Genomic DNA, 50,556 nt, shown 5'->3' with positions numbered 1-50,556 from the left:
GTAGCCGCGGGTGTGCTCGTTGACCAGGTCGGCCAGGTCGTCCAGACCGTCGTGGATACCGGTCGCGTCCCAGCGCAGGAGTTCCAGCGCCCCGGGGGGGGGGGGGGGGGGGGGGGGGGGGGGGGGGGGGGGGGGGGGGGGGGGGGGGGGGGGGGGGGGGGGGACACCCCCCCCCCCCGGGCCTGCCGGACTGCTGTGGGACCGGTCAGGAAGCGGCCTGTCCCGAGGAGCGGCGGCCGCCGCCCGAGCGGCGCCGGGCGCCGGCGGGGGCTCCCTGGCCGGTGCTCTTGGCGCCGGCGGAGCGGCGGGTGCCGTTCGCGGGGCCTTCGGCCTGGCCGCCGGTGCGGGGCCGCGGGGTGCGGGCTGCGCCCGTACCGGCTCCCGTGCCGGAGGCGGAGCCGCCCTGGCCGGCGGGGCGGGCCCGGCGGGTGCGGCCGCCGGCTGCGGCGGGTGCGGACGCGGATCCGCCGGCCGGGCCGCGCGAGCGGCGGGGCTTGGCCGGGGCCTTCTTCGCCGGGGCGGGCTGCGGGACCTCGACGACCACGGGCACGCCGGAGGGCTCGCGGGCGCCGGTCAGGGTGGCCAGCGCGGCGTCGGAGGACCTGATCTGCGCGGTCTGCGGGGAGATCCCGGCGTCCGACATCAGACGGCCCATCTCCCGCTTCTGCTCGGGCAGCACCAGCGTGACGACGCTGCCGGACTCGCCGGCGCGCGCCGTGCGGCCGCCGCGGTGCAGGTAGTCCTTGTGGTCGGTCGGCGGGTCGACGTTGACGACGAGGTCGAGGTCGTCGATGTGGATGCCGCGGGCGGCGACGTTGGTCGCGATCAGCGCGGTGACCTGGCCGTTCTTGAACTGGTCCAGGGTGCGGTTGCGCTGCGGCTGGGAGCGGCCGCCGTGCAGGCCGGAGGCCCGTACGCCGCTCGCCAGCAGGCGCTTGACCAGGCGGTCCACCGAGCGCTTGGTGTCCAGGAACATGATCACGCGGCCGTCGCGGGCGGCGATGCGGGTGGTCACGGCCTTCTTGTCGGTCTCGTCCTGGACGTACAGGACGTGGTGCTCCATGGTCACGACGGCGCCCGCGGACGGGTCGACGGAGTGCGTCACCGGGTCGGTGAGGAACTGCTTGACCAAACGGTCGACGTTCTTGTCCAGGGTCGCGGAGAACAGCATCCGCTGACCGCCGGGCTCGACCTGCTTGAGCAGGGCGGTGACCTGCGGCAGGAAGCCCATGTCGGTCATCTGGTCGGCCTCGTCGAGGACCGTGATGGCGACCTGCGAGAGGGTGACGTCCCCGCGGTCGATGAGGTCCTTCAGACGGCCGGGGGTGGCGACGAGCACCTCGGCGCCGCGGCCCAGCGCGGTGGACTGCCGGTTGATCGACATGCCGCCGACGACCGTGGCTATGCGCAGGTGCACGGAGGTGGCGTACGGGGTGAGCGCGTCGGTCACCTGCTGCGCCAGCTCGCGGGTGGGTACGAGGACCATGGCGAGCGGCGCGCGGGGCTCGGCGCGGCGGCCGGCGGTGCGGGCGAGCAGGGCCAGGCCGAAGGCGAGGGTCTTGCCGGAGCCGGTGCGGCCGCGGCCGAGGAGGTCACGGCCGGCCAGCGAGTTCGGCAGGGTGGCGCCCTGGATCGGGAACGGCTCGGTCACCCCCTGCGCGGCGAGGGTCTTGAGGAGCGCGGCCGGCATGTCCAGGTCCTCGAAGGCCGCGACGGGGGGCAGGGCGGGGGTGAGGGTCTCCGGCATGGTGAATTCCTGCGGCCGCGCCACGGCAGCCTGGGGACGTCCTGCGGCGCCCTTGGGGCGCCCCTGGGATGCGCCCCGGTTGCGGCCGGAACGGCGGGGGGCACGGGCGGAGCTGGAGCTGGTCATGCGGAGACGCCCTCCTGAGGCTGGCGGACAGACTAGACAGCGCAAACCGGGGCCCGCACCGAGTGGTGCGAGCCCCGGTTCCGCGATGAGCGATCAGGCGGGGAGGATGTTCTCCGCCTGGGGGCCCTTCTGGCCCTGGGTGACGTCGAAGGTCACCTTCTGGCCTTCCTGGAGCTCACGGAAGCCCTGGGTGGCGATGTTGGAGTAGTGGGCGAACACGTCCGGGCCGCCACCCTCCTGCTCGATGAAGCCGAAGCCCTTTTCCGAGTTGAACCACTTCACGGTGCCGTTGGCCATAACAATCTCCTGAATGAGTAAGGGCCCCATCCGGAGTGCCGGAAAAACAATAAAAGCGCCTGAGGATCATTCCCGTCAGGCGCGCATAAAGTTCATGGGTACCACAACTGCAACGCTCCTAAGCTAGCACACGCTGGTCCGGGCGCTCCGCCGGGAGGGCGGGCGGGCTCCGTCCGGCGGGTCGGCGCCGGGCGGAGCCCGCCCGTTCACAGGCGCTCGATGACGGTGACGTTGGCCTGGCCGCCGCCTTCGCACATGGTCTGGAGGCCGTAGCGGCCGCCGGTGCGTTCCAGCTCGTGCAGCAGTGTGGTCATGAGCTTCGCGCCCGTTGCGCCGAGCGGGTGGCCCAGGGCGATCGCGCCGCCGTTGACGTTGACCTTGTCCGGGTCGGCGCCGGTCTCCTTGAGCCAGGCCAGCACGACCGGCGCGAAGGCCTCGTTGATCTCGACCAGGTCGATGTCGTCCATCGTCAGGCCGGTCTTCTTCAGTGCGTGCGCCGTGGCCGGGATCGGGGCGGACAGCATCCGGATGGGGTCCTCGCCGCGTACGGACAGGTGGTGGATGCGGGCCCGCGGGGTCAGGCCGTGTTCGCGTACGGCCCGCTCGGAGGCGATCAGCACGGCCGCGGCGCCGTCGGAGACCTGCGAGGAGACGGCGGCCGTGATGGTGCCGCCCTCGACGACCGGTCGCAGGGCGGCCATCTTCTCGAGTGAGGTGTCGCGGCGCGGGCCCTCGTCGGCGGTCACGTCGCCGTGGGCCACGGTCTCGCGGGCGAAGCGTCCCTCGTCGATCGCGCGGACGGCCCGCCGGTGGGAGCGGAGGGCGAACTCCTCCATGGCGGCCCGGGAGATGCCCCATTTTTCGGCGATGAGCTGGGCGCCGTGGAACTGGTTGACGGGTGCGTCGCCGTAGCGGGCGCGCCAGCCGGCGGAGCCCAGGTAGGGGCCTTCGGTGAGGCCGAGCGGCTCCGCCGCCTGCCGGGACGCGAAGGCGATCGGGATCATCGACATGTTCTGGGTGCCGCCCGCGACGACCAGGTCCTGGGTGCCGGACAGGACGCCCTGTGCGGCGAAGTGGACCGCCTGCTGCGAGGAGCCGCACTGGCGGTCGACGGTCACGCCGGGGACCTCCTCGGGCAGTCCGGCCGCCAGCCACGCCGTGCGGGCGATGTCGCCGGCCTGCGGGCCGACGGTGTCGAGGCAGCCGAAGACCACGTCCTCGACGGCGGAGGGGTCGATGCCGGAGCGCGCCACCAGGGCGGTCAGGACGTGCGCGCCGAGGTCCGCCGGGTGGACCCCGGCCAGTCCCCCGCCGCGCCGGCCGACGGGGGTGCGTACCGCTTCGACGATGTAGGCCTCGGGCATGGCTGCTGCTCCTTCGCGGACGGCGTACGCGGCTACGTACGGACGGCGATGCCGTCCAGCACCATCGACAGGTACTGGCGGGCGATCTCCTCGGGGCTGTGCTGTCCGCCGGGCCGGTACCAGGAGGCCGCGACCCACACCGTGTCGCGCACGAAGCGGTAGGTGAGGCGGATGTCCAGGTCGGACCGGAAGACGCGGGCGGCGACCCCCCGCTCCAGCGTCCCGAGCCAGGCCTTCTCGAACTTCTGCTGGGAGTCGGCGAGGTACCGGAAGCGTGGCTGGGCGGACAGGTGCCGGGACTCCTTCTGGTAGATCGCGACGGCGGCGCGGTGCCGGTCGATCTCCCGGAAGGACTCGGTGACGAGGGACTCGATGGTCTCCCTGGGGCCGAGTCCGGCTTCGAGCACGGCGTCGTAGCCGGCCCACAGCTCGTTCAGGAAGGTGGAGAGGATCTCGTCGAGCATCGATTCCTTGGAATCGAAGTGGTAGTAGAGGCTGCCGGCGAGCATGCCGGCCTCGTCGGCGATCTTGCGGACGGTGGTGGCGTTGTAGCCCTGGGCGGCGAAGACTTCGGCGGCGGTGCCGAGGAGTTCGCGGCGCCGCTCGGGCGAGGCCGTCACCTGTGGCTTCTTCTTGTTCGTTGGCACGCGCCCATTGTGGTCCTACGCGTGCTGGCTGCTGACGGACACGGTCTCGCCGGTCATGTAGGAGGAGTAGCCGCTCGCGAGGAAGACGATGACGTTGGCGACCTCCCACGGCTGGGCATGGCGGCCGAAGGCCTCGCGGGCGGTGAGCTCGTCCAGCAGTTCCCGGCTGGTGACCTTCACCAGGTGCGGGTGCATGGCCAGGCTGGGGGCGACGGCGTTGACGCGGACGCCGAACTCCGCGGCTTCCAGGGCCGCGCAGCGCGTCAGCGCCATCACCCCGGCCTTGGCGGCCGCGTAGTGCGCCTGGCCGGCCTGGGCGCGCCAGCCCACGACGGAGGCGTTGTTGACGATGACGCCACCGGTCCCACCCGTGCCGGTGGCGGTGGCGGTGGCGGTGGCGGTGGCGGTGGCGGCGTCGCGGAAGGACCGCAGGGCGGCCCGGGTGCAGCGGAACGTGCCGTTCAGGGTCACGTCGAGCACCTTCGACCACTGGCCGTCGGTCATGTCGGCGAGGGCTGCGGTGCCGCCGAGTCCGGCGTTGTTGACCACGATGTCGAGGCGGCCGTGGGCGGTGGCGGCGAACGCGAAGAGGGCCTGCACCTGGGCTTCGTCGGTGACGTCGCAGGGCAGGGCGGCGACCCGGTCCGCGCCGAACTCGGCGGCGAGGGCCTCCTCGGTCTCCTTCAGGCGGCGGGCGTGCGCGTCGCCGATGACGATCCGGGCACCCTCCTCCAGGAACCTGCGGGCGGTGGCTCCGCCGATGCCGGCGCCTGCGGCGGCGGTGACGACGGCGGTGCGGCCGCGCAGCAGTCCGTGTGCGGGTACGTATTCCGGTTCCGGTGCGCCCATGCCCGTGCCTCCCGTACCTCCCTGGCCCTGCTCCTGGCCGTACGTTAACCTACCAAACACTTGTTAGGGAAGCTGCGAAGGAGGCGAACGGCCGATGGAGCTCACGCACCCGCCCGAGGTGGCGGCCTTCCGGGCCGAGGCCCGCGCCTGGCTGCGGGCGCACGTACCGGCGCGCCCGCTGCCCTCCCTGGAGACGGAGCGGGGCTTCGCGGCCCACCGGGCCTGGGAGGCCGAGCTGCACGCCGGGGGCTGGTCGGTGGTCTCGTGGCCCGAGCGGTACGGCGGCCGGGGCGTGGACCTCGCGCACTGGCTGGTGTTCGAGGAGGAGTACTACGCCGCGGGGGCGCCCGGCCGGGTCTCCCAGAACGGCATCAACCTGCTCGCGCCGACCCTCTTCGACCACGCGTCGCCCGGGCAGCGGGACCGGGTGCTGCCCGCCATGGCGAGCGGCGAGGTGATCTGGGCGCAGGCCTGGTCCGAGCCCGAGTCCGGCTCGGACCTGGCCTCGCTGAGGTCGCGGGCGGTGCGGACGGACGGCGGGTGGCTGCTGTCCGGCCAGAAGACCTGGTCCTCGCGGGCGGCCTTCGCGGACCGCGCCTTCGGGATCTTCCGTACGGATCCGCAGGCGCCCCGGCCCCACCAGGGCCTGACGTACCTCATGTTCGACCTGCGGGCCCCGGGGGTCACCGTCCGCCCGATCGGGCGGCTGGACGGCAAACCGGCCTTCGCGGAACTGTTCCTGGACGGCGTGTTCGTCCCGGACGAGGACGTGATCGGCGAGCCGGGCCAGGGCTGGCGGATCGCGATGTCGGCGACGGGCAGCGAGCGGGGGCTGACGCTGCGGTCGCCGGGGCGCTTCCTCGCGGCCGCGGACCGGCTGGTGTCGCTGTGGCGGGCGCAGGGTGACCCGGCCGACACGGCACTGCGGGACCGGGTGGCGGACGCGGTCGTGGGGGCACGCGCGTACGAGCTGTTCACCTGGGCGAGTGCGGCGCGCTTCGCGGCGGGCGAGGTGATCGGCGCGGAGTCCAGCCTGAACAAGGTGTTCTGGAGCGAGTACGACATCGCGCTGCACGAGACGGCGCTCGACCTGCTGGGCCCGGACGCCGAGCTGGCGGACGGCCCGTGGGCCGAGCCGTGGGTCTTCGCGCTGGCCGGTCCGATCTACGCGGGCACGAACGAAATCCAGCGCGACATCATCGCCGAGCGGCTGCTCGGCCTTCCGAAGGGCCGCCGCTGATGCGCTTCCTGCCGACCGGCGAGCAGTCGGACTTCGCCCGCTCCCTGCGCGCCCTGCTGTCCGCCGCGCCGGTCCCGGCGGCCGTGCGGGCCTGGTCTGCGGGCGAACACGCCCCGGCCGAGGCCCTGTTCGGGCGTCTCGCCGAGGCCGGGGTGTTCGCGCTCGCCGTCCCCGAGCGGTTCGCCCCCGACACCGGCCTGGGCCCGCTGCCGGTCGAGGCGGCGATCGCCTTCGCGGAACTGGGCCGCCACGCCGTGCCGGGGCCGCTGGTGGAGACCGCCGCGGCCGCGGTGCTGCTGACCCGGCTGGGGGACGAGACCCTGGCGAAGCGCTTCCTGCCCGGCCTGGCCGCCGGGGAGGCCCTGGCGACCCTGGTCCTGCCGGGCGGCGGACCGTACCTCCTGGACGCGGACGCGGCACGCCACCGGTTCGCCGTGACCGCGGCCGGGGAGCTGTTCCTGTGCCCGGCGGTCGGCGGGCCGGCCGCCTCCACCGATCCGGCCCGCCGCCTGTGGCGGCCCGCGCCGGGCGGTGAACTCCTCGCCGCGGGCCCGGCCGTGCGGGAGGCGGCCGCGGCGGCGCTGGCCTGGGCGCGGCTGCTCACCGCCGCGCAGGCCCTGGGCGTGGGCGAGACCCTGCTGTCCCGCACGGTGGCGTACGTGAAGCAGCGCAGCCAGTTCGGCACCGCGATCGGCGGCTTCCAGGCCGTCAAGCACCGGCTGGCGGACACCCTGCTCGCCCTGGAGTTCGCCCGCCCGCTGCTGTGGGCGGCGGCCCTGACGCTCACCCCGCACGAGGTGGCCGCGGCGAAGCTCACGGCGGGCGAGGCCGGGTACCGGGCGGCCCGCACCGCCCTCCAGCTGCACGGGGCCGTCGGCTACACGGAGGAGCTGGACCTGTCCCTGTGGCTGCGCAAGGCCCGGCCGCTGCGGGACGCCTGGGGCACTCCGGCCCAGTGCCGGGCGGCCGTACTGGACCCGGCCGCGGCCGCGCCGGACGGCGGGGGTGCGTGAGACCGCCCCGAGGGGGCCGCTGCACCGAGGGGGCCGCTGCACCGAGGGCCGCCGGGGCCGTTCACCGCGCGGCACCGTTCCCCCGGGGCCGTTCACAGCGGGGCGCCGATCCGCCGAAGTCCCGGTCCGTCACGGCGTTCCGGGCCCCCGGCGCGGGTGCGGGCGCCAGGATGTCCGTATGACGACCTCACCCCGTGCGCGCGCCTTCGACCGGGCCGCCGCACAGTACGGCACCCACCGCCCCGGGTACCCGTCCGCCCTGTTCGACGCCGTCGAGGAACTCACCGGGCGCCCGCTGCGCGGCGCGCGGGCCGCGGACGTCGGGGCGGGGACGGGGATCGCCACCGCTCTGCTGCACGCGCGCGGGGCGCGGGTGGTCGGCGTCGAGCCGGGCGGCGGGATGGCGGCGGAGTTCCGGCGCCGCCTCCCGGACGTGCCCGTGGTGCGCGGTGACGGCAACCGGCTCCCGCTGGCCTCCGGCTCCCTCGACCTGGTGACGTACGCGCAGTCCTTCCACTGGACGGATCCGCAGCGGTCGGTGCCGGAGGCCGTACGGGTGCTGCGCCCGGGCGGTGCGCTGGCGCTCTTCTGGAACGAGCCGGACGTCACCGTCCCGTGGATCGCCGGCCAGGACGCCCGGCTGTACGACCGCTTCGGCCCCGGGTGGTACGTGTCCGACCACTCCCTGCCCGGGGACGGACCCGTCTTCACGGACCGCAGGGTGCGCTGGTCCCGCCGGATCCCCCTCGACGCGCACCTGGCCAAGCTGTCCACGCACTCGCTGTTCCTCGTCCAGGGCAAGGAGGGCACGGAGGAGTTCCTCGCCGGTGAACGCGCGCTGCTGACAAGGGAGTTCCCCGGCGGCGAGGTGGAGGAACACTACGTCACGACGCTGCGGCTCGCCGTACGGTGAGGCGATGACGACACCTGCCCCCGCACCGGCGCCCGACTGCTGCACCTGCGCCCGGGAAGCCCTGTTCCCCGGCCTGCCGCCGCGGGAGCGGATCGCCTCCGACGCGCACTGGCGGGTGGCCCACGCGCTCGGCACGGCGCTCCCCGGGTGGCTGGTGCTGCTCCCGCGCCGGCACGTGACGGCCGTGCACGAGCTGACGGACGCCGAGGCGGCCGCGCTGGGCGCCTGGCAGGTGCGGCTGTCGCGCGTGCTGCGGGAGACGACGGGCTGCACCAAGACGTACGTCGTGCAGTTCGCGGAGGCGGAGGGGTTCGCGCACGTCCACTTCCACGTGATCCCGCGCCTGCCCGACCTGGCGCCGGAGTTCCGCGGCCCGGGCGTCTTCGGCCTGCTCCGCCGCCCCGAACCCGAGCGCGTCACCGACGCCCGCGCCGACACCCTGTCCGCGACCCTGGCGGGCCTCCTGGACGGCTAGGGTCGCGTCGTCGGCGCGTCCGACTTGGCCCGCCAGATCTCCTTCCAGCGCATCCGCTCCGCGGCCGCGGCGGCCCGGTCCGGGTCCGGGCGCTGCGCGACGCTGATGCCGCAGTCCGCGCACAGGTCGTGGCGGGCGTACCCGTCGCGGTGGACGGCGCCGGGCTCCGGGCTGCCGCACGCGGGGCAGCCTCCGGGCGCGGCGCGCAGGACCCGGGCGACGACCTCGGGCAGCGGCCCGGCCGGGTGGAAGGCGGGGTCGGGGCAGTACGCGAAGCCGACCGGCGGGAACGGCCCGCGGGCCGGCGCCCGGCGGCCCAGCGCCTTGTCCCGGAGGCGCGCCGCGATGAACCGCTCCCGCTCGGCGAGCCACAGCACGCGGGCGGCGTGCAGCTCCTCCGCCGCCCACCCGAGGGCCCCCGGGTCGTCCTCGACCCGGGGCCCGATCCCGGCGCTCAGGCACAGGTGGTGGTAGGTGGCCCGGTAGCCGTACGGCGCGAAGACGGTGACGCAGGTCCGCAGGGCGGCGTGCCGCTCCCGCGGCGAGCGGGCCGGGTCCAGGGCCCGGGCCCGGTGCGTGGCGAAGCCCGTCACGGCAGGAAGGTGTGGACGAGCTCGATCTCGCCCACGATGTGGGCGTTGAACTCGTCGAGGTCCCCGGCCGGGACCCACAGCTCCAGGATGCTCTCGCCGCCCGCCTGCCGGACCGGGTAGCGGGACAGGAAGGCCGAGTCCACCTCGAAGCGGGTCACGTGGCCCGCGCCGTCGTGCCGGACGTTCCAGTCACGGGCGATCCGGATCGCGTAGTCCTCGTTCAGGACCGGGTAGAAGATCGGCTGCTCGGGCAGGCGCGGCGGCCAGGCCCGCCAGTCCAGGGCGCGGACGAGGCCGAGCTCCACCGGGCCGGTCGGGCGCCAGAGGGTCGTGGTCGGGGCGGGCTGGTCGGGCATGGCCCCGACGGTAGCCGTGGCGGCCGGGCCGCGGCCAGCGGGTTTCCCGGCAGCGGGTCTCACAGCAGCGGGTCGTAGTAGCTCGGGTCCTCCGCCGGGGGTGCGTGCTCGATGTCGCGGTAGCGGCGCGACCACAGGTGCCAGGCTCGGCTGCCCGCCATCCAGTGGGACATCGCGTCCAGGCAGCGTTCCAGGTACGCCGTGGACACCGGGGACTCCGCGAGGGCGCGGCGCGCGGCCAGGTAGTCCTGGGTGCGCACGGCGACCATGCCGGCGGCGCGCTCCGCGGCCTCGGCCCAGCCGAGGGAGTGCGCGTGGCGCAGCACCGCCACGATGTTGTTCATGTCCCCGCGGGCGTGCTCCTTGTTGAGGGAGACGATGTCGTTGGTCCAGCAGGCGACGTCGTTGGCCGCGAGCCGCGCGGCCTGGCACAGCTCGTGGGCGACGACGTGCTCGGGCAGGCTCTCGCCCTGGGCCGCCTCGATCATGTCCCAGCAGGCGTCGACGGCGCCCACCACGCGGCGGAAGGGCAGGTAGTCCTCGAAGGGCGGCGGCGCTCCGAACCGGCGGTTGGAGATCTCGGAGCGGTAGATCTCCACGAACGCGCACAGGTGGCCGGTGAACCGCTCCCGCCAGCCCGGGGACATCCGGCGGGCCGTGCGCGGCCACATGTCGGCGAGGGCTGCGGTGAGCGGATTGGACGGGCGCACCGGCGGCGGGCCGAGGTCGGGGGTGAGGATCGCCCTGACCTCGGCGAGCACCTCGTCGACGAGCAGCGCCCGCTCGTGGGGGCGGCCGGACTCGTCGAACTCGTCGTCGAAGACGAAGAGCCAGGCGGCCCACTCCGCGAGCAGTTCGATGTCGCAGGCCGTCGGGGAGGTGCGGGCCGCGAAGAGTCCGTAGCCCGCCCGGTCGAAGCGCTCGCCGGAGGTTTCGTTGGTGACCAGACCGAACCGCCGCCCGTAGTAGCGGACATGGGCCTCGGCCAGGTCCGCGGCCGGATGGACGAGGGAGGGGAAGGGGCACGGGATCGGGGGCAGTTCCCTGAGCACCGGCAGTCCCGGCAGTCCCGTGCGCCCTGGCTGCCCCTGGCGCCCCGGCAGTCCCGGCCGTCGCGGCAGCCCCGGTGGACCGGGCGGGCCCACGGGTCCGGGCAGTTCGGAATGTCCTGGTGGTCCAGGCAGGTCTTCGTGGTCCATGGCGTGCCCCCCGGGTGTGCTGCGCTACCCCTTGGATACCCGCGGGGGGCATGTCCCGTAACCCGGGTGCCGCGTGCAAGGCGGGGCGGCGGCGGTCAGCGGGCGGTCATCCCGCCGTCGACGGCGAACTCGGTGCCGGTGACGTACGAGGACGCGTCCGAGCAGAGGAAGAGCACGAGGGCCCCGGCTTCCTCCGGGCGGCCCATCCGCCCCAGCGGCACGTGCGACCAGTCCCGGCCGGCCGCGGCGGCCACCATCGGGGTGTCGATCGCGCCCGGGTGGACGGAGTTGACGCGGATCCCGTCGCCGGCCAGGTCGAGGGCCGAGGACCGGGTCAGCCCGCGCAGGGCGAACTTGGTGGAGCCGTAGGCCGCGTGGCCGGGGATGCCGACGAGTCCGGCGGTGGAGGAGACGTTGACGATCGAGCCCCCACCGTTCCCCCGCATCACCGGTGCCACGGCCCGGATCCCGAGGAAGGGGCCCAGCAGGTTGACCCGCAGCAGCAGTTCGAAGTTCTCCGGGGTCTCCTGTTCCACGTGCGCGGTGCGCCACAGGGCGGCGTTGTTGACGAGGGCGTCGATGCGGCCGTACGCGCGGACGGCGCCGGCGGTCACCGCCGCCCAGTCCTCGGCGCGGGTGACGTCGTGCGCGAGGAACAGCCCCTGGTCGCCCAGTTCCGCGGCGACCGCCCGGCCCTGGTCCTCGAGTACGTCCGTGACCACGACCCGGGCCCCTGCCTCTGCGCAGAGCCGGGCCTCGGCCGCGCCCTGGCCGCGGGCCGCACCCGTGATGACGACGACCTTGCCTGCGAGCGTGTGCACCGGTGGGCCTCCCGCACGCGGATCGTGTCCGACGGCTCATGGCTCATGACTCATGACTCATGGCTCATGACTGATCGGCATACTTCTAGCAGTCATGTCCGGGGGAAGGAAGGCCGCCGGCCGTAGACTGCGGCCCGTGGCGGACACGGCGGGCGACACGGACGGGCGTACCCTCCCGGCGACGAGCTGGGCGGTGCTGGGACTGCTGTCGTTCGGCGGGGAGTCGTCCGGGTACGACCTGAAGAAGTGGTCGGACGCATCGCTGGGATTCTTCTACTGGAGCCCGTCCTTCAGCCAGGTCTACGGCGAGCTCAAGCACCTGGAGCAGGCCGGCTACGCCGTCTCCCGCCGGGTGGCCCAGGACACCGGGACCCGCGACAAGCGGGTCTACCGGATCACCCCGCAAGGACTGGCCGCCGTACGGACATGGGCCCGCGAGGCGCCCCTGGACCCGCTCGTGCTCAAGCACGGCCCGGTGCTGCGGCTGTGGCTCGGCCATCTGCTGGAGCCGGGACAGCTGCGCGAAGTGCTGGCGCAGCAGCGGGAGTTCGCGGAGGCCATGCGGCTGCGCGCCGCCGCCGACGCCGAGGACCTGGCGGACGGGGAACCCGGAGGCGCGCCGGGGGCGGCACGGGCGTACCCCGCGCTCACGCTCGCCTGGGCCGAGCGGTACTACGCCTCCGAACGCGACCTCGCCGACGGGATGCTCGCCGACATCGAGTCCCTGGAAGCCGCCCGGCGCGACGCACCCGGTGGTCTCCTTCCGGACGGACGGCCGCCCGGGTAACGGGCATCGTTCCCGGCTGCCCCCGTCCTGCGGCCGGCCGGACCGCGGCCGGTGGCAGGTGCGCCTCACCGCCGGCGGGTGCTGCCCGCGCTTTGATGGACGCATGACGAGGACGAACAACTGGGCAGCGTTCGAGGCGGCGGAGCCGGAGTTCGCGAAGGCCGTGCAGGAGCGGTTCGCGCAGTACGCGCACCACGTCCTGGCCACCCTGCGCAAGGACGGCTCTCCGCGGGTGACCGGGCTGAACGTGGCCATCCGCGGGGGCGAGCTGTGGCTCGGCATGATGGCGGGCTCCCTCAAGGCGCAGGACCTGCGGCGCGATCCGCGCTTCGCGCTGCACACCAATCCGGGTGCGGACGAGACCATGCCGGACGGGGACGTGCGGGTCTCGGGGCGGGCGGTGGAGATCACCGATCCGCCCGAGCTGCACCGCTACGCGGAGGAGGATCCGGAGAACGCCGACACGCACCCGTTCCACCTGTTCCGGTCGGAGCTGTCGGAGGTGGTGCGCACGCGGGTCGAGGGCGACGAGCTGGTCATGACGGTGTGGCACCCGGGCGCGCCGCTGCACCACGTGCGGCGGGGCGACGACGACGAACCGGCCCGGGAGGACTGACCTCCTCCCGGACCGGGGCACGGTTCCCCTGCGCAGCACCCTCGCGGGCGCGTCCAGCGCTCACCTTCGAGCCTGGACCCTCGTTGAATTCGAGTCAATACCGCGTGCTCCGGCACGCGCCACGGCGCCCGCCTCCCCTGGTCGGGGACGAGGCGGGCGCCGTGTCGGAGTTCCGCACACCGTTGTACGGACCGTATGAGGGGTCCGGCCGCCTTGGCCGGGGGTGGTGCTACGTCACACCGTGAGGGAGCGGTCCGTCGGCTTGACGGGGTACGGGAGGGTGCTGGCGCCCGTCAGGTAGCGGTCCACGCCGCGGGCGGCCGACCGGCCTTCCGCGATGGCCCACACGATCAGGGACTGGCCGCGGCCCGCGTCGCCGGCGACGAAGACGCCGTCGACGTTGGTCGCGTACGAGGCGTCGCGGGCGACGTTGCCCCGCTCGTCCAGCTCCAGGCCGAACTGCTCGACCAGGCCGTTGGAACGGTCGGTGCCCGTGAAGCCCATGGCCAGGGTGACCAGCTGGGCCGGGAGGACCCGCTCCGTACCCGGCTTCTGGGTCAGCTTGCCGTCGGCGAACTCGACCTCGACCAGGTGGAGGGCCTGGACGTTGCCGTCCTCGTCGCCCTCGAAGTGGGTGGTGGAGACGGAGTAGACCCGCTCGCCGCCCTCCTCGTGGGCCGAGGTGACCTTGTACAGCATCGGGAAGGTCGGCCACGGCTGCGAGGCCGGCCGGTCCTCGCCCGGCTTGGGCATGATCTCCAGCTGCGTGACGGACAGCGCGCCCTGGCGGTGGGCGGTGCCCACGCAGTCCGCGCCGGTGTCGCCGCCGCCGATGACGACCACGTGCTTGCCCTCGGCCGTGATGGGGGGCGCCACGAAGTCGCCCTCCTGGACCTTGTTCGCGAGCGGCAGGTACTCCATGGCGAAGTGGATGCCGTTCAGCTCGCGGCCCGGGACGGGCAGGTCGCGGGAGACCGTGGCACCGGCCGCGATGACGACGGCGTCGTACCGCTTGCGCAGCTGCGCCGCGTCGAGGTCCCGGCCGATCTCCACGCCCGTGCGGAACTTGGTGCCCTCCGCGCGCATCTGCTCGATGCGGCGGTTGATGTGCACCTTCTCCATCTTGAACTCGGGGATGCCGTAGCGGAGCAGGCCGCCGACGCGGTCCGCGCGCTCGAACACCGCGACCGTGTGGCCCGCCCGGGTCAGCTGCTGGGCGGCGGCCAGGCCCGCGGGGCCCGAGCCGATGACCGCGACGGTCTTGCCGGAGAGGCGGTCCGGCGGCTGGGGCACCACGTTGTTGGCGTCCCAGGCCTTGTCGATGATCGAGACCTCGACGTTCTTGATGGTGACGGCCGGCTGGTTGATGCCGAGCACGCACGCCGACTCGCAGGGAGCCGGGCACAGGCGGCCCGTGAACTCCGGGAAGTTGTTCGTCGCGTGCAGCCGCTCCGACGCCGCCGTCCAGTCCTCGCGGTAGGCGTAGTCGTTCCACTCGGGGATGAGGTTCCCCAGCGGGCAGCCGTTGTGGCAGAAGGGGATGCCGCAGTCCATGCAGCGGCCGGCCTGCTTGCCGATGATCGGCAGCAGGGAGCCGGGGACGTAGACCTCGTTCCAGTCCTTGAGCCGTTCCTCGACCGGACGGGAGCAGGCGGTCTGCCGGGTGGTGGTGAGGAAGCCCTTCGGGTCAGCCATGGGTCGCCGCCTCCATCATCTTCTCGGTGGTCTCAGACTCGGAGAGTCCGGCCCGCTCAGCGGCGTCCTTGGCGGCGAGCACTGCCTTGTACGTGGTCGGGATGATCTTGCTGAAGCGGGTCACCGCGGTGTCCCACTCGGCGAGGAGCTTCTCGGCGACGGTCGAGCCGGTCTCCTCGTGGTGGCGGCGCACCACGTCGTGCAGCCACTGCTCGTCGGTGTCGGTCAGGCCCTCGATCGCGTCCAGGTTGCCGACGTTGACGTTGTCGCGGTTGAGGTCGACGACGTACGCGACGCCGCCGGACATGCCGGCCGCGAAGTTGCGCCCGGTCTCGCCGAGCACCACCGCGGTACCGCCGGTCATGTACTCGCAGCCGTGGTCGCCCACGCCTTCCGAGACCACCAGCGCACCGGAGTTGCGGACGCAGAAGCGCTCGCCGGTGCGGCCGCGCAGGAACATCTCGCCGCCGGTCGCGCCGTAGCCGATGGTGTTGCCCGCGATGACCGAGTACTCGGCCAGGTGGTCGGCGCCCCGGTCGGGACGGACGATCACGCGGCCGCCGGAGAGGCCCTTGCCGACGTAGTCGTTGGCGTCGCCCTCCAGGCGCAGGGTGATGCCGCTCGGCAGGAAGGCGCCGAAGGACTGGCCGGCCGAACCGGTGAAGGTCAGGTCGATCGTGTCGGCGGGCAGGCCCGCGCCGCCGAACTTCTTCGTGACCTCGTGGCCGAGCATGGTGCCGACGGTCCGGTTGATGTTCCGGATGGCGACCTGGGCGCGGACCGGCTGGGCCTCCTCGGCGGTCGCCGCGCCCAGCGCGTCGGCGGCCAGCTCGATCAGCTCGTTGTCCAGGGCCTTCTCCAGGCCGTGGTCCTGGGCGATCAGCGCGTGGCGCACCGCGCCCTCGGGCAGCTCGGGCACGTGGAACAGCGGCGCGAGGTCGAGGCCCTGGGCCTTCCAGTGCGACACGGCCCGCGTGGTGTCCAGCAGCTCGGCGTGGCCGACGGCCTCCTGGAGCGTACGGAAACCGAGCTCGGCGAGGAGCTCGCGGACCTCCTCGGCGATGAACTCGAAGAAGTTGACCACGAACTCCGGCTTGCCGGAGAAGCGGTCGCGCAGCACCGGGTTCTGGGTGGCGATGCCGACCGGGCAGGTGTCCAGGTGGCAGACGCGCATCATGACGCAGCCGGAGACGACGAGCGGCGCGGTCGCGAAACCGAACTCCTCGGCGCCGAGGAGCGCGGCGATGACCACGTCGCGGCCGGTCTTGAGCTGGCCGTCGGTCTGGACGACGATCCGGTCGCGCAGGCCGTTGAGCAGCAGGGTCTGCTGGGTCTCGGCGAGGCCGAGCTCCCAGGGGCCGCCCGCGTGCTTGAGCGAGGTGAGCGGGGAGGCGCCCGTACCGCCGTCGTGGCCGGAGATCAGGACCACGTCCGCGTGCGCCTTGGAGACGCCCGCGGCGACCGTGCCGACGCCGACTTCGGAGACCAGCTTCACGTGGATGCGGGCGACCGGGTTGGCGTTCTTGAGGTCGTGGATCAGCTGGGCGAGGTCCTCGATGGAGTAGATGTCGTGGTGCGGCGGCGGGGAGATCAGGCCGACGCCCGGGGTGGAGTGCCGGGTCTTGGCGACCCACGGGTAGACCTTGTGGCCGGGCAGCTGGCCGCCCTCGCCGGGCTTGGCGCCCTGCGCCATCTTGATCTGGATGTCGTCGGCGTTGACCAGGTACTCGGAGGTCACGCCGAAGCGGCCGGAGGCGACCTGCTTGATGCTGGAGCGGCGCTCCGGGTCGTACAGGCGCTCCGGGTCCTCGCCGCCCTCACCGGTGTTGGACTTGGCGCCCAGCCGGTTCATGGCGATCGCGAGGGTCTCGTGCGCCTCCTGGGAGATGGAGCCGTACGACATGGCGCCGGTGGAGAAGCGCTTGACGATCTCGGAGACCGGCTCGACCTCGTCCACGGAGATCGAGGGGCGGTCGCCCTTGAGGGCGAACAGGCCGCGGAGCGTCATCAGGCGCTCGGACTGCTCGTTCACCCGGTCCGTGTACTTCTTGAAGATGTCGTACCGGCGGTTGCGGGTGGCGTGCTGGAGGCGGAAGACCGTCTCCGGGTCGAACAGGTGCGGCTCGCCCTCGCGGCGCCACTGGTACTCGCCGCCGATCTCCAGCGCGCGGTGCGCCGGGGCGATGCCGGAGGCCGGGTACGCCTTGGCGTGGCGGGCGGCCACCTCCTTGGCGATGACGTCGAGGCCCGCGCCGCCGATCTTGGTGGCGGTGCCGTTGAAGTACGTGGCGACGAAGTCCTCGTCGAGGCCGACGGCCTCGAAGACCTGGGCGCCGCGGTAGGAGGCGACGGTCGAGATGCCCATCTTGGACATGACCTTCAGGACGCCCTTGCCGAGGGCGTAGATCAGGTTCCTGATGGCCTGCTCGGGCTCGATGTCCGAAAGGAACGTACCGGCGCGCAGCAGGTCCTCGACCGACTCCATCGCCAGGTACGGGTTGACTGCGGCGGCTCCGTAGCCGATGAGCAGCGCCACGTGGTGGACCTCGCGGACGTCACCGGCCTCGACCAGCAGGCCCACCTGGGTGCGCTGCTTGGTGCGGATGAGGTGGTGGTGCACGGCGGAGGTGAGCAGCAGCGACGGGATCGGCGCGTGCTCGGCGTCCGAGTGGCGGTCGGAGAGGACGATCAGGCGGGCGCCGCCCTCGATGGCCGCGTCGGCCTCGGCGAGGATGGCCTCGATGCGGGCGGCCAGCGCCTCGCCGCCGCCGGAGACCCGGTACAGGCCGGAGAGCGTGGCGGCCGTCATGCCCGGCATGTCGCCGTCGGCGTTGATGTGGATGAGCTTGGCCAGCTCGTCGTTGTCGATCACCGGGAACGGCAGCATGATGTTGCGGCAGGACGCGGCGGTCGGCTCCAGCAGGTTGGCCTGGGGGCCGATGTGGGAGCGCAGCGAGGTGACGAGCTCCTCGCGGATGGCGTCCAGCGGCGGGTTGGTGACCTGCGCGAACAGCTGGGTGAAGTAGTCGAAGAGCAGCCGGGGGCGCTCGGACAGGGCCGCGATCGGGGAGTCCGTACCCATGGAGCCGAGCGGCTCGCCGGCGGTACGGGCCATCGGCGCGAGGATGATCTTGAGCTCTTCCTCGGTGTAGCCGAACGTCTGCTGGCGGCGGGTGACCGAGGCGTGGGTGTGGACGATGTGCTCGCGCTCGGGGAGGTCCTCGAGCTCGATCTCGCCGGTCTCCAGCCAGTCCGCGTACGGCGCGGCGGCGGCCAGCTCGGCCTTGATCTCGTCGTCCTCGATGATCCGCTTCTGGGCGGTGTCGACGAGGAACATCTTGCCGGGCTGGAGGCGGCCCTTGCGGACGACCTTCGCCGGGTCGATGTCGAGGACGCCGACCTCTGAGCCGAGGACGACGAGGCCGTCGTCGGTGACCCAGTAGCGGCCGGGGCGCAGGCCGTTGCGGTCGAGGACCGCGCCGACCTGGGTGCCGTCGGTGAAGGTGACGCACGCGGGGCCGTCCCACGGCTCCATCATCGTGGCGTGGTACTGGTAGAACGCGCGGCGGGCCGGGTCCATGGAGGTGTGGTTCTCCCACGCCTCCGGGATCATCATCAGCACGCTGTGCGGGAGCGAGCGGCCGCCGAGGTGGAGGAGCTCGAGCACCTCGTCGAAGGACGCCGAGTCGGAGGCGTCCGGCGTACAGATCGGGAAGATCCGCTCCAGCTTCTCCTCGCCGCTGCGTCCATTGTCGGCAGAGCCGAACGCCTCGGAGGCGAGCTGGGACTCGCGGGCGCGCATCCAGTTGCGGTTGCCCTTGACCGTGTTGATCTCGCCGTTGTGCGCGACGAAGCGGTACGGGTGGGCCAGCGGCCAGCTCGGGAAGGTGTTGGTCGAGAACCGCGAGTGGACCAGGGCGACGGCCGACGCGAAGCGGCGGTCAGAGAGGTCCGGGAAGAAGGGCTCCAGCTGGCCGGTGGTCAGCATGCCCTTGTAGACGATGGTGCGGGCGGAGAGCGAGGGGAAGTAGACCCCGGCCTCGCGCTCGGCGCGCTTGCGCAGCACGAAGGCCTTGCGGTCCAGCTCCAGGCCGGTCGCACCGCCCCCGGAGCCTTCGGCCCGGGAGGCGCCCCCGCTCACGAAGAGCTGGGAGAAGGCCGGCATGGTGGTGCGGGCGCCGTTGCCGAGCAGGTCGGGGGTGACCGGGACCTCGCGCCAGCCGAGGACCGTCAGGCCCTCCTCGGCGGCGATCGCCTCGATCTGCGCGACGGCCTGTGCGGAGTCGTCGGCGGGCAGGAAGGCGATGCCGACGGCGTAGGCGCCGGCCTCGGGAAGCTCGAACCCGGCGACCTCGCGGAGGAAGGCGTCGGGGACCTGCGACAGGATTCCGGCGCCGTCGCCCGAGTCGGGCTCGGATCCGGTGGCGCCACGGTGCTCGAGGTTCCGCAGAACGGTCAGTGCCTGCTCAACGAGCGTGTGGGTGGCCTCGCCGGTGAGGTTCGCCACGAATCCGACGCCGCAGGCGTCCTTCTCGTTGCGCGGGTCGTACATGCCCTGCTGGGCGGGGCGACCGTCCATGGGCGACCAGGCAGTGGTGCTGGGGCCGGTCGCGGAGTGCGTGGATGCGGAACGCATCGGCTCTCCCGTCGTCGTCGTGGCATATGCAATAGCCGAGGGACGACGTTGGCCCTCTGCGAAATTTCGTGCAGGTTACATGATGACCCGGATCCCGAGAAGCGGATATCGCGTTTCACCATGCGGACACTGCGCGGGGCAGAAAAGGGGGACCTGCGCGGACGGATCGCGGGAATGAGGTCCTGGATGGTGCCGGTGGCGAGGCGGGCACCCTTGCCCGCGCGCCTCCGTGTCATGCCCGGCGTACACAGGATCGAAACCGCCGGGTAATGGACTACTTATGTTGCCTACTGCATAGTGTCTCACTTTCGCGGCGGCGGGCCTAGAGCGGCAGGTCCCGGTCGCCCGGGGCGTACGTCACATCACCGCTCCCGGCTGCGGATGTTTCGCCGCAAACCCGGAGCGGGGCGACGGAACGGCGAGCGGGTTCGAGTATCCCGCCGCCACGCCCCGCCCGCCCGTCCGGCCGCGGCGCGCGACGGCCTCCGGCAGACGGCTAGCCGACGGCGTGGCCGATGAGCGATCCGATGCCGTACGTCACCGCCGCGGCGGCGCCGCCCAGGAGGAGCTGGCGCAGCCCGCTGAACCACCACGTGCTGGCGGTGACCCGGGCCACGACCGCGCCGCAGGCGAAGAGGCCGAGCAGGGCCAGCAGCACCGCGGGCCACAGGGCGGTCGCGCCCAGCAGGTACGGCAGCAGGGGCAGCAGCGCGCCGAGCGAGAAGGAGCCGAAGGACGAGACGGCGGCGACCACCGGCGAGGGCAGGTCGTCCGGGTCGATGCCGAGCTCTTCCCGCGCGTGGATCTCGAGCGCCTGCTCGGGATCCCGCGACAGCTGCATGGCCACGTCGCGGGCGAGGGCGGGCTCGACGCCCCGCGAGACGTACAGCTCGGCCAGCTCCTCCATCTCGTCGACGGGGTGCTTGCGCAACTGCTGCCGCTCCACGTCGAGTTCGGCGAGGACCAGCTCGCGCTGCGAGGCCACCGAGGTGTACTCGCCCGCCGCCATCGAGAACGCGCCGGCGGCCAGTCCCGCGAGGCCGGTGATGACGATGGTCTGCGGAGCGACCGCACCGCCCGCGACACCGGTCATCAGCGCGAGGTTGGAGACGAGGCCGTCCATCGCGCCGAAGACCGCGGGACGCAGCCATCCGCCGTTCACATCGCGGTGCGTGTGGTTGTCGCGGTGGGCCTCGTGCAGCGGTGCTTCGATGTCGATGATGGACATGTTCCCTTACTCCCCATTTGGGCATACGGGTGCCGTGAGTCGTCCGGGCCCCCCTGAACACCTCGAAACTACGCGCGAATTCCAACCCCCGCCAGCAAGGAAGGCCGTACTTACCAGGGCTTTTGCGGGCTGGCGACCGGGTGACCGGGGCGTTTCGCGCCGAGCGACAAACCCCGTGTCATGGCACAAATCCCCCATGGGCTCATGATGAGTCCCACCAAGTGGAGAGGCGCCGCCATGGAGCAGATTGCATGCAATCCGCAGGTCCTCCTCGAACGGGCCAGGGGCGCTCTTCTGGGACTCGCGGTGGGTGACGCGCTCGGCGCCCCCGCGGAGAACATGAAGCCGTCGGAGATCCGGGCCCGGTGGGGCCGGATCGAGGGCTTCGTCTCGGACGACCCGGCGGGTACGGACGACACCGAGTACGCGATCTTCTCGGGCCTGCTGCTGGCCCGTCACGGATCGGCCCTGGCCGTCTCGCACGTCGAACGGGCCTGGCACCACTGGATCGCGGACCTCGACGAGGGCCCGTTCCGCGGGGCGGGCTTCTCGGAGCGCGGCACGCTGGAGAACCTGCGCAGGGGGCTCGCCGCCCCCATCTCCGCGCAGCACCGCCACGCGTGGAGCGACGGGCTCGCGATGCGGGCCGCGCCGTTCGGGGTGTTCGCGGCGGGCCGGCCCGCGGAGGCCGCGCGCCTCGTCGCCATCGACGGCTGCGTCAGCCACGACGGGGAGGGCATCTACGGCGGCCAGGCGGTCGCCGCGGGCGTCGCGGCGGCCATGGCCGGAGGCAGTGCCGCGTCGGTGGTGGCGGCCGCCCTGTCCGTCATCCCCTCGGACTCCTGGACCGCCCGCTCCCTGCGGCGCGCCGTCACGGCGGCGCCCCGGGGCGAACGGGCCGTGCGCTCCGCCGTCGTGATCGGCGGCTACCCGTGGACGGACCTGGCCCCCGAGGCGGTCGGCCTGGCGTTCGGGGCCTTCGCCGCGGCGGGCGGGGAGTTCGCCGCCTCCGTCCTGACGGCGGTCAACATGGGCCGCGACGCGGACACCACGGCGGCCGTGGCGGGCGCCCTCGCCGGGGCCCTCTCCGGCGTCTCCTCGATCCCCTCGGACTGGTCCTCGGCCATCGGCCCGGTCCGCGGCAGCTGCCTCCCCTCGATGCGCGGCTACCACGTCCTGGACATCGCAGACCTCCTCACCCCGGAAAGCGAGCCCTCTCGATGAACCCGCCGCCGTACGCCGCCGACTCCCCGGCGCCCCCGACTCCCGCCGGTCCGGGACGCGTTGAGCCGCCGCCCGCCGACACCCCCCCGCCTCCGGGGCCGGCCCCCGCCCCCCGCGAGCCCGCACCCCTCCCGCCCCCGGGCACCCGGCCCGTGCGGAGGGACCCCGGCCCCCGCGATGGAGCCGACGCAGCCGACGGCGTCGTACCGGGCGCGGCCGAAGCCGTGGCGCGGGCCGGGGCAGGAGCACCCGGCACACCGGACGCGGCCGGAGCCGGAGCCGCCCTGGACGCGTCCGCCCCTCGGGGGGCCCTCGTCCCCGCCGCCGGATCCATCGCGCCGGGGGTGCGGCCGGGCCCCGGCACCGCCGGAGGTCCGGCCGGCGGCGCGGTACGGGCCGCTGCCCCGGCCCGGCCCGAGCGGGGGGCCGGGGTCGCCGTACCGGCCGGCATCGGCCTCCTGCCGGTCGCCGCCGCCAGGGCGGACACGGGTTTCGTGGCGGGCGCCGGCCTCCTCGCCGACACCGCTGCCGGGACGGGTGCCGGCGCGGGCGCCGGGACGGCCGTCGAGCGCGCCGGGGCCGCGGCCGGGCGGCGGGAGTCGGCCGGGCGGCGGGACGGGGCAGACGGCGGCGGGCCGCGGCGGATCGAGGGGCTGCTGCTCGGGCTTGCGGCCGGCGACGCCGCCGGGTGGCCTGCCGCGCGGCACCGCGCCTCCCGCATGCCCGAGTGGACCCGCCGCCTCACCCGCGAACTCGACACGTTCGCCGAGCAGAACGCCACCACCACCCTCCCCGTCCCCATCGCCCTCAACCAGCCCCCCGAGCCGCTCCGCCTCGGCCCGTCCGACGACGCCGAATGGGCCGCGTTCGCCGCCGAGTCGGTGCTCACCGCGGCCGGCGCGCTGCTCAGCGACCTCTCCCGGTCCCGCCGGATGCGCGCCGCGATCGACCTCGCCTGGAACGCCCTCGCCAGCGAGGTCGCGGCCGCCGCCGAGCGCGCGCCCGAGGTGGAGTCCGCCGTGCTCCCGCTGCGCGCCCGGATCTCCGTCCGCGCGGGCCTGGGCAACCTCGCCGCCGGTTTGCGCCCGCCCGCGACCGGCCACGACAACCCGCACTACTTCGACGACGCCGCCTGCGTACGGGCCGTGGTCCTGGCCGTCGTACACCCCGGCGACCCCCGGGCGGCCGCGGAACTCGCCGAGTTCGACGCCCGCTACACCCAGGACGGCGACGGGGTCCACGGCGCCCGCGCCATGGCCGCCGCCGTGGCGGCGGCCCTCGGCGGGGCCGACGTGTCCACCGCCGTGGACTCCGCCCTCGAACAGCTCCCCGCGGCCACCGAGATCGGCCGCAACGCCCGGCACGCCGTCGACCTGGCCCGCGCGGGCAGCGACGGCGCCTTCGCGCTGGTCCCCACCCTGGAGCACGAGATCGTCGACCACGTCTACAGCTACGGAATCGCGGCCGCCGAAACCGTCCCGGTCGCCCTCGCGCTCGCCACCGCCGCCCGCGGCAGGGTCTCCGAGGCGGTCCCGGCGGCCGCGTGCCTCTCCCGCGTCGCCGACTCCGCGCCCGCCCTCGCGGGCGCCCTCACCGGCGCGCTCGGCGGCGGCGACTCCCTCCCCGGCCCCTGGCGCGAGGCCTGCCGCGTCCTGTCCGGCTGCACGCTCCCCCGGCTCGCCGGCACCGATCTCGTGGAACTCGCCGGGCTGCTCGCGCGCACGGAACTGACCTCGTTCAAGGGATGATTCAGACATGACGCTCACTCTGGAAGAAAGGGCGGCCGGGTGCCTCGTCGGCGCCGCCGTCGGTGACGCGCTGGGCGGGCCGGTGGAAGGCTGGACCCCCGAGCAGATCGCCGAACGCCACGGCGGCCGGGTGCACGGGATCGTCGGCCCGTTCCACGACGACTGGCGCACCGCCCGGCCCATCGCGCCGTACCACAAGGGCGACGGGCACGTCACCGACGACACCCTGATGACGCACGCGCTGGTCAGGGTGTACGAGAACGTGCGCGACCACCTCGACGCGTACGCCGTCGCCGACCACCTGGTACCGGACCTGATCTCCACGCCCCGCTGGATCCCCGAACTGGAAGCGGAGGCCCTGCCCCTCCAGCGCATCTTCCTCGCCGAGAAGTGGATCGTGGCCCGACTGCACTACGGCCACGTCGACCCGCGCGAGGCGGGCGCGGGCAACATCGTCAACTGCGGTGCCGCGATGTACATGGCGCCGGTCGGGCTGGTCAACGCGGGCAATCCGGCGGGCGCGTACGCCGAGGCCCTGGACGTCGCGGGCGCCCACCAGTCCTCGTACGGGCGGGAAGCCGCCGGGGTGTTCGCGGCGGCGGTCGCGGCGGCCTGCCTGCCGGACGCGACGCCGGTGTCGGTGGTGGACACCGCCCTCGCGCTGGCCAAGGACGGCACCCGGTCGGCCATCGAGGCGGTGTGCGAAACCGCCGTGCGGTACACGGACTTCGAATCCGCGCTGGCCCCGCTGCGGGCCGCGGTGGCCCCCTACGACACGGTCGGACCGGACTACCGCAGGCCCTCCCTGGCGGCCCGGCGGCCCTCCCGCCTCCACGCGATCGAGGAACTGCCCGTCGCACTGGGCATGCTGCTCGTCGGGCGGGGCGCGTACGAACCGTCGGTGCTCGGCGCCGTCAACTACGGGCGGGACTGCGACTCGATCGCGACGATGGCGGGCGCGCTCGCGGGCGCCCTGCACGGCGACGCGGACATCCCCGCCGCCTGGTCCAAGCAGGTCGCGGAGGCCAGTCGGCTGGACCTGTACGCACCGGCGGCCGCCCTCGCCGCCGTCGCCCGGGAGGTCTTCGCCCGCGACCTCGCCCGCCGCCGCGCCCACGAGTCCGCGTTCACCGCACTCGCCCCGGCCCCCGCCCGATGACCCGGCACGCCCCTGCGCAGGCCCCGCCCCGCCCGGCCCCGCGCGACGCCGAGCCCGCGCTGCGGCTCACCTGGGCGCAGCCCGAGGACCTGGTCGGGCACGAGCTGCGGCAGGCGGCGGAGGACGGCCGTGACGCGGAGCCGTACCGCCGGCTCTGGCTGGCCGCGGGCGGGCGGCCCGCGCCCGACCGGGCCGGGGCCTCCCCCGCCCCGCCGCCGCCGGAGCTGCGCGCCCTCGCCGGGCACCTGCTCTCCGAACTCGCCGCCCTCCCCTCCCCCTTGTCCGGGGACGAGCCGGATTCCCTCGACGCCATCCGCGCCGCCTGCCCGGACTGGGGCCGCCTGCCGAAGACCCCGTCCCCGCCGTCCCCGCCGTCCGCGGCGCCGGTGCCCGCGGGACCGGCGCCCGCAGGACAGGCGACGGCACCGCGGGCGGCGGACCGGGACCCCCTGACGGCCCGGCTCGAAGCCGCCTGGCTGGGCCGGGCCGTCGGGTGCGTGCTGGGCAAGCCCGTCGAGAAGCTGCCCCTGCACGCCATCCGCGCCCTCGCCCGCGCCGCGGGCAACTGGCCCCTGAACGACTGGTTCACGGAGCGCGGCGTGCCCCCGCGGCTGCTGGCCGCCCACCCCTGGAACCGCCGCAGCGCCGCCACCTCGCTGGCCGAGAACATCGACGGGGCGCCGGAGGACGACGACCTCAACTACCCCCTGCTGGGCCTCCTGCTGCTCCGCCGGCACGGCAGGGGGTTCCGGACCTCCGACGTGGCCCGCGTGTGGCTGGACGAGCTCCCGGCCGGCCGTACGTTCACCGCCGAGCGCATCGCGTACCGCAACCTGCTCCTCGGGCTCGAACCGCCGCTCACGGCCACCCACCACAACCCGTTCCGCGAGTGGATCGGCGCCCTCATCCGCGCCGACGTCCACGGCTGGACCCACCCCGGCGACCCGGCCGCGGCCGCGCGGCAGGCGTACCGCGACGCGCGGCTGACCCACACCTCCAACGGCGTGTACGCGGCGATGTTCGCGGCCGCGGCGCTCGCCTCGGCCGCGGGCGGCGGCGTCGACGTGCACTGCGCCCTGCGGACCGGGCTGGCCGTCGTGCCGTACCGCTCCCGGCTCGCGGAAGCCGTCCGCTGCGGCATCGACGCAGCAGCGGCGCACGAGGACTTCGACCGCGTCGCCGACGTGCTGCACGCCCGTTACGGGCACCACCACTGGGTGCACGCCATCCCCAACACCGCGCTGATCGCCGCCGCCCTCACCCACGCCGACGGTGACTTCACCCGCTCGGTGTGCCGGGCGGTCTCGGGCGGCTGGGACACCGATTCCAACGGGGCCACGGCCGGTTCCCTCGCCGGGCTCCTGGCGGGCTCGCCGGACGCGCTCCCGGCCCGCTGGACGGACCCGCTGCACAACCGGCTCGCCACCTCGATCCCCGGCTTCGACGGCATCGGCTTCGACGCCCTCGCCACCATGACCGCACAGGAGGCTCACCGCCCGTGAACCCGCCCGTTGACACGCCCGTCGGCCGGCCCGTCGGCCAACCCGTCGACCCGCCCGCCGGCCCCCGCGCGCACAGCCCCGTCATCGCCGTGCTCGGCAGTACGAACATGGACCTGGTGGCCTACGTATCCAAGGCGCCCCGGCTCGGCGAGACCGTCACCGGCCGGGAGTTCCGCACGGTCCCCGGTGGCAAGGGCGCCAACCAGGCCCTCGCGGCGGCCCGTTCGGGCGGCGCCGTGACCATGATCGGAGCGGTCGGGGCCGACGGGTTCGGCGTACGGCTGCGCTCCGTGCTCGCGGACGCGGGCGTCGACACCGCCGGGCTGCGCACCGTCGAGGGCGCCAGCGGCACCGCGCACATCACCGTGGACGACGAGGGCGGCAACGCGATCGTCGTGGTGCCCGGAGCCAACGGCACCGTCACCGCCCTCGAGTCCGGTGACGAGGCCAGGATCGCGGCGGCCGGGTCGCTGCTCCTCCAGCTCGAACTCCCGCTGGCCGCCGTGGTCGCCGGCGCCCGCGCAGCGCGCGCCCACGGCGTCCGTACCATCCTCACGCCCGCGCCCGCCCAGCCGCTGCCCGCCGGGCTCCTCGCCGCCACCGACCTGCTGGTGCCCAACGAGCACGAGGCCGCCGCACTCACCGGTCTCACCGACCCCCGCCAGGCCGCCGAGGCCCTCCTGCACGACGTGCCCGAGGTGGTGATCACGCTGGGCGCGGCCGGGTGCCTGTACGCGGCCCGCGGCGCGGACCCGTACCCCGTGGCCGCGCCGCAGGTCCGGGCGGTCGACACCACGGCCGCCGGGGACACCTTCGTCGGGGCGCTGGCGGTGGCGCTGGGCGAGGGACGGCCCGTGCCGCAGGCCCTGGCGTGGGCCTCGGCCGCCGCCGCGCTGTCCGTGCAGCGGGCCGGGGCGTCCTCGTCGATGCCGCTGCGTGCCGAGACCGACGCCTTCGCGGCGGAGCAGCACGCGTGACCGCCGCATCCGCCGAGGCAGCCGCATCGGCCGAAGCCACCAAGGCCGCCGAGCCCGCGGGCGGCCCGCTCGCCGGGCTGCGGGTCCTCGACGTCGCCACGCTCTTCGCCGGTCCGCTCGCCGCCACCATGCTCGGCGACTTCGGAGCCGAGGTGGTCAAGATCGAGCATCCGCACCGCCCCGACCCCTCCCGGGGGCACGGCCCGGCCAAGGACGGCATCGGCCTGTGGTGGAAGCTGCTCGGCCGCAACAAGCAGACCGTGACGCTGGACCTGTCGACCGGGGGCGGGCGCGAGGTGCTGCTGCGGCTGGCGGCCTCCTCGGACGTACTGATCGAGAACTTCCGGCCGGGGACCCTGGAGAAGTGGGGCCTGGGCTGGCCGGAGCTGTCGGCCGCCAACCCGCGCCTGGTGCTCGCCCGGGTCACCGGCTTCGGCCAGTCCGGGCCGTACGCGCACCGGCCCGGCTTCGGCACGCTGGCGGAGGCCATGAGCGGCTTCGCGGCGATGACGGGCGAGCCGGAAGGGCCCCCGACGCTGCCGCCGTTCGGGCTCGCGGACTCGATCGCGGCGCTGGCGACGGCGTACGCCGTGATGACGGCGCTGACCGCACGCGGGCGGACCGGCCGGGGGCAGGTGGTGGACCTCGCGATCATCGAACCGATCCTGACCGTGCTGGGCCCGCATCCGCTCTGGTACGACCAGCTCGGCTACGTCCAGCCGCGGACCGGCAACCGCTCGACGAACAACGCCCCCCGCAACACCTACCGCTCGGCCGACGGGCGCTGGCTGGCGGTCTCGACGTCGGCTCAGTCCGTCGCGGAGCGCGTCATGCGGCTGGTGGGGCGGCCGGACCTGGTGTCGCAGCCGTGGTTCGCGACGGGAGCGGGCCGGGCCCGGCACGCCGACGTGCTGGACGAGGCGGTGGGCGGCTGGATCGCCCGCCACAAGGCGGACGAGGTGGTGGGCGCCTTCGAGGCGGCGCAGGCCGCGGTGGCTCCGGTGTACGACGTACGGGACGTGATGGCGGACCCGCAGTTCGAGGCGCTGGACACGGTCACCGAAGTGGCGGATCCGGACCTCGGACCGATCCGGATGCAGAACGTGCTCTTCCGGCTCTCGGAGACCCCGGGCGGCATCCGGTGGGCGGGCCGGGCGCACGGCGCGGACACGGACGAGGTCCTGGCCGGGCTCGGGCTGACGCCCGCCGAGATCGCGGACCTGCGCGCCGGTGGTGCACTGTGACCGGTGACGTTGTACTGACCTGGCTCTACGCGCCCGGCGACCGTCCCGAGGTGGTGGCCAAGGCCGTCACCTCCGGTGCGGACGCCGTCATCGTCGACCTGGAGGACGCGGTCGCGCCGGACCGCAAGGAGTACGCCCGGACGGCGACCGCCGAGCTGCTCTCCGCGCGCCCGGCGGTCCCGGTGCACGTCCGGGTGAACGCACTGGACTCGCCCTGGGCGGACGCGGACCTGCGGGCGATGTCGGGCCTGCGCGGCATCTCCGCGCTCCGGCTCCCCAAGATCACCTCGCCCGCGCAGATCAGCGCGGTCGCCGACCGAAGCGGCGGCGTCGGGCTGTACGCGCTGCTGGAGTCGGCGCTCGGCATCGAGAACGCGTACCTGATCGCCGGGGCGCACCCCGCCCTGCGCGGGCTGGCGCTGGGCGAGGCGGACCTCCGTGCGGATCTGGGCGTCTCCTCGGAAGAAGGGCTGGACTGGTGCCGTTCCCGGGTGGTCGTGGCGGCCCGCGCGGCGGCCCTGCCGCCCCCGGCGCAGTCCGTCTTCCCCGACGTACGCGACCTCGACGGGCTCGCGCTCTCCTGTGCCCGGGGGCGCGGGCTGGGATTCCTGGGCCGGGCGGCCATCCACCCGCGGCAGCTCCCGGTCATCGAGCGGGCCTACCTCCCGACCCCGGAGGAGGTCGGGGCGGCGGAGGAGGTGGTCTCGGCCGCGGTCTGCGCTCCGGGCGCCCTGGCCCTGGCGGACGGCCGCTTCGTCGACCCGGCGGTCGTCGCCGCGGCCGCCCGCACCCTGGCCCTCACCCGCCGAGCGGCCACCGGGACGGCGCCGGGGAGGGCGACCTGAGCAGGGCGATCCCGGCGGCGAAGGCCCAGTACACGACGAGCGCGGCGGTCAGCGCGGTGTTGCCCCAGCCGACCGCGCTGTAGGAGCGGGCGGCGTCCGTGCCGAAGAAGAGGGACGGGACAACTCATGGGATGCGAGAAGGCCGGCCACCTCGAAGGGTGACCGGCCTTTCAGCGCGCCGGGCTCAGAGCTTCTTGGCCTCGGCGGGCGGGGTGTCCTTCACCGCGGCGGCGTCGCCTTCGCCGGCGGGGTCCGCCTCGGCGTCCTCGCCGGGCTCCGCGTCCTCGTCCGCACCGGCGGCGGGAGCCTTGTCGGCACCGGCGGCTTCCTCGTCGGCGCCCCCGGCCTCCACGGCATCGCCATCGGAGTCCGAGTCGGCATCGGCGTCCGAGTCGGCATCGGCGGGCTTCGCGGCGTCCTTGCCTTCGGCGGCCCCGGCCGCCCCGGGCTCCACGACCAGCTCACGCCCCGGCCGCAGGCGGGCCGACACGACCAGGTAGACCACGGCCAGCACGAAGACGACGATCGAGGTCCACACGTTCAGCCGGAGGCCCAGCACGTGGTGCGCCTCGTCGACGCGCATGTACTCGATCCAGCCGCGGCCCACGCAGTAAGCGGCGACGTACAGGGCGAACGCGCGGCCGTGGCCCAGCTTGAAGCGGCGGTCGGCCCAGATCACCAGCAGCGCGACGCCGATGCACCACAGCGACTCGTACAGGAAGGTCGGGTGGTACGTGCCGGCGATCCGGTTCGGGCCCTCGCTGATCTCCAGCGCCCACGGCACGTCCGTCTTGCGGCCGTACAGCTCCTGGTTGAACCAGTTGCCCCAGCGGCCGATCGCCTGGGCGAGCGCGATGCCGGGGGCCAGCGCGTCGGCCCAGGCCGGCAGCGGGATGCCCCGGCGGCGGCAGCCGATCCAGGCGCCGACCGCGCCGAGCGCGATGGCGCCCCAGATGCCGAGGCCGCCCTCCCAGATCTTGAAGGCGTCGACCCAGTTCTCACCCTCGCCGAAGTACAGCTGGTAGTCGGTGATGACGTGGTAGAGGCGACCGCCGACGAGGCCGAAGGGGACGGCCCACACCGCGATGTCGGCCACCGTGCCCGGCCTGCCGCCGCGGGCGATCCAGCGGCGGTTGCCGAGCCAGACGGCGACGAAGACGCCGATGATGATGCAGAAGGCATAGCCGCGCAGCGGGACCGGTCCGAGATGGATCACACCGGTCGACGGGCTGGGAATGTAAGCAAGTTCCATGGCAGGACCGACGCTACCCTGCCGGGCGGTACCGAAGGCAAGCCGCCCGGCAAGCTGAAACCAAATCCACACGCGACCGGCACCGGGACCGGCGCGGGTCAGCCCTTCGCGGCGGCTTCCACCTTCTCCTTCAGCTTGGCCGGGGTCAGCGGGTTGGCCTGGTCGGCGAAGATGTCCTTGCCGTCGAGCAGCACCGTGGGGGTACCGCGGAAGTTCCCGGCGCGGAAGGCTTCGTAGGACTTGCCCACCCAGGCGTTGTGCGTGCCGTCCTCCAGGCACGAGCGGAACGCCGGGGTGTCGAGCCCGGGCACCTTGCCCGCCAGCTCGATCAGCTTCGCGTCCTTCGCGAAGGCGTCGTCCGGCTCCGGCGGCTGGTTCATGAAGAGCACGTCGTGGTACGCGGAGAACTTGCCCGCGTCCTGCGCGCAGGCGGCGGCGTTCGCCGACTTCAGCGAACCGGTGCCGCCCATGTTCCCGTCGATCAGCGTCACCAGGTGGTACTGGACCTTGAGCTGCCCCTTGGCCTCCAGTTCGTGGATGGTGGTGCGGTAGGAGTCCTCGAAGGCCTTGCAGGCGGGGCAGCGGAAGTCCTCCCACACCGTCAGCGTGGACTTCGCGCCGTCCTTGCCGGTCTGGATGGCCAGCGCGTCCTTGCCGATGGCGCCGGAGGGGGCGACGACCGGGCCGGCCGTGGACTTGCCGCCGTCCTTGCCGGCGTTCGCCGCGATCAGGCCGACGACCGCGGCCAGGCCGAGCACGCCGACCACCGCGCCCGCCACGACCAGGGTCCGCCGACGCTTGTCCTTGGCCTTCTGCCGCTCCCGCTCCACAAGGAGCTTTTCCCGGGCCGACCGCTTCGCTTCAGGGTTCTTCTCGCTCACGTCCCGCAAACGAACCGGGGAGGCACTCGCGTGCCTCCCCGGTCCCGGTTCCACTCGATCGGACTACAGAACCTCCCGCAGCCCGTCACGCTCCGCTCAGCTCCGGCGTACGCCTTCCCGGAGCTCGGCGGCCAGTTCCCGCACGGAATCCAGGCCCGTCGCGAGGTCCGGCGCGTCCAGCAGCCGCTTGACGAAGGCCGAACCGACGATCACGCCGTCCGCGAAGGCCGCGACCTCCTTGGCCTGCGCGGCGTTGGACACTCCCAGGCCCACGCAGACCGGGAGCCCCCGGCTCGCACCGGCCGTGGCCCGGGTGCGGCGGACCAGGTCCTGCGCCTCCGCGCCGACCGACTCGCGGGTGCCGGTGACGCCCATGAGGGAGGCCGCGTACACGAAGCCGCTGCCGGCCTCCGTGATGGTGGCCAGCCGCTCGTCCTTGCTGCTCGGCGCCACCACGAAGACGGTCGCCAGACCGTGCTTCGCGGCGTGCTCGCGCCACAGGGCGGACTCCTGGACCGGCAGGTCGGGCAGGATGCAGCCCGCGCCGCCGGCCGCCGCCAGCTCGGCGGTGAAGCGCTCGACGCCGTAGCGGTCGATGGGGTTCCAGTACGTCATGACGAGGACCGGTGCGCCGGTCGCCTCGTGGGCCTCGCGGACCGTCCGCATCACGTCGGCGATCTTCACGCCGCCGCGCAGCGCGATGTCGTCGGCGGTCTGGATGACCGGGCCGTCCAGGACCGGGTCGCTGTGCGGCAGGCCGACCTCGACCACGTCCGCGCCGCCCGCGATGACGGCCTTGACGGCCTCGATGCCGCCGTCGACCGTCGGGAAGCCCGCGGGCAGGTAGGCGACGAGGGCCGCGCGGTCCTCTGCCTTGGCCTTGGCGAGGGTGTCGCTCAGCAGCTGGATGTTGCCGGTCGTGCCGTTGGCCGTGCTCACTTCGCGTCCCCCTCGGCCGAGTCGTACAGCCCGAAGTAGCGGGCTGCCGTGTCCATGTCCTTGTCGCCGCGGCCGGACAGGTTGACGACCAGCAGGCCGTCCTTGCCCAGCTCCTTGCCCAGGTCGAGGGCGCCCGCGAGGGCGTGCGCCGACTCGATGGCCGGGATGATGCCCTCGGTGCGCGAGAGCAGCCGCAGCGCCTGCATGGCGGCGTCGTCGGTGACCGCGCGGTACTCGCCGCGGCCGCTGTCCTTCAGGTAGGCGTGCTCCGGGCCGATGCCCGGGTAGTCCAGACCGGCCGAGATCGAGTAGGGCTCGGTGATCTGGCCCTCCTCGTCCTGGAGGACGTACGAGCGGGAGCCGTGCAGGATGCCCGGCTCGCCCGCGGTCAGCGTGGCCGCGTGCTCGCCGGTCTCGACGCCGTGCCCGGCGGGTTCGAAGCCGACCAGGCGCACGTCCGCGTCCGGCACGAAGGCGTGGAAGAGGCCGATGGCGTTCGAGCCGCCGCCGACGCAGGCGGCGACGGCGTCGGGCAGCCGGCCGGCGCGCTCCAGGATCTGCCGGCGGGCCTCGACGCCGATGACCCGGTGGAAGTCGCGGACCATCGCCGGGAAGGGGTGGGGACCCGCGACCGTGCCGAAGAGGTAGTGGGTGCGGTCGACGTTGGCCACCCAGTCGCGGAAGGCCTCGTTGATGGCGTCCTTGAGGGTGCGCGAACCCGACGTCACCGCGATCACCTCGGCGCCCAGCATGCGCATCCGGGCGACGTTGAGCGCCTGCCGCTGGGTGTCGATCTCGCCCATGTAGATGGTGCACTCGAGGCCGAACAGGGCGCAGGCCGTGGCGGTGGCCACGCCGTGCTGGCCCGCGCCGGTCTCGGCGATGACCCGGGTCTTGCCCATGCGCTTGGTCAGCAGTGCCTGGCCCAGCACATTGTTGATCTTGTGCGAGCCGGTGTGGTTGAGGTCCTCGCGCTTGAGGAAGATGCGCGCGCCGCCCGCGTGCTCGGCGAACCGCGGCACCTCGGTCAGGGCGCTGGGCCGGCCGGTGTAGTTGACCATGAGGTCGTTGAGCTCGGCGGCGAAGGCGGGGTCGCCCTTGGCCTTCTCGTACTCGACGGCGACCTCGTCCACGGCGGCGACCAGCGCCTCCGGGATGAACTTGCCGCCGAAGTCGCCGAAGTAACCCTCGGCGTTCGGGACCTGGCCCGCCGGGTCTGGAATGAAGAACTCGCTGGACATACCGGTACCTCTCGGAAGCTACGGGTGGGTTCACCGTATGCGCCGTGTGCCCGCGCGGAGCGCACCGTGGGGTGCGGGCCGCGACCGAGCCGCGAGGGGGTACGGACATCCGCGGGACGCTCCCCGCGCCCGGCCGCCGGAGCCACCGGCGTGCGCGGACGCCCGCCCCGCCCGGGGACCGGCACGGCCGGACCGCAGGGGGGCGCGTCGGACGCACCTGGCGGCAGCAGGTCCGGCACGGGGCCGGACGGCGGAAGGGCGGAGGTGTCAGCTCGCGGCGGCGGGGCCCTGCGGGCGCCCGGAGCCGTTCCTCGCTACAGCGCAGCGCCGGTGCGCCATCGCATGCCGTCCACCTGGCCGGGCTCCGAGCCGATGACGTACCGCACCCGGCGCCCGTGCACCCGGCGCGCCGGGGCACGGCAGCCGCGGGGGCGGCAGCCGCGCGCCAGGGGCGCGTGGTGCGCCGCCTGCACCGAGGCCGAGCGCAGGCTCGGCCGGGTGTGGGCGGCGGGGCGGGGGCGGGAGGTCATGACCGGGTCAGCTCCGGCCGTGTCGCAGTGCAGGGTGGGCGCCCGCGGCAACCAGGTCGGCCACGGCCGCCTTCGGGTCGCGGCCGGTGACCAGGGACTCGCCGACGAGCACGGCGTCCGCGCCCTCGTTCGCGTAGGCGATCAGATCGTGCGGCCCGCGGATTCCGGACTCGGCGACCTTCACGATCCCGGCGGGGATCTCCGGGGCGACGCGCTCGAACGTCGAGCGGTCGACCTTGAGGTCCTTGAGGTTGCGCGCGTTGACGCCGATGATCTTGGCGCCTGCCGCGACGGCCCGCTCGACCTCTTCCTCGTCGTGGACCTCGACCAGCGGGGTCAGGCCGATGGACTCGGCACGCTCGATGAGGGAGACGAGGGCCTCCTGCTCCAGGGCCGCGACGATGAGCAGTGCGAGGTCGGCGCCGTAGGCGCGGGCCTCCCACAGCTGGTACGCCGTGACGATGAAGTCCTTGCGGAGGATCGGGACGTCGACCCTGGCGCGTACGGCCTCCAGGTCGGCCAGCGAGCCGCCGAAGCGGCGCTGTTCGGTGAGGACGGAGATCACGGCAGCGCCGCCGGCCGCATAGTCCGCGGCGAGCCCGGCAGGATCGGCGATCGCGGCCAGCGCGCCCTTGGAGGGGCTGGAGCGCTTGACCTCGCAGATCACCTTGACGCCGTCGCCGCGCAGGGCCGCGACGCCGTCCTTCGCCTGGGGCGCCTTGGCGGCACGCTCCTTGAGCTCCTCGAGGCTGACGCGCGCCTGCCGCTCAGCGAGGTCGGCGCGGACCCCTTCGATGATCTCGTCGAGCACACTCACGCGAGCGGCCCCCTTCCGGGTCGGTGACGATGGTCGGCCGACTTTGCGGTCGGTGAACAACTGCAAGGTCAGCAATCAAATGGTATCCGCAGGAGGGCTTGCGCTCCGCACCTGGTTGACGGCGTCCCAGCACCTGGACATTCGGAATACCGCGTTCAGACGCGCTCAGGGCCCGGTCAGGGGGCCAGAGCACCCCCGAACGGCAGGTTTCGGACAACAGTGAAGACCAGGGCGAGCGAGCCCACCGCCCACCACCAGGCGGGTTTGAGGACGAGCTCCGGCTTGGCCCGGCCCTGCCAGGCGCGAACCAGCCACAGGACCATGAAGGCGGCGAAGAGGAAGTAGCCGGCGACGGCCAGCGCATTCGCCCCGAGGGCGGCCGCCAGGTCGCCGTGCGCGAACGCGTGCGCGCTGCGCAGTCCGCCGCAGCCGGGGCACAGGATCCCGGTCAGCCGCAGCAGCGGGCAGACGGGGTAGTGGCCCGGATCGTTCGGGTCGACCGTACCGACGTACGTGAACGCCGCAACAACCCCCGTGAGGGTGAGCAGGGGCGCCGCCAGCCGCCTGACCCGGGACGCGGCTGCGGGCGCGGGCACGGCGGGCGCGGGCACGGGCAGGGCGGCTGCGGGCGCGCCGGGTGCCGGGGCGGCAGGCGCGGGCGGGGCGGATACCGGGGGGACCGGGGGCACCGGCGCGGCGGGGGCAGGAGAGGCGTCCACCCGGTGATTCTCGCCGGTCACGCGGAAAGGCGCAGCCCCAGGGGGCTGCGCCTTTCCGGAAGTCCCGCTGCCGGGGGGCGTCACGCCTTGGCGCCGGCCTCCGTGAGGGGACGGGCCGGCTTCTTCGCGCCGTAGCCCGCGGCCCGCATCGCGAGGCCCACCACACCGCCGAGCGCGACCACGACCAGGCCGGCCCAGAAGCCCAGCGGGTTGGCCAAGACCATGAAGGCGCCGGAGACGCAGAAACCGATGAAGGCGATGATGACACCGGTCCAGGCGGCCGGGGTGTGTCCGTGGCTAGTGCCCGCCATGAGTTGCTCCTCGTTGCTCTCTCGAACGTGCTGTGTCGACGCTCGGGGTTCATTGTCCCGCACCCGGTGCCCTGGTTTCGGCCGGGGTCAGCCCGTGGGGTCCTCGCCCCGGTCGAGGGCCTTCCACAGGTCCTCGGGACGGTCCGGGTCCACCGGTGCGGCCGCCCTGGGGGCCCGCTGGGCGCCCTCGCGCTCGTACCGCCCGCCCATCGCCGGCCAGGTCCGGCCGAAGCGCAGGGCGAGCAGTCCGGCGACCAGGATCAGCAGCCCGCCGGCCGCGGTGACGTACGGCCAGGCCGTGTGCGTCAGGCCCGCCACGGTCGCCGCGGTGTCCGCGGCGGTACGGGCCGCCTCGTCGTCCAGGGCGGCGCTGTCCGAGGCGCCGAGGACGGCGGCCAGGACCGCGCCCGCGCCGCTGAGCGCGAGCAGCGCCGCGACCAGGAGCCGGCCCGCGCCCCGTACCGCGAACACGGCGACGAGGGCGGCCAGGCCCACGATCGCCAGGGCCGCGGGGACCCCGGTGACCGCGGTGCCGTCGGCGGACAGCGGAAGCGTTCCGCCACCGACCTCGGCGGTCCCGCGGGCCCAGGTGCGGCCCGAGGCCAGCAGGACGACGGTGGCGCCGAGCGCGCCGGTCAGCAGGGCGACGGCGACACTGCGGCGGCTGCTGCGCACGGCGGCAGCGGCAGCGGCGTCACCGGCGCCCGCCGCGGAGTCGGGTCCGGGCTCGGCATCGGAACGGGGCTGGGGTACGGCACTCACGTACCCCACTATCCCTTACCGCCCGGACGGCCCCGGCTCCAGGCTCCGGTTTCAGCTCCCGGCCCGCTGCCGGTGGAGGCGCTGCGCCGCGCCCACCGCGCGCAGCACGGCGGCGGCCTTGTTGCGGCACTCCGTGTCCTCGGCGACCGGGTCGGAGTCGGCGACGACGCCCGCGCCGGCCTGGACGTACGCCGTGCCGTCGCGCAGCAGCGCGGTCCTGATGGCGATGGCCGTGTCGGAGTCCCCGGCGAAGTCCAGGTAGCCGACGCAGCCGCCGTACAGGCCGCGGTGCGAGGGCTCCAGCTCCTCGATGATCTGCATGGCCCGGGGCTTGGGGGCTCCGGAGAGGGTGCCGGCGGGGAAGCAGGCGGTGAGCACGTCGAAGGCGGTACGGCCCTCCGCGACCCGGCCGGTGACGGTCGAGACGATGTGCATGACGTGGGAGTACCGCTCGATCGACATGAAGTCGACGACCTCGACGGAGCCGGGCTCGCAGACCCGGCCGAGGTCGTTGCGGCCCAGGTCGACGAGCATCAGGTGCTCGGCGCGCTCCTTGGGGTCGGCGAGGAGCTCCTCGGCGAGGTCGTGGTCCTCCTGCGGGGTGGCCCCGCGGTGCCGGGTGCCGGCGATGGGGTGGACCATGGCCCGGCCGTCCTCGACCTTGACCAGCGCCTCGGGGCTGGAGCCGACGACGTCGAACCCGTCGAAGCGGAAGAGGTACATGTACGGGGACGGGTTGGTGGCCCGCAGCACCCGGTAGACGTCCAGCGCGGAGGCGTCGCAGGGGGTCTCGAACCGCTGCGAGGGCACGACCTGGAAGGCCTCGCCCGCACGGATGCGCTCCTTGATGTCGTCGACGGCCTTCTGGTACGACTCGCCGCCCCACAGCGCGCTGAACCGGGGCAGTTCGGAGGCCGGCAGCGGGACCGGGGCGTACGGCGCCGGCCGGGCGAGGTCCGCCTCCATCGCGTCGAGCCGGGCCACGGCGTCGGCGTACGCCTCGTCCACGCCCGAGTCGAGGTCGTTGTGGTTGATGGCGTTCGCGATCAGCAGGACCGTGCCGTCCCAGTGGTCGAGCACGGCCAGGTCCGAGGTGAGGAGCATGGTCAGCTCGGGCAGCTTCAGGTCGTCGTGCCCGTGGTCGCCGATGCGCTCCAGGCGGCGGACGATGTCGTACCCGAGGTAGCCGACCATGCCGCCGGTGAAGGGGGGCATGGCCCCGTCGATGAAACCGGCCAGGTCGCGCGGGGTGTGCAGGGTCTCCACGGTCTGCCGCAGCGCGTCCAGCGGGTCGCCGTCGGCCGGGACTCCGACGGGCGGGGTGCCGATCCAGTGCGCCTGTCCGTCGCGGGCGGTCAGGGTGGCGGCGCTGCGGACGCCTACGAAGGAGTAGCGCGACCATGAACGGCCGTTCTCGGCGGACTCCAGGAGGAACGTGCCCGTGCGCTCGGCGGCGAGCTTGCGGTAGAGGCCTACGGGGGTGTCGCCGTCGGCCAGCAGCCTGCGGCTGACGGGGATGACCCGGCGGTCGACCGCAAGCTTGCGGAACGTCTCGAGATCCATGGCGTGGGACCTTACTTAGTCGAGAGCGGGAGCTGGTCGGCGTCGAAGCAGGTGCGGGCACCGGTGTGACAGGCGGCGCCGACCTGGTCGACCTTGACCAGGAGGGTGTCCGCGTCGCAGTCCAGTGCCACCGACTTCACGTGCTGGAAGTGGCCCGAGGTGTCGCCCTTGACCCAGTACTCGCTGCGGCTGCGCGACCAGTACGTGCAGCGGCCGGTGGTCAGGGTGCGGTGCAGCGCCTCGTCGTCCATCCACCCGAGCATGAGCACCTCACCGGTGTCGTACTGCTGGGCGATGGCGGGAACCAGGCCGTCCGCGGAGCGCTTGAGGCGGGCGGCGATCGCCGGGTCGAGGCTGCTGGGAGTGTCGGGCGTGCTCATGGGTGCCATTGTGCCGCGCCCGGGTGCGGCTCCGGTCGAACTGTCCGCCAGGTGGGCGGGCACGGCGCGGTTTCGCGCCGTAGGGTGGCCGGCATGTCTACCCATGCGAAGCGTGAACGACTGCTCCTGGCCGACTTGTTGGAGCAGGCAGGGCCCGACGCGCCGACCTTGTGCGAGGGCTGGAGGACCCGTGAGCTGGCCGCGCACGTGGTGGTACGGGAACGCAGGCCGGACGCGGCCGGCGGGCTGCTCCTGGGTGCGCTGAAGAGCCGGCTGGACAAGGCGATGGACGAGTACTGCGCCAAGCCGTACGAGGAGCTGATCCAGCTGATCAGGACCGGCCCGCCGAAGATGTCGGTGTACTCGCTCAAGCAGCTGGACGAGGCGGCGAACGCCGTGGAGTTCTACGTCCACTCCGAGGACGTGCGCCGGGCGCAGCCGGACTGGAGCCCGCGGGAGCTGGACCCGGTCTTCTCGGACTCCCTGTGGTCCCGGCTGGAGAAGCTGGCCCGGCTGACGGGCCGCCGCTCCCCGGTGGGCCTGGTGCTGCGCCGCCCGAACGGCCAGACGACGGTGGGCCACAAGGGCACCCCGGTGGTGACGGTGACCGGCGAGCCGGGCGAGCTGACGCTGTTCTGCTTCGGCCGCCAGGACTACGCGGCCGTGGAGCTGGAGGGCGCCAAGGAGGCCGTCGCTCAGCTGACGACGGCCAAGCTCGGCATCTGAGCCGCGCGCCCGGCCTGCGGGTCTGATCTGCGGGCTCGATCCGCCGGCCTGGTCTGCGGGCCCCGGCCTGCGGGCGGTCCGGGGGTGTCCCCCCGGACCGCCCGGCAGGTCCGGGTCAGCGGACCGGGTGGCCCGCCTCGCGCAGGGCGTCCTTGACCTGGCCGATGCGCAGGTCCCCGAAGTGGAAGACCGAGGCCGCGAGGACCGCGTCCGCGCCCGCCGCGATGGCCGGCGGGAAGTCGGACAGCTTCCCGGCCCCGCCGGAGGCGATCACGGGGACGGTGACGTGCTTGCGCACGGCCGCGATCATCTCGGTGTCGTAGCCGTCCTTGGTGCCATCGGCGTCCATCGAGTTCAGCAGGATCTCGCCGGCGCCGAGCTCGGCGGCCCGGTGCGCCCACTCGACCGCGTCGAGGCCGGTGCCGCGGCGGCCGCCGTGGGTCGTGACCTCGAAGGAGCCGGACTCGGTGCGGCGCGCGTCGACCGACAGGACCAGGACCTGGCGTCCGAAGCGCTCCGCGATCTCCTGGATGAGCTCCGGGCGGGCGATCGCCGCGGTGTTGACGCCCACCTTGTCGGCGCCGGCCCGCAGGAGCTTGTCCACGTCGTCGGCGGTGCGCACGCCGCCGCCGACGGTGAGCGGGATGAAGACCTGCTCGGCGGTCCGGCGCACGACGTCGTAGGTCGTCTCGCGGTTGCCGCTGGAGGCGGTGATGTCGAGGAAGGTCAGCTCGTCGGCGCCCTCGGCGTCGTACAGCTTGGCCATCTCGACCGGGTCGCCCGCGTCGCGCAGGTTCTGGAAGTTGACGCCCTTGACGACCCGGCCGTTGTCCACGTCCAGGCAGGGGATCACCCGTACGGCCAGCGTCATGCGGACTCTCCTCGGAAGGCTTCGACCTCCACCTCGACGACCATCGAGGGGTCGACGAAGCCGGAGACGATGATCATGGATGCGGCGGGGCGGACCGCGTCGAACAGCTCCTTGTGGGCGCGGCCCACCTCGTCCACGTCCCGGGCGTGCGTGAGGTACATCCGGGTGCGGACCACGTGCTCGGGGCCGAGTCCGGCCTGCTCCAGCGCCTTGAAGGCGACGCCGAAGGCCGCGGTGGTCTGGTCGTACGGGCCGCCGCCGTCGGCCGAGGTGCAGCCGGAGACCAGTACGAGGCCGTTCGGCAGCTGCACCGCGCGGGAGTAGCCGATGACGTCCTCCCAGGCACCTCCGGACGAGATGCGGCGTACGTCGCGTGCTTCGTCGCTCATGCCGACACAGCCTCCAGCGCCTCTTCCAGCGTGAAGGCCTTGGCGTACAGCGCCTTGCCCACGATCGCGCCCTCGACGCCGAGGGGGACGAGCCCGGACAGCGCGCGCAGGTCGTCGAGGGAGGAGACGCCGCCGGAGGCGACGACCGGCTTGTCGGTCGCGGCGCAGACGTTCTTCAGCAGCTCCAGGTTGGGGCCGGTGAGCGTGCCGTCCTTGCCGATGTCGGTGACGACGTACCGCGCGCAGCCCTCGGAGTCGAGGCGGGCCAGGGTCTCGTACAGGTCGCCGCCCTCGCTGGTCCAGCCGCGGCCCTTGAGGGTGGTGCCGCGGACGTCGAGGCCGACGGCGATCTTGTCGCCGTGCTCGGCGATGACCTTGGCGACCCACTCGGGGGTCTCCAGGGCGGCGGTGCCGAGGTTGACGCGGGTGCAGCCGGTGGCGAGGGCCTTGGCGAGCGAGGCGTCGTCGCGGATGCCGCCGGAGAGCTCGACCTTGATGTCCATGGCGCGGGTGATCTCGGCGACGAGGTCGCGGTTGTCACCGGTGCCGAAGGCCGCGTCGAGGTCGACGAGGTGCAGCCACTCGGCGCCCGAGGCCTGCCAGGCGAGCGCGGCCTGGAGCGGGGAGCCGTACGAGGTCTCCGAGCCCGACTCGCCGTGGACGAGGCGTACGGCCTGGCCGTCGCGCACGTCGACGGCGGGAAGGAGTTCCAGCTTGCGGTCGGGCATCAGAGGGTCTCGATCCAGTTGGTGAGGAGCTGGGCACCGGCGTCGCCGGACTTCTCGGGGTGGAACTGCGTCGCCCACAGGGCGGCGTTCTCCACGGCCGCGACGAACGGCTCCCCGTGCGTGGCCCAGGTGACCTTGGGCGCGCGGATCGCCGGGTTGGTGACCTCGAGGCTCCACTCGCGCACGGCGTAGGAGTGCACGAAGTAGAAGCGGGCGTCGGCGTCCAGGCCGGCGAAGGCCTGGCTGTCGGCCGGGGCGTCGACGGTGTTCCAGCCCATGTGCGGGACGATCGGGGCCTTGAGCGGCTCGACGGTGCCGGGCCACTCGTCCAGGCCCTCGCTCTCGACGCCGTGCTCGATGCCGCGCTCGAAGAGGATCTGCATGCCGACGCAGATGCCCATGACCGGGCGGCCGCCGGAGAGCCGGCGCCCGATGATCCAGTCGCCGCGGGCGTCCTTGAGGCCCTTCATGCAGGCGGAGAAGGCGCCCACGCCGGGGACGAGGAGTCCGTCGGCGTCCATGGCCTTGTCGTAGTCGCGTGTGATCTCGACGTCCGCGCCGACGCGCGCGAGGGCGCGCTCGGCGGAGCGGACGTTGCCGAAGCCGTAGTCGAAGACCACGACCTTCTTCGTGGGGCTCGCTGCGCTCATGCCCAGATTCCTTGGATCCGCAGGACTCCGGCTGCCAGACACATCGCGGAGCCGATGGCGAGCAGAATCACGACGCCGCGGGGCATCTTCTGCTTCTTGAAGGAGTACACGCCGCCGGCCAGGAAGAGGCCGACGACGATCAGGATGGTGGAGAGACCGGTCACGGCTAGAGGGCGCCCTTCGTGGAGGGAAGGATTCCTTCGGCGCGCGGGTCGCGCTCGGAGGCGTAGCGCAGCGCGCGGGCGAGCGCCTTGAACTGGCATTCGACGATGTGGTGGGCGTTGCGGCCGTACGGCACGTGCACGTGCAGCGCGATCTGGGCCTGTGCGACGAACGACTCCAGGATGTGCCGGGTCATCGTGGTGTCGTACGACCCGATCATCGGGGCCATGTTCTCGGGCTCGGTGTGCACGAGGTACGGGCGGCCCGACAGGTCGACGGTGACCTGGGCGAGGGACTCGTCCAGCGGCACGGTGCAGTTGCCGAAGCGGTAGATGCCGACCTTGTCGCCGAGGGCCTGCTTGAAGGCGGCGCCGAGCGCGAGGGCGGTGTCCTCGATGGTGTGGTGCGAGTCGATGTGCAGGTCGCCGTCCGTCTTGACCGTGAGGTCGAAGAGGCCGTGGCGGCCGAGCTGGTCGAGCATGTGGTCGTAGAAGCCGACCCCTGTCGAGACGTCGACCTTGCCGGTGCCGTCGAGGTCTATCTCGACGAGGACCGAGGTCTCCTTGGTGGTGCGCTCCACCCGTCCGATGCGGCTCATGCCTGCTGCTCCTTCTTCAGTGCGCGAACCGCTTCCAGGAACGCGTCGTTCTCCGCCGGCGTGCCCGCGGTGACCCGCAGGCGGCCGGGTACTCCGTTGTCCCTGACCAGGACACCCTGGTCGAGGATCTTCCGCCAGGCGGTGTGGGCGTCCTCGAACTTCCCGAACTGCACGAAGTTCGCGTCGGACTCGGTGACCTCGTAGCCGATCGCGCGCAGTTCGGCGACCAGCCGGTCCCGCTCGGCCTTGAGCTGCTCCACGTAGCCCAGGAGGGTGTCGGTGTGCTCCAGTGCGGCCAGCGCGGTGGCCTGGGTGACGGCCGACAGGTGGTACGGCAGGCGCACCAGCTGGACGGCGTCCACGACGGCCGGGTGTGCGGCCAGGTAGCCCAGGCGCAGGCCGGCGGCGCCGAAGGCCTTGGACATGGTCCGGGAGACCACGAGGTTCGGGCGGCCCTCGACGAGGTGCAGCAGCGATTCCCGGTGGCTGAACTCGACGTACGCCTCGTCGACGACCACGAGGGCCCCGTGCGTCGCGGCCCTGGCCGCCTGGGCGGCGTCGTACAGGGCGAGGACCGTCGCGCCGTCGACCGCCGTGCCCGTGGGGTTGTTGGGCGAGGTGATGAAGACGACGTCGGGGGCGTGCTCGGAGATCGCCCGGACGGCCGCGGTCACGTCGATGGTGAAGTCGTCGCGGCGCGGGCCGGAGATCCAGCCGGTGCCGGTGCCGCGCGCGATGAGCGCGTGCATCGAGTACGAGGGCTCGAAGCCGATGGCCGTGCGGCCGGGCCCGCCGAAGGTCTGCAGCAGCTGCTGGAGGACTTCGTTGGAGCCGTTGGCCGCCCAGACGTTCTCCATCCCGACCCGGTGGCCGCCGGTGCGGGTCAGGTAGCGCGCGAGCTCGGTGCGCAGCTCGACGGCGTCGCGGTCGGGGTAGCGGTTCAGGCTCCGCGCGGCCTCGGCCACCCGCTCGGCGATGCGCTGCACGAGGGGCTCGGGCAGCGGGTACGGGTTCTCGTTCGTGTTCAGTTGGACGGGCACGTCCAGCTGCGGGGCGCCGTACGGGGTCTTGCCGCGGAGCTCGTCCCGGACGGGCAGGTCGTCAATACCGGTGCGACCGGGGGTGCCGGTGCTGCCGCCGCTCGTGTCAGCGCTCGTGTCTCCGCTCACGACTGCGGAACCTTCCATCCGAAGCGCGCCTTGAGGGCGGCGCCGTGCGCGGGCAGGTCCTCGGCCTCGGCCAGGGTCACGACGTGGTGGGTGACCTCGGCGAGGGCGTCGCGCGTGTAGTCGACGATGTGGATGCCGCGCAGGAAGGACTGCACGGACAGGCCCGACGAGTGGCAGGCGCAGCCGCCGGTGGGCAGCACGTGGTTGGAGCCGGCGCAGTAGTCGCCGAGGGAGACCGGGGCCCACGGGCCGACGAAGATCGCGCCGGCGTTGCGGACCCGGGCGGCCCGGGCGGCGGCGTCGGCGGTCTGGATCTCCAGGTGCTCGGCACCGTACGCGTCGACGATCTTGAGGCCGTCGTCCAGGCTGTCGACCAGCACGATCGCGGACTGCTTGCCCGCGAGCGCCGGCCTGATCCGGTCCTCGACGTGCTTGGAGGCCGCGACCTGCGGCTCCAGCTCCTTCTCGACGGCGGCCGCGAGGTCCTCGGAGTCGGTGACCAGGACGGCGGCGGCCATCGGGTCGTGCTCGGCCTGGCTGATCAGGTCGGCGGCGACGTGCACGGGGTCGGCGGTCGAGTCGGCGAGGATCGCGATCTCGGTGGGGCCGGCCTCGGTGTCGATGCCGATCTTGCCGGTGAAGTAGCGCTTGGCGGCGGCGACCCAGATGTTGCCGGGGCCGGTGACCATGTTCGCGGGGGCGCACTCGTCCGTGCCGTACGCGAACATCGCGACGGCCTGGGCGCCGCCGGCGGCGTACACCTCGTCCACGCCGAGCAGCGCGCACGCCGCCAGGATGGTCGGGTGCGGCAGGCCGCCGAACTCCTTCTGCGGCGGGGACGCGAGCGCGATCGACTCGACGCCCGCCTCCTGCGCGGGGACGACGTTCATCACGACGGAGGACGGGTACACCGAGCGGCCGCCGGGCGCGTAGAGGCCCACGCGCTCGACCGGGACCCACTTCTCGGTGACGGTGCCACCGGGGACCACCTGGGTGGTGTGGTCCGTGCGGCGCTGGCTCGCGTGCACGATCCGGGCGCGCCGGATGGACTCCTCCAGGGCGGCGCGGACGGCCGGGTCGAGCTGCTCCAGGGCGGCCGCGAGGGCCTCCGCCGGCACCCTGACCTGCTCCAGGGTGACCCCGTCGAACTTCTCCGCGTACTCGATCAGCGCCGCGGTGCCGCGATGATGCACGTCCTCGCAGATGGGCCGCACCTTCTCGAGGGCGGCTTCCACGTCGAATTCGGCACGGGGCAGCAGATCGCGCAGGGCGCCACCCTCGGGGAGGGCGTTGCCGCGCAGGTCGATACGAGAGATCACATCCCGATTCTCTCAGACCGTCTCCCACCACCGGTCGCCTGTATCACTGGCTGATACGCGCCCCGGACGTCAGTGCCGACCACTAGCGTTCGCAAGGACGACCGAAGGGGAAGGGGGGCCTCCCGTGGACGAGGTACGCGAGGTACAGCCCGATGAGCTCCATGGCGCGCCGGCGGATCTCCGCACACCCGAGCTGCGGATGTGGCGGTCCTTCCGCACCGGCACCGTCTGCGACCTGAGCGCGCACGCCCTCGACCGCGACGATCCGATGGCCGACCGGGCCTGGGGCCCCGAGCGCAGCGTACGGGCCGAGGTGATCGCCCTGCTGCTGCTCAGCGGCCCGCCGGCGGTGCCGGGCCGGGTCGCGTCGCTGAAGCTGCGCGGGGCGCGGATCACCGGGCGGCTGGAGCTGTCGGGCGGCACGGTCACGCCGTACGTCGAGCTGAACGCATGTCGTTTCGACAGCGAAGTGCAACTGTCCGAGACCCGCTTCACGACCCTGCGGATGGTGCGCTGCTCCATTCCGCGGCTGGAGGCGGCGCGGCTGCACACCGAGGGCGACCTGCACCTGCCGCGCTGCCGGGTCGCCCGCGGGATCCGGCTGACCGACGCGCAGATCGGCACCGACCTGCTCATCAGCCAGGCGGTGGTGCAGCGGGACAGCAAGGGCCGGGCGATCGCGGCGGACGGCCTGTCGGTGGCCCAGGACTTCCAGGCCGAGCTGCTGGAGACGTACGGCGAGGTGAGCCTGCGCGGGGCGAAGGTCGGGGTGTCGATGAGCCTGCGCGGGGCGCGGCTGCGCAATCCGTACGGCAAGCGGGCGCTGAACGCGCCGCAGCTGACCGTCGAGCGGACCCTCTACCTCACCTCGGTGGTGCTGGACCCGGGCGGCGATCCCGGGTCCACTCCCCCGTACGGGCTGGGGAACACCCCGGTGCGGGGCGGCCGGGTGCAGCGGTTCGAGTGCCGGGGCGGGCTGCGGCTGGACGACGGGCGGTTCGGGGACGCGGTGGACTTCTACGGCGCGCGGTTCGTGCTGGCCGGGGACCAGGAGGTGTCCATGCGGCGGATCCAGACGCCGGAGCTGCGGTTCGTCGGCGAGCGGCCGGAGCAGGGGCGGGTGGTGCTGTCGGGGGCGAAGGTCGTCAAGCTGGTCGACCAGGTGACGAGCTGGCCCGGACCGGGGCAGGTGTCGATGGACGGCTTCAGCTACGAGTTCCTGGTCCCGCGGGGCCTGTTCCCGCCGGCCCGCCGGCTGGAGTGGGTGGAGGCGGCGACGCCCGAGTACTCGCCCGAGCCGTACGAGCGGCTGGCCGCGGTGCTGCGCGGCAGCGGGGAGGACGCGGAGGCCCGGGAGGTGCTGCTGGCCAAGCAGCGCAGACGCCGGGAGACGCTGCCGCTGGCGGCGAAGCTGTGGGGGTACCTGCAGGACTGGACGGTGGCCTACGGCTACCGGCCGGGGCGTGCCGCGCTGTGGATGGCGGTCCTGTGGGCGGCGGGCGCCCTCGCTTTTTCGAGCCATGATCCGGCCGCCATCAAACCGGACGAACACCCCGTGTGGAATCCGGCGCTGTACGCCCTCGACGTGCTGCTGCCGGTGATCAATCTCGGGCAGGACGGGTACTGGCGGCTGCAGGGCGGCTGGCAGTGGGCGGCAGCGGCGCTGGTGCTGCTGGGCTGGGTCCTGGCGACGACGGTGGCGGCGGGTGCCTCCCGCCTGCTGAGGCGCGGCTGAGGGCGGGGCAGGGGGCGGCGCCGACGGGCCGGGGCCGGTGGCGGCCGGGGGTGACGGGCGTGGCGTCCCGGCCATTACCCTGGCCGACGTGACCACCGTTCGCCTGCCCCTCTTCCCGCTGAACTCCGTGCTGTTCCCGGGGCTCGTGCTGCCTCTGAACGTCTTCGAGGAGCGCTATCGCGCCATGATGCGCGACCTCCTCAAGACCGGGGACGAGGAGCCGCGCCGGTTCGCCGTCGTCGCGATCCGCGACGGCCGGGAGGTCGCACCGACGGCGCCGGGCCTGCCGGACCAGACGGCGCTCCCCGAGCGCGGCCCGGCGGCGGGCTTCGGCGCCGACCCGATCCAGGCCTTCCACCGGGTGGGCTGCATCGCCGACGCGGCCACGGTCCGGGAGCGCGAGGACGGCAGCTTCGAGGTGCTGGCGACGGGTACGACGCGGGTGAAGCTGCTGTCGGTGGACGCGAGCGGGCCGTACCTGGTGGCGGAGCTGGAGGAGCTGCCGGAGGACGCGGGCGACGGCGCCGGGGCGCTGGCGCAGGGCGTGCTGCGGGCGTTCCGGGCGTACCAGAAGCGGCTGGCGGGCGCCCGGGAGCGGTCGCTGGCGACGGGCGCGGACCTGCCGGACGAGCCGTCGGTGGTGTCGTACCTGGTGGCGGCGGCGGCCGTGCTGGACATCCCGGCGAAGCAGCGGCTGCTGCAGGCGCCGGACACGGCGACGCGGCTGGCGGAGGAGCTGAAGCTGCTGCGCACCGAGACGGCGGTCATCCGGCACCTGCCGTCGCTGCCCGCGGTGGATCTGACGCGGTCTCCGACGAGCCCGAACTGAGGGGGCCCGCATGGCGAAGAAGGCGAAGCAGTCGGCGAAGCAGTCCGCTGCGGGCGGGTCCGGGGCCACCCCGGCGACGGTGGCGCTGGCGGCGGCGGGCCTGCCGTTCACGGTCCACGCGTACGAGCACGATCCGGCGGCCGCGTCGTACGGCGAGGAGGCGGCCGCGGCCCTGGGCGTCTCCCCCGACCGGGTCTTCAAGACGCTGATCGCCGAGGTCGACGGGGCCCTGACGGTGGCGGTGGTCCCGGTGGCGGGCTCACTGGACCTGAAGGCGCTGGCGGCCGCGGTGGGCGGGAAGAAGGGCGTGATGGCCGACCCGGCCGCCGCGGAGCGGTCCTCCGGCTACGTCCGCGGCGGCATCTCGCCGCTGGGCCAGCGGCGGGCGCTGCCGACGGTGCTGGACGCGTCGGCCTCCGCGCACGCCACGATCTGCGTCTCGGCGGGCCGCCGCGGCCTGGAGGTCGAACTGGCCCCCTCGGCCCTGACGGCCCTCACCTCCGCCACCGTCGCCCCGGTCGCGCGGCTCTAGGTCGTGTCGTCGAAGCCCCTCCCCCAGCTACCGCTGGGAGGTGCCCCCGGGGCCTCCGGGCGGACGACGCCACTTTGACGACACTCCCTTGGAACCGCCGACGGGGTTGCTTCCCGCGGTTCAGCGGAGCGGGTCCTGCGGTTCAGCGGGGCGGGTCCTGCGGTGCCGGGTACTGCGGTGCCGGGTACTGCGGCGCGGACGGGGCGGCGCCCGGCGGGGCGGCGTCGGCGGGAGCCGGGTGCGCGTACGGCGGCGGGTAGACCGTCATCCAGTCCGGCTTCACCTCCGGCTCCCGCGGCCCGAACATCCCCACCATCAGCAGGTGCGCGGCCACGGCCGCCATCGGCCACACGAGCAGCGCCCCGTGCGCGAGCAGCTGCAGCGGCGCGTCGAACGGCACGCCCTTGCCCGCCTCCTTCGCCGCGGCGACGACGTCGCGGGAGGGGCCGAGCCAGATGCCCAGCCGCCAGCCCAGCAGCGAGGCCAGCACCGCCCCGACCGACAGGCCCAGCACCACGGCCACGGCGCCGTTGCGCCGCGCCAGGAAGACCAGCACGCCGCTGAGCACGCCGAGCCCGAGCGACACCAGGAAGAAGACGCCGTCGGCGCCGATCCGGCCCTCGTTCTCGGTGTCCCGCAGGAAGACGGCCTCGCCGTTCGAGACGTACTGCACCCGCGGCGCGAGCCAGGCCCACAGCACGGCGAGCAGTACGCCGGAGACGGCGACGGCCAGTGTGACCACCGCGCCGTCCCGCAGGTCCTCGGCGACGGACGGCGTCGGCGGGTGGTCCGTGCCGTCCGGGTGCGGCACGGGCGCGGACGGGTGGGGCGGAGGCGGAGGCGCGGCGAAGGCTTCGGTCACCCTCACATCGTGCCAGGTGGCACCCGTACGGGCGTCAGCGGACCGCCGCCCGGCGGTAGGCCCACGTCGCGAGGGCCAGGGAGAGCACGCCCACGGCACCGCAGACCGCGAGGTCGGCCAGGACCACCGGCCAGTCGGGGTGCGGCTCGAAGGTGCGGGCGAAGGCCTCCACGCCGTACGTGGACGGAAGCAGGTCCCGCGCCCAGACGATCACCGACGGCATCCGCTCCGGGGGCAGCACGCCCAGCAGCAGCGCCGCCGACATGCCCAGCTGGCCGGCGAGCGTGGCGAGCTCCTGGCGCGGCGCCAGCAGGCCGAGGGCGGCGCCGAGTCCGGCGAGCGCCGCGCCCGCCAGCGGTACGACTGCGGCCAGCACCCACAGCCCGCCCATCGGCAACCCGAACAGCACGCAGCCGAACACCGCCGTGACCAGCGTGCCCGGCACGGTGAAGGACGCGTACGCGCCCGCCGCGCCCAGCACGACCGCGGCGGGCGGCACCGGCAGGGTGGCGTAGTGGTCCAGGCCGCCCGAGGCGCGCAGCTGGCCGAAGTACTGGGCGAGCAGGTTCAGTGCCACGAAGGCGACGACGAGCACCGAGGAGCCCGCGACCACCGCCCGTGCCTCGCTGCCCCCGTCGACGACCCCGCGCATCAGGATCATGATCCCGACGGACTGGAAGGTCGCGACGAACAGCAGCGGGATCCGGGCCACGCGGGCCCGGGACAGCTGGGCCCGGTAGACCGCGGCCAGCGCCGGCAGCAGGCGTGCCCGCGGTGCGAGCTCCGCCGGGGCGTCGGCGGCAGCGGAGGGAGCTGCGGTGCTCACGTCTTCACCAGGCCCTTCGTACGGCCGCCGAGGGCCAGGTAGACGTCCTCCAGGCTCGGGGTCGCCAGCGTGAAGTCGTCGAGGGCGGCGAAGGCCGGCCCTCCGGTGACCGCGGCGACCGCGGCCCGTGCCTCCTCCGGCCGCATCCGCAGCACCCAGCGGCGCCCGGCCTCGGCCGCGCCGTCGTGCAGCGCGGCGACCTCGGGGACGTGCAGCGGCGGGCGGTCGCGCCAGACCAGCTCCAGCCGGACCTCGTCGGCGACCCGGGCCCGCAGGCCGGCGGGCGTGTCGCAGGCGATGACCCGGCCGCGGTCGACGACGGCGACGCGGTCGAGGACGGTCTCGGCCTCGATGACGTTGTGGGTGACGAGCACGACCGTGGGGGGGGGGGTGGGGGGGGGGGGGGGGGCGGGGGGGGGGCCGGTCGACTGGGGCTAACAGGTCCCGTTTTTTTGTGGGTTTTC

Annotated in this window: 50 protein-coding genes and 1 pseudogene; 17 read left to right on the top strand and 34 right to left on the bottom strand. The window is 73.8% G+C overall.

The features are described from left to right. Positions 1 to 205: 205 nt before the first annotated feature. From ACZ7H1_RS17705 to ACZ7H1_RS17685, 5 genes are all read right to left on the bottom strand, one after another. Complete coding sequence (locus tag ACZ7H1_RS17705; protein WP_470787617.1) at positions 206 to 1,873, bottom strand: DEAD/DEAH box helicase; 1,668 nt, start codon at positions 1,871 to 1,873, stop codon at positions 206 to 208. 93 nt (positions 1,874 to 1,966) lie between these two features. Beyond that, on the bottom strand, positions 1,967 to 2,170 hold the full coding sequence (locus tag ACZ7H1_RS17700) for a cold-shock protein (protein WP_150210372.1): 204 nt from the start codon (positions 2,168 to 2,170) through the stop codon (positions 1,967 to 1,969). A 206-nt stretch (positions 2,171 to 2,376) separates the two neighbouring features. After that, a complete protein-coding gene (locus ACZ7H1_RS17695; protein WP_470787615.1) occupies positions 2,377 to 3,534 on the bottom strand; it encodes an acetyl-CoA C-acetyltransferase in 1,158 nt (385 codons plus the stop codon). A gap of 32 nt (positions 3,535 to 3,566) precedes the next feature. Beyond that, positions 3,567 to 4,181, bottom strand: a complete 615-nt coding sequence (locus ACZ7H1_RS17690; RefSeq protein WP_470787614.1) for a TetR/AcrR family transcriptional regulator — start codon at positions 4,179 to 4,181, stop codon at positions 3,567 to 3,569. A 15-nt stretch (positions 4,182 to 4,196) separates the two neighbouring features. Then, positions 4,197 to 5,030 (bottom strand): SDR family oxidoreductase, encoded by an 834-nt coding sequence (locus ACZ7H1_RS17685; protein WP_470787613.1) that lies wholly within the window; start codon positions 5,028 to 5,030, stop codon positions 4,197 to 4,199. A 94-nt stretch (positions 5,031 to 5,124) separates the two neighbouring features. Here ACZ7H1_RS17685 and ACZ7H1_RS17680 point away from each other — a divergent pair, with 94 nt between their 5' ends. From ACZ7H1_RS17680 to ACZ7H1_RS17665, 4 genes are all read left to right on the top strand, one after another. Then, on the top strand, positions 5,125 to 6,270 hold the full coding sequence (locus tag ACZ7H1_RS17680; protein ID WP_470787611.1) for an acyl-CoA dehydrogenase family protein: 1,146 nt from the start codon (positions 5,125 to 5,127) through the stop codon (positions 6,268 to 6,270). After that, on the top strand, positions 6,270 to 7,283 hold the full coding sequence (locus ACZ7H1_RS17675; protein WP_470787609.1) for an acyl-CoA dehydrogenase family protein: 1,014 nt from the start codon (positions 6,270 to 6,272) through the stop codon (positions 7,281 to 7,283). The genes ACZ7H1_RS17680 and ACZ7H1_RS17675 overlap by 1 nt, the downstream gene beginning before the upstream one ends. A 178-nt stretch (positions 7,284 to 7,461) precedes the next feature. Continuing rightward, complete coding sequence (locus tag ACZ7H1_RS17670; protein ID WP_470787608.1) at positions 7,462 to 8,196, top strand: class I SAM-dependent methyltransferase; 735 nt, start codon at positions 7,462 to 7,464, stop codon at positions 8,194 to 8,196. Between the two features lie 4 nt (positions 8,197 to 8,200). Beyond that, positions 8,201 to 8,671, top strand: a complete 471-nt coding sequence (locus ACZ7H1_RS17665; RefSeq protein ID WP_470787606.1) for an HIT family protein — start codon at positions 8,201 to 8,203, stop codon at positions 8,669 to 8,671. Here the strand turns inward: ACZ7H1_RS17665 and ACZ7H1_RS17660 are convergent. The 4 genes from ACZ7H1_RS17660 to ACZ7H1_RS17645 form a co-directional block, all read right to left on the bottom strand. Then, entirely contained in the window at positions 8,668 to 9,264 is a 597-nt protein-coding gene (locus ACZ7H1_RS17660; protein ID WP_470787605.1) for a hypothetical protein, read from the bottom strand. The two genes, ACZ7H1_RS17665 and ACZ7H1_RS17660, sit on opposite strands and share 4 nt — an antisense overlap. Next, positions 9,261 to 9,620 carry a hypothetical protein gene (locus ACZ7H1_RS17655; protein WP_470787604.1) on the bottom strand — a complete coding sequence of 120 codons (360 nt, stop codon included), beginning with the start codon at positions 9,618 to 9,620 and terminating at the stop codon, positions 9,261 to 9,263. Before ACZ7H1_RS17655 ends, ACZ7H1_RS17660 begins: the two co-directional genes overlap by 4 nt. Positions 9,621 to 9,679: 59 nt before the next feature. Beyond that, positions 9,680 to 10,672: a terpene synthase family protein gene (locus ACZ7H1_RS17650; protein WP_470787602.1), complete on the bottom strand. Its 993-nt coding sequence runs from the start codon at positions 10,670 to 10,672 to the stop codon at positions 9,680 to 9,682. A 242-nt stretch (positions 10,673 to 10,914) separates the two neighbouring features. Further along, positions 10,915 to 11,640 carry an SDR family NAD(P)-dependent oxidoreductase gene (locus tag ACZ7H1_RS17645; RefSeq protein WP_470787600.1) on the bottom strand — a complete coding sequence of 242 codons (726 nt, stop codon included), beginning with the start codon at positions 11,638 to 11,640 and terminating at the stop codon, positions 10,915 to 10,917. A 94-nt stretch (positions 11,641 to 11,734) separates the two neighbouring features. On the opposite strand from ACZ7H1_RS17645, the gene ACZ7H1_RS17640 reads away from it, so the two are divergent. Both ACZ7H1_RS17640 and ACZ7H1_RS17635 read left to right on the top strand, forming a co-directional pair. After that, entirely contained in the window at positions 11,735 to 12,427 is a 693-nt protein-coding gene (locus tag ACZ7H1_RS17640) for a PadR family transcriptional regulator (RefSeq protein ID WP_470787599.1), read from the top strand. Between the two features lie 103 nt (positions 12,428 to 12,530). Then, on the top strand, positions 12,531 to 13,043 hold the full coding sequence (locus tag ACZ7H1_RS17635) for a pyridoxamine 5'-phosphate oxidase family protein (RefSeq protein WP_470787598.1): 513 nt from the start codon (positions 12,531 to 12,533) through the stop codon (positions 13,041 to 13,043). A gap of 234 nt (positions 13,044 to 13,277) precedes the next feature. On the opposite strand, the gene ACZ7H1_RS17630 is transcribed toward ACZ7H1_RS17635, so the two are convergent. The 3 genes from ACZ7H1_RS17630 to ACZ7H1_RS17620 all read right to left on the bottom strand — a co-directional run bounded on the left by ACZ7H1_RS17630 (position 13,278) and on the right by ACZ7H1_RS17620 (position 20,602). Continuing rightward, positions 13,278 to 14,738, bottom strand: a complete 1,461-nt coding sequence (locus ACZ7H1_RS17630) for a glutamate synthase subunit beta (RefSeq protein WP_470787596.1) — start codon at positions 14,736 to 14,738, stop codon at positions 13,278 to 13,280. Continuing rightward, complete coding sequence (gene gltB / locus ACZ7H1_RS17625) at positions 14,731 to 19,317, bottom strand: glutamate synthase large subunit (RefSeq protein WP_470787648.1); 4,587 nt, start codon at positions 19,315 to 19,317, stop codon at positions 14,731 to 14,733. The genes ACZ7H1_RS17630 and gltB overlap by 8 nt, the downstream gene beginning before the upstream one ends. 553 nt (positions 19,318 to 19,870) lie before the next feature. Further along, positions 19,871 to 20,602 carry a VIT1/CCC1 transporter family protein gene (locus tag ACZ7H1_RS17620; protein ID WP_470787594.1) on the bottom strand — a complete coding sequence of 244 codons (732 nt, stop codon included), beginning with the start codon at positions 20,600 to 20,602 and terminating at the stop codon, positions 19,871 to 19,873. 237 nt (positions 20,603 to 20,839) lie between these two features. On the opposite strand from ACZ7H1_RS17620, the gene ACZ7H1_RS17615 reads away from it, so the two are divergent. The 7 genes from ACZ7H1_RS17615 to ACZ7H1_RS17585 all read left to right on the top strand — a co-directional run bounded on the left by ACZ7H1_RS17615 (position 20,840) and on the right by ACZ7H1_RS17585 (position 29,301). Beyond that, positions 20,840 to 21,826, top strand: a complete 987-nt coding sequence (locus ACZ7H1_RS17615) for an ADP-ribosylglycohydrolase family protein (protein ID WP_470787593.1) — start codon at positions 20,840 to 20,842, stop codon at positions 21,824 to 21,826. Between the two features lie 494 nt (positions 21,827 to 22,320). Beyond that, a complete protein-coding gene (locus ACZ7H1_RS17610) occupies positions 22,321 to 23,574 on the top strand; it encodes an ADP-ribosylglycohydrolase family protein (protein ID WP_470787646.1) in 1,254 nt (417 codons plus the stop codon). A 7-nt stretch (positions 23,575 to 23,581) separates the two neighbouring features. Beyond that, positions 23,582 to 24,733 carry an ADP-ribosylglycohydrolase family protein gene (locus tag ACZ7H1_RS17605; RefSeq protein ID WP_470787591.1) on the top strand — a complete coding sequence of 384 codons (1,152 nt, stop codon included), beginning with the start codon at positions 23,582 to 23,584 and terminating at the stop codon, positions 24,731 to 24,733. Further along, positions 24,730 to 26,235 carry an ADP-ribosylglycohydrolase family protein gene (locus ACZ7H1_RS17600; protein ID WP_470787589.1) on the top strand — a complete coding sequence of 502 codons (1,506 nt, stop codon included), beginning with the start codon at positions 24,730 to 24,732 and terminating at the stop codon, positions 26,233 to 26,235. The genes ACZ7H1_RS17605 and ACZ7H1_RS17600 overlap by 4 nt, the downstream gene beginning before the upstream one ends. A 107-nt stretch (positions 26,236 to 26,342) precedes the next feature. Beyond that, positions 26,343 to 27,212 carry a ribokinase gene (locus ACZ7H1_RS17595; protein WP_470787645.1) on the top strand — a complete coding sequence of 290 codons (870 nt, stop codon included), beginning with the start codon at positions 26,343 to 26,345 and terminating at the stop codon, positions 27,210 to 27,212. Continuing rightward, positions 27,209 to 28,456 carry a CaiB/BaiF CoA transferase family protein gene (locus ACZ7H1_RS17590; RefSeq protein WP_470787587.1) on the top strand — a complete coding sequence of 416 codons (1,248 nt, stop codon included), beginning with the start codon at positions 27,209 to 27,211 and terminating at the stop codon, positions 28,454 to 28,456. Before ACZ7H1_RS17595 ends, ACZ7H1_RS17590 begins: the two co-directional genes overlap by 4 nt. Next, entirely contained in the window at positions 28,453 to 29,301 is an 849-nt protein-coding gene (locus tag ACZ7H1_RS17585; RefSeq protein WP_470787585.1) for an HpcH/HpaI aldolase/citrate lyase family protein, read from the top strand. Before ACZ7H1_RS17590 ends, ACZ7H1_RS17585 begins: the two co-directional genes overlap by 4 nt. 184 nt (positions 29,302 to 29,485) lie before the next feature. Here the strand turns inward: ACZ7H1_RS17585 and lgt are convergent, their stop codons facing one another. The 11 genes from lgt to hisI form a co-directional block, all read right to left on the bottom strand. Beyond that, positions 29,486 to 30,553, bottom strand: coding sequence for a prolipoprotein diacylglyceryl transferase (gene lgt / locus ACZ7H1_RS17580; protein WP_470787583.1), 1,068 nt, complete (start codon positions 30,551 to 30,553; stop codon positions 29,486 to 29,488). Between the two features lie 98 nt (positions 30,554 to 30,651). Further along, positions 30,652 to 31,434 carry a DsbA family protein gene (locus tag ACZ7H1_RS17575; RefSeq protein WP_470787581.1) on the bottom strand — a complete coding sequence of 261 codons (783 nt, stop codon included), beginning with the start codon at positions 31,432 to 31,434 and terminating at the stop codon, positions 30,652 to 30,654. A 96-nt stretch (positions 31,435 to 31,530) separates the two neighbouring features. Then, positions 31,531 to 32,373 (bottom strand): tryptophan synthase subunit alpha, encoded by an 843-nt coding sequence (trpA, locus tag ACZ7H1_RS17570; RefSeq protein ID WP_470787579.1) that lies wholly within the window; start codon positions 32,371 to 32,373, stop codon positions 31,531 to 31,533. After that, a complete protein-coding gene (gene trpB, locus ACZ7H1_RS17565) occupies positions 32,370 to 33,614 on the bottom strand; it encodes a tryptophan synthase subunit beta (RefSeq protein WP_470787578.1) in 1,245 nt (414 codons plus the stop codon). The genes trpA and trpB overlap by 4 nt, the downstream gene beginning before the upstream one ends. A gap of 314 nt (positions 33,615 to 33,928) precedes the next feature. Continuing rightward, positions 33,929 to 34,144, bottom strand: coding sequence for a tryptophan biosynthesis modulator TrpM (gene trpM, locus ACZ7H1_RS17560; protein WP_470787576.1), 216 nt, complete (start codon positions 34,142 to 34,144; stop codon positions 33,929 to 33,931). A 7-nt stretch (positions 34,145 to 34,151) separates the two neighbouring features. Continuing rightward, a complete protein-coding gene (gene trpC, locus ACZ7H1_RS17555) occupies positions 34,152 to 34,961 on the bottom strand; it encodes an indole-3-glycerol phosphate synthase TrpC (protein ID WP_470787575.1) in 810 nt (269 codons plus the stop codon). A gap of 176 nt (positions 34,962 to 35,137) precedes the next feature. Continuing rightward, positions 35,138 to 35,680 (bottom strand): DUF2752 domain-containing protein, encoded by a 543-nt coding sequence (locus tag ACZ7H1_RS17550; protein WP_470787573.1) that lies wholly within the window; start codon positions 35,678 to 35,680, stop codon positions 35,138 to 35,140. 80 nt (positions 35,681 to 35,760) lie between these two features. Then, positions 35,761 to 35,991, bottom strand: a complete 231-nt coding sequence (locus tag ACZ7H1_RS17545; RefSeq protein ID WP_470787572.1) for an HGxxPAAW family protein — start codon at positions 35,989 to 35,991, stop codon at positions 35,761 to 35,763. A gap of 87 nt (positions 35,992 to 36,078) precedes the next feature. Beyond that, positions 36,079 to 36,762 (bottom strand): TIGR02234 family membrane protein, encoded by a 684-nt coding sequence (locus ACZ7H1_RS17540; RefSeq protein WP_470787571.1) that lies wholly within the window; start codon positions 36,760 to 36,762, stop codon positions 36,079 to 36,081. A gap of 42 nt (positions 36,763 to 36,804) precedes the next feature. After that, a complete protein-coding gene (locus tag ACZ7H1_RS17535; RefSeq protein WP_470787570.1) occupies positions 36,805 to 38,316 on the bottom strand; it encodes an anthranilate synthase component I in 1,512 nt (503 codons plus the stop codon). A gap of 11 nt (positions 38,317 to 38,327) precedes the next feature. Then, positions 38,328 to 38,705 carry a phosphoribosyl-AMP cyclohydrolase gene (hisI, locus tag ACZ7H1_RS17530; RefSeq protein WP_470787568.1) on the bottom strand — a complete coding sequence of 126 codons (378 nt, stop codon included), beginning with the start codon at positions 38,703 to 38,705 and terminating at the stop codon, positions 38,328 to 38,330. An 84-nt stretch (positions 38,706 to 38,789) separates the two neighbouring features. Between hisI and ACZ7H1_RS17525 the strand changes: the two genes are divergently transcribed. Next, a complete protein-coding gene (locus tag ACZ7H1_RS17525; RefSeq protein WP_470787566.1) occupies positions 38,790 to 39,422 on the top strand; it encodes a TIGR03085 family metal-binding protein in 633 nt (210 codons plus the stop codon). Positions 39,423 to 39,537: 115 nt separating this feature from the next. Here the strand turns inward: ACZ7H1_RS17525 and hisF are convergent, their stop codons facing one another. Genes hisF through hisD form a run of 8 tightly spaced genes read right to left on the bottom strand, consistent with a single transcriptional unit; the run spans position 39,538 to position 45,308 of the window. Next, positions 39,538 to 40,293, bottom strand: a complete 756-nt coding sequence (gene hisF / locus ACZ7H1_RS17520; RefSeq protein WP_470787564.1) for an imidazole glycerol phosphate synthase subunit HisF — start codon at positions 40,291 to 40,293, stop codon at positions 39,538 to 39,540. Beyond that, positions 40,290 to 40,682 carry a RidA family protein gene (locus ACZ7H1_RS17515; RefSeq protein WP_470787562.1) on the bottom strand — a complete coding sequence of 131 codons (393 nt, stop codon included), beginning with the start codon at positions 40,680 to 40,682 and terminating at the stop codon, positions 40,290 to 40,292. The genes hisF and ACZ7H1_RS17515 overlap by 4 nt, the downstream gene beginning before the upstream one ends. Continuing rightward, positions 40,679 to 41,410, bottom strand: coding sequence for a bifunctional 1-(5-phosphoribosyl)-5-((5-phosphoribosylamino)methylideneamino)imidazole-4-carboxamide isomerase/phosphoribosylanthranilate isomerase PriA (gene priA / locus ACZ7H1_RS17510; RefSeq protein WP_470787560.1), 732 nt, complete (start codon positions 41,408 to 41,410; stop codon positions 40,679 to 40,681). The genes ACZ7H1_RS17515 and priA overlap by 4 nt, the downstream gene beginning before the upstream one ends. Further along, the gene (gene hisH, locus ACZ7H1_RS17505) at positions 41,410 to 42,060 is read right to left on the bottom strand and encodes an imidazole glycerol phosphate synthase subunit HisH (RefSeq protein ID WP_470787558.1); all 651 of its coding nucleotides are present in this window, start codon (positions 42,058 to 42,060) and stop codon (positions 41,410 to 41,412) included. Before hisH ends, priA begins: the two co-directional genes overlap by 1 nt. Then, a complete protein-coding gene (locus ACZ7H1_RS17500; protein ID WP_470787556.1) occupies positions 42,057 to 42,224 on the bottom strand; it encodes a hypothetical protein in 168 nt (55 codons plus the stop codon). The genes hisH and ACZ7H1_RS17500 overlap by 4 nt, the downstream gene beginning before the upstream one ends. A gap of 2 nt (positions 42,225 to 42,226) precedes the next feature. Continuing rightward, a complete protein-coding gene (hisB, locus tag ACZ7H1_RS17495; protein ID WP_470787554.1) occupies positions 42,227 to 42,820 on the bottom strand; it encodes an imidazoleglycerol-phosphate dehydratase HisB in 594 nt (197 codons plus the stop codon). Beyond that, positions 42,817 to 43,989, bottom strand: a complete 1,173-nt coding sequence (locus ACZ7H1_RS17490) for a histidinol-phosphate transaminase (RefSeq protein ID WP_470787552.1) — start codon at positions 43,987 to 43,989, stop codon at positions 42,817 to 42,819. The genes hisB and ACZ7H1_RS17490 overlap by 4 nt, the downstream gene beginning before the upstream one ends. Then, a complete protein-coding gene (hisD, locus tag ACZ7H1_RS17485; protein WP_470787550.1) occupies positions 43,986 to 45,308 on the bottom strand; it encodes a histidinol dehydrogenase in 1,323 nt (440 codons plus the stop codon). Before hisD ends, ACZ7H1_RS17490 begins: the two co-directional genes overlap by 4 nt. Before the next feature lie 199 nt (positions 45,309 to 45,507). On the opposite strand from hisD, the gene ACZ7H1_RS17480 reads away from it, so the two are divergent. The 3 genes from ACZ7H1_RS17480 to ybaK all read left to right on the top strand — a co-directional run bounded on the left by ACZ7H1_RS17480 (position 45,508) and on the right by ybaK (position 48,404). After that, positions 45,508 to 47,043 carry an oxidoreductase gene (locus ACZ7H1_RS17480; RefSeq protein WP_470787644.1) on the top strand — a complete coding sequence of 512 codons (1,536 nt, stop codon included), beginning with the start codon at positions 45,508 to 45,510 and terminating at the stop codon, positions 47,041 to 47,043. An 88-nt stretch (positions 47,044 to 47,131) separates the two neighbouring features. Further along, on the top strand, positions 47,132 to 47,872 hold the full coding sequence (locus ACZ7H1_RS17475) for an LON peptidase substrate-binding domain-containing protein (RefSeq protein ID WP_470787549.1): 741 nt from the start codon (positions 47,132 to 47,134) through the stop codon (positions 47,870 to 47,872). 10 nt (positions 47,873 to 47,882) lie between these two features. Continuing rightward, a complete protein-coding gene (gene ybaK / locus ACZ7H1_RS17470; RefSeq protein ID WP_470787547.1) occupies positions 47,883 to 48,404 on the top strand; it encodes a Cys-tRNA(Pro) deacylase in 522 nt (173 codons plus the stop codon). A 142-nt stretch (positions 48,405 to 48,546) separates the two neighbouring features. On the opposite strand, the gene ACZ7H1_RS17465 is transcribed toward ybaK, so the two are convergent. From ACZ7H1_RS17465 to ACZ7H1_RS17455, 3 genes and pseudogenes are all read right to left on the bottom strand, one after another. Beyond that, a complete protein-coding gene (locus tag ACZ7H1_RS17465) occupies positions 48,547 to 49,266 on the bottom strand; it encodes a hypothetical protein (RefSeq protein WP_470787545.1) in 720 nt (239 codons plus the stop codon). A 34-nt stretch (positions 49,267 to 49,300) separates the two neighbouring features. Then, positions 49,301 to 50,092: an ABC transporter permease gene (locus ACZ7H1_RS17460; RefSeq protein WP_470787543.1), complete on the bottom strand. Its 792-nt coding sequence runs from the start codon at positions 50,090 to 50,092 to the stop codon at positions 49,301 to 49,303. Then, a pseudogene (locus ACZ7H1_RS17455) lies at positions 50,089 to 50,475 on the bottom strand (ABC transporter ATP-binding protein); the annotation flags it as partial. The pseudogene ACZ7H1_RS17455 and the gene ACZ7H1_RS17460, both read right to left, overlap by 4 nt. Positions 50,476 to 50,556 lie beyond the last annotated feature (81 nt).

Source organism: Streptomyces sp. NPDC037401, from assembly GCF_055602345.1.
The sequence above is the reverse complement of the archived record's forward strand: the minus strand, read 5'-3'. Positions and strand labels throughout refer to the sequence as shown.

Bases quoted from the DNA above. Each gene is read 5' to 3' on its own strand.
- ACZ7H1_RS17705 (WP_470787617.1), bottom strand. From the start codon at position 1,873: ATGACCAGCTCCAGCTCCGCCCGTGCCCCCCGCCGTTCCGGCCGCAAC.
- ACZ7H1_RS17700 (WP_150210372.1), bottom strand. From the start codon at position 2,170: ATGGCCAACGGCACCGTGAAGTGGTTCAACTCGGAAAAGGGCTTCGGC.
- ACZ7H1_RS17695 (WP_470787615.1), bottom strand. From the start codon at position 3,534: ATGCCCGAGGCCTACATCGTCGAAGCGGTACGCACCCCCGTCGGCCGG.
- ACZ7H1_RS17685 (WP_470787613.1), bottom strand. From the start codon at position 5,030: ATGGGCGCACCGGAACCGGAATACGTACCCGCACACGGACTGCTGCGC.
- ACZ7H1_RS17680 (WP_470787611.1), top strand. From the start codon at position 5,125: ATGGAGCTCACGCACCCGCCCGAGGTGGCGGCCTTCCGGGCCGAGGCC.
- ACZ7H1_RS17675 (WP_470787609.1), top strand. From the start codon at position 6,270: ATGCGCTTCCTGCCGACCGGCGAGCAGTCGGACTTCGCCCGCTCCCTG.
- ACZ7H1_RS17670 (WP_470787608.1), top strand. From the start codon at position 7,462: ATGACGACCTCACCCCGTGCGCGCGCCTTCGACCGGGCCGCCGCACAG.
- ACZ7H1_RS17665 (WP_470787606.1), top strand. From the start codon at position 8,201: ATGACGACACCTGCCCCCGCACCGGCGCCCGACTGCTGCACCTGCGCC.
- ACZ7H1_RS17655 (WP_470787604.1), bottom strand. From the start codon at position 9,620: ATGCCCGACCAGCCCGCCCCGACCACGACCCTCTGGCGCCCGACCGGC.
- ACZ7H1_RS17640 (WP_470787599.1), top strand. From the start codon at position 11,735: ATGTCCGGGGGAAGGAAGGCCGCCGGCCGTAGACTGCGGCCCGTGGCG.
- ACZ7H1_RS17635 (WP_470787598.1), top strand. From the start codon at position 12,531: ATGACGAGGACGAACAACTGGGCAGCGTTCGAGGCGGCGGAGCCGGAG.
- ACZ7H1_RS17630 (WP_470787596.1), bottom strand. From the start codon at position 14,738: ATGGCTGACCCGAAGGGCTTCCTCACCACCACCCGGCAGACCGCCTGC.
- gltB (WP_470787648.1), bottom strand. From the start codon at position 19,317: ATGGACGGTCGCCCCGCCCAGCAGGGCATGTACGACCCGCGCAACGAG.
- ACZ7H1_RS17620 (WP_470787594.1), bottom strand. From the start codon at position 20,602: ATGTCCATCATCGACATCGAAGCACCGCTGCACGAGGCCCACCGCGAC.
- ACZ7H1_RS17615 (WP_470787593.1), top strand. From the start codon at position 20,840: ATGGAGCAGATTGCATGCAATCCGCAGGTCCTCCTCGAACGGGCCAGG.
- ACZ7H1_RS17605 (WP_470787591.1), top strand. From the start codon at position 23,582: ATGACGCTCACTCTGGAAGAAAGGGCGGCCGGGTGCCTCGTCGGCGCC.
- ACZ7H1_RS17600 (WP_470787589.1), top strand. From the start codon at position 24,730: ATGACCCGGCACGCCCCTGCGCAGGCCCCGCCCCGCCCGGCCCCGCGC.
- ACZ7H1_RS17595 (WP_470787645.1), top strand. From the start codon at position 26,343: ATGGACCTGGTGGCCTACGTATCCAAGGCGCCCCGGCTCGGCGAGACC.
- lgt (WP_470787583.1), bottom strand. From the start codon at position 30,553: ATGGAACTTGCTTACATTCCCAGCCCGTCGACCGGTGTGATCCATCTC.
- trpB (WP_470787578.1), bottom strand. From the start codon at position 33,614: ATGTCCAGCGAGTTCTTCATTCCAGACCCGGCGGGCCAGGTCCCGAAC.
- trpM (WP_470787576.1), bottom strand. From the start codon at position 34,144: ATGACCTCCCGCCCCCGCCCCGCCGCCCACACCCGGCCGAGCCTGCGC.
- ACZ7H1_RS17545 (WP_470787572.1), bottom strand. From the start codon at position 35,991: ATGGCGGGCACTAGCCACGGACACACCCCGGCCGCCTGGACCGGTGTC.
- ACZ7H1_RS17535 (WP_470787570.1), bottom strand. From the start codon at position 38,316: ATGGATCTCGAGACGTTCCGCAAGCTTGCGGTCGACCGCCGGGTCATC.
- hisI (WP_470787568.1), bottom strand. From the start codon at position 38,705: ATGGCACCCATGAGCACGCCCGACACTCCCAGCAGCCTCGACCCGGCG.
- ACZ7H1_RS17525 (WP_470787566.1), top strand. From the start codon at position 38,790: ATGTCTACCCATGCGAAGCGTGAACGACTGCTCCTGGCCGACTTGTTG.
- hisF (WP_470787564.1), bottom strand. From the start codon at position 40,293: ATGACGCTGGCCGTACGGGTGATCCCCTGCCTGGACGTGGACAACGGC.
- ACZ7H1_RS17515 (WP_470787562.1), bottom strand. From the start codon at position 40,682: ATGAGCGACGAAGCACGCGACGTACGCCGCATCTCGTCCGGAGGTGCC.
- priA (WP_470787560.1), bottom strand. From the start codon at position 41,410: ATGCCCGACCGCAAGCTGGAACTCCTTCCCGCCGTCGACGTGCGCGAC.
- hisH (WP_470787558.1), bottom strand. From the start codon at position 42,060: ATGAGCGCAGCGAGCCCCACGAAGAAGGTCGTGGTCTTCGACTACGGC.
- hisB (WP_470787554.1), bottom strand. From the start codon at position 42,820: ATGAGCCGCATCGGACGGGTGGAGCGCACCACCAAGGAGACCTCGGTC.
- ACZ7H1_RS17480 (WP_470787644.1), top strand. From the start codon at position 45,508: ATGTGGCGGTCCTTCCGCACCGGCACCGTCTGCGACCTGAGCGCGCAC.
- ybaK (WP_470787547.1), top strand. From the start codon at position 47,883: ATGGCGAAGAAGGCGAAGCAGTCGGCGAAGCAGTCCGCTGCGGGCGGG.